Raw genomic sequence first — 57,671 nt, 5'->3', positions numbered from 1 at the left:
GATCACCATTACCTGCTTTTACTCTGAACAACCATTGCTGTCTATCAAGTTCTTGTTGGCGAAAAGCTGGTATGTCATTCCATTTGTTATTCTACCTGCTTTGTGGCTCAATTCCATCAGTAATATTGAGAAGATGACCCGATACTTATTAGTACCAATGGGTGTTGTAGTACTGATTACTTTACTACGCCATGCCATGAATGGTTTTAGTTTTGAAAGTATCAATCGCCATCTCTTTCCTTTTTTTAGAAACCATGTGAATTATGGCGCAATGCTGGTTTGTTTATTAGCGCTTGCTTTTGGTGCTTATCAGCATGTCGGGCACAATAAAAAGTATGCATTGTTCCTGCGGTCTTTTTTAGTACTGGGAATTATCGCATTGATTTTTTCTTACTCAAGAGGTGCGTGGCTGGCATTGATCGGTGGACTCATCATGGTGGGGGTGATCAGAAAAAAAATGACTGGCTTATTGATCATTACTGCTTTGCTAACTGTATTAATTTCAACTGTATGGCTGTCTACCGATAAACGTTATTTCCGTTTTGCGCCGGATCATGACAGAACTATTTTTCATACTGATTTCTCCCAACATATGTCAGCCACTATTGCATTGAAGGATGTTTCCAATGCAGAGCGATTTTATCGATGGGTGGCCGGTGCACGTATGTTTGCGGAGCGTCCGCTTACCGGTTTTGGGCCTTCTACTTTTTATACCAATTACAGACCTTTTACAGTTAAGCGATTTGAAACATGGGTGAGTAATAATCCCGAACATTCAACCGTTCATAATTATTTTCTTTTGACAGCACTTGAGCAAGGAGTGATCGGATTACTGATCTTTTGCTCCTTGTATTTTTTGATGCTGTGGCGTATCCAAAAAATCTATCACCAGCTTCAAAGTTATTTCTTTCGTAACGTGGCATTAACAACCGGTGCCATACTCGCCATGATCGGGATCATCAATTTTATGAGTGACATGATTGAGACTGATAAGATCGGAACCTTGTTTTGGCTCTGTCTCGGAATGGTGATGATATTAGAAGGAAAACTCAAGGAAGAAAAAATGAGTTTGGCTTGATCTTTACTTCACAGATCTTCCTTTCCACTGATAACTCCCAAATTTACCCAGCCAACCTGCGATCACGGTGTATAGTAGATGTAAAGGCTGCATCAATGGAAAATACAATAGGGCATCACTGTGTCGGTAAAATTTACTTACAGGCCACAAGAAATATAATTCCACCATTATTTTGATCAGCATCAGTGTAAGCCAGTGTGCTATTTCTCCCGCTACAAACAGATTGATCGGTAGTAAGAATACCAAGCCCAGATTGACAGCATAAACCAATGCCAGTATTCGGAAAACGGATCTATCATCATACCGATCCGCTTTACTAGCCCATCGGATTCGTTGGTTGAGAAACTGATTCCAAGTTTGCATGGGTGCTGTGGTCACAATAGCTGCGGGGTGAAATAAATAACCTAATTGTGTTGGATACTGTTGTTTGATCTTATACATCAGCAACATGTCGTCACCGCTTGCAAGCTGATCAATACCCTTGAATTGCCCCACTTCATAGAAGACCTCTTTTTTATAAGCAAGATTAGCACCGTTACACATCGTATGATAGCCTGCTGATACAGCAGCGGCAGTAATACCTTGTAAACTCAAAAAGTCGAGTAACTGAAAGAGCGATAAGATACTTGGATGATGGGTGAACATGACAGGACCCGCTACTAATACATGATTGCTTGTTTGAATAGATGCATCGTATAATTCCAGCCATCTTTCAGGAATATTACAGTCAGCATCTGTGGTAATGATCCAATCACCCTGGCTTTTACTGATCGCTAATTCAATCGCCTTCTTTTTATAAGCATTGATCGTGGAGCCGTCTACATGATCTGCAAGATTAATCAAATGAAGCTGAGGATATTCTTGTTGTAAGGCTTTTATGACGTCAGCTGTTCCATCAGTAGAATGATCATTCACTACGATCACTTCGAGTAAGTCTTTTGGATATGGTTGTTGAAGTATTCCTCTCAAACAGGTTTCAATATTTGCTTCTTCATTTCTTGCAGGAATGATCACCGAGAAGGAAGTGGCGGCAGAAGTATTCTTGTTCGGCTCAAATACTTGTAATCGACAAAACCATTTTCGATACTGCACGATCAGTATGCAGTATGCCAATAACAGTATGGAGATCAATAGCAGAGCAGCCAAGTACATGGAACAAAGAAACTTAATAATATGCAACTATCAGCATCCTGTGTTTGTAGACATCCAGCATTCAGTTGGAATTTTTAAGTTGCGCAGCGCTCAGTAGATCACCTATATATTTTTCTTGCAGCAAATGATGACCAGCCGATAGGTCAGTAACAGTTACCCATGCATCCAAACCTTTTTGAAACCGATATCCATGTCTGGAAACGATCACCCTGTCGTACTTGCCAAAAATGAGGCGGATGGATAGCTGATGTTTGGTTATGATCTTTTTCAGAGCTGTAAGATTCGGTCGGAAATAACGCATGGTGGTCCATCGTTGGTACAATATTTTTCTTTCATGCGCATGATCCAAGTAATGATGCACGAAACGGATGATGCTTTTATTGAATAAACCCAATGAACCTGCTATACGCATCAATACAAACATCCACCCGGGATGTTGCATCGAAAAGGCAAATAGGCGATTCCCAAGCGCCGTTTGGGTAGATAGTCTTTGCCAGATGTTTTTGTGTAATCCGTCAGGTGCTATTAATACCAGTTTACGAAAACGATGTGGGAATGATGCTAATAGCTGTAAACAAACCCGTCCACCCATGCTGTATCCCATTAAAAGAATACGACTTTCCTCGGGAATGATCCTATTCATGATCTCTAGTAGTTCAAAGGGGTGCAGCACAAGACCTTCATTCCATTTTGTGTTTCCGTGGAAGGGTAAATCAATGGCAATCAATGTATAGCTATTCCCGAGTTCCTGTTCAAAAATCTTAAACTTACCGCCATCCTCTCCGTAGCCATGGAAGCAACAGATATAGGTCGGTCCAGACCCAAAACGATGGTAATGGACAGTGGATTGACGGTACGTTATAAAATGCTGGTTTGACAAGAGAATTTTAAGGTTTTATTCTTGGCAATCTCAAAGAAACGAATTTACTTTGAAAATAGTTGCATAACTAACTATATGCCAAACAACCAATTTAAGAGAGGAGAATTATACAGCGTAATCAATGGAATGGCCTCCACGGCAGTTGCCAGAAGATTACAAAAGAATTTTCGACAAGCGGGTCTTGAGATCACGATCGAACAATGGAGTGTTTTATACCACTTATGGAAGGAAGATTGTTTGAGTCAGCAGGAATTGTGTAACAGAACCTTTCGTGATAAGCCCAGTATTACCAGGCTGATCGATAATCTCGAGAAACAAAAACTGGTAAAAAGAACCGCATCGAAAGAAGATAGAAGGATCAATCTGGTTTGTTTGACTGATGCTGCTAAAGCACTTCAAGACATTACCATTGATCTGGCAAATCAAACGATGAATGAGGCATTGGTTGGTGTGAACAAAGAAGAGATCGAAACAGTGAAGTCGGTGTTTCAAAGGGTTTATGATAATCTAACGTAGTCCATAGTCCATGGACCATAGACCATGGACTCAATCAATAAATTAAACTGTCTTCCCATGGAAACAAAACAAGCAAAAGCCCTGTTGGGTGGTGAGTGGCTCATTAAAGAGAGTAACCCTTTTGAAACCTTCATACCGGAGGATTTCAACGAAGAGCAACGCATGGTAATGGATATGTGTACTCAGTTTCTGGATGCTGAAGTACTTCCAATTGTGGAACGAATTGATAAGCTTGAGACAGGCTTGATGCCTTCATTGTTAGAGAAGGCAGGGGAGCAAGGACTGTTGTCTACTTCTTTTCCGGAACAGTATGGAGGTCTTGGAAAAGATTTTATTACCTCTACCATTGTCAATGAAGGTTTGGGTGGAGGACATTCTTTTTCCGTTGCAGTAGCAGCACACACCGGTATTGGATCTTTGCCGATCCTTTATTTTGGTACAGAAGAACAGAAACAGAAATATATTCCGAAGCTTGCCAGTGGTGAGTGGAAGGGTGCTTATGGTTTAACAGAACCCAATAGCGGCAGTGATGCTCTCGGCGCTAAGACTACAGCTAAGTTGAGTGATGATGGAAAATATTATATCCTGAATGGACAAAAATGCTGGATCACCAATGGTGGTTTTGCTGATGTGTATACTGTCTTCGCCAAGATCGATGGTGATAAGTTCACCGGGTTTATTGTAGAGCGTGGTTTTGAAGGATTTTCTCAGGGTCCGGAAGAACATAAGATGGGTATCAAAGGATCCTCAACGGTTCAGTTGTATTTCCAGGATTGTAAAGTGCCTGTTGAGAATGTATTGGGTGAGATCGGTCGTGGACACGTGATCGCTTTTAATATTCTCAATATTGGTCGATTAAAACTTTGTGCAGCTGCATTGGGTGGATCAAAGCGCGCGGCTACCACCTCTATTCAGTATGCCATTACCCGTGAACAGTTCAAACTACCGATTGCAAAGTTTGGTGCGATCAAACATAAAATGGCTGAAATGGCTATTCGTATGTGGGTTTGTGAAAGTGCTTTATATCGTGCTTCTAAATGGATCGATGATAAAGAACATGAGTTAATGAACAGTGGTAAGAGCTTTGCAGAAGCACTGCTCGGAGCTGCTGAAGAATATGCGATTGAATGTGCTATGTTAAAAGTGTATGGTAGTGAAGTGTTGGATTATGTAGTAGATGAAGGTGTTCAGATCCATGGCGGTAATGGTTTTAGCGATGAGTATATGATCTCAAAAGCATACCGAGATAGTCGTATCAATCGTATTTATGAAGGCACCAATGAGATCAATCGTTTATTGACCGTGGATATGGTATTGAAGCGTGCAATGAAAGGTAAATTGGATCTGATGGGACCAGCCATGGCTGTGCAAAAAGAGTTGATGAGCATTCCTGATTTTGGTGCAGAGGAAGAAGGCGCTTTTGCAAAAGAGTTGAAGTACATCGCTAACTTCAAAAAATCGATCCTGATGGTAGCCGGAGCAGCTGTTCAAAAACTGATGATGCAATTGGAAAAAGAACAGGAAGTGCTGATGAACATAGCAGATATGGCAATAGAAACCTACAATGCTGAAAGTGCTTTGTTGCGTGTCATAAAGCTGACCGAGCAGAAAGGAGAAGCTGCTGTTAAATTGCAGGCAGACATTATGCGTACATATCTCTATGATGCTTCGGATCGTATCAATAAATCAGGAAAAGATGCTTTGAATAGCTTTGCGGAAGGTGATGAATTAAGAATGATGCATATCGGATTAAAGCGTTTCACCAAGGTAGAACCCTTTAATACCAAGGATGCCCGCCGTAGGATATGTGAGAAATTGGTGGCGGACAATGGCTATCATTTCTAAGAAAAAAATCAGGGAAAAATTACCTTTTTTCACAAAGATTTTACATATTTGATTTTTGTTTTACGGTTGCTTGCTCAAACAAAGGTCTCACTGTTCAAAAGCAGTGAGGCCTTTTTATTTGGATTTATCCTAAATTGATCCAATGAAACATCTCATTCTGCTACTACTCATCGTTACTTATTCTCAAGTGCAAGCACAAAATCGTTTGTATGAACCTTGGATCGGAAGGTCTACCGGCAAATTACCTGCACTAGCATATGGTTTGGGAGAAGATCGATTGGGGGGTGCTAAAATGGGGTATATCGATTCTAATGTTGCCCTTCGTATCATGGATACTGTCAAAGGCATGTATTTGGTTCAATTATCAAAATTTCATCAGGCATATATTGAGCAATCGTATGTAAGAACCGATAGTCTGAATAAACTAAAACCTTGGTATGTTACCGGATCGATCAGTGCCAAAGGAGACTCTGCATATGATTATATCAATGTAATCATGGAAGAAAAGCTTCCATATAAAACATGGATGGAGATCAATCCATCCAAAATTGTGGTAGATATTTTCGGTGTACAGAGTAATACCAACTGGATCACACAACTCACTTCTTTAAAAGAAGTGAAGAATGTTTATTATCATCAAACAGAGGATGATGTATTCAGAGTAACCATTGAACTACAACACAAACAACATTGGGGTTATAGTGTGGGATATAGTGGGAGAGCGTTGGTTGTGAAAATCAAACGTCAACCTGCGATATTGGATCTACGCAAACTAAAAATTGCCATTGATGCCGGACATGGAGGAACAAATACCGGAGCCAGTGGTATCAAGGCTAAGGCGTCTGAAAAAGTATATACACTTCGTTTTGCAAAAGCACTTCAAAAATACCTCAAAGCAAAAGGCGTGAAGCAAATTATCATGACACGTACAGAAGATACTACGTTCGATAATAAGGATCGTATTCTTTGGCTACAGGAACAAAATCCGGATGTACTGATCAGTTTGCATTTGAATTCAAGTGCCAATACGAATGTGAGTGGAACGAGTACATACTATAAGCATATTGGATTTCGGCCACTTACAACATCCATTCTTAAACGAATGCTTGAATTAAAACTAAATGAATTCGGGAATGTAGGCAGCTTCAATTTTGCACTCAATTCGCCAACCGATTTTCCGAATGCTTTGGTAGAGATTGCATTTTTAAGCAATGAAGCGGATGAGAAGAAAATCATCAACACCAAATTTCATTCCGATGTTGCAACAAAAATTTATTCGGGATTGTCCGATTGGTTAAAAACTTTAAAGTGATAAGTTGTATACATAAAGAGTCCTTATCTCTTACTGTCGATGCACATTTATAAACAGTATGAGATAAGGACTTTCAATACAGGCAGTTTTAATGTTTTATAAACCGATCAAAGAATTCGATCGTCCTTAACATCTGATCGATCCTTTGTCTGTTATTACCACTTCTCGTTAATTCATGTGTTCCTCCCGGGTGACGCACATACTCAACGGTTCTGCCTAACACTTTCAAACTTTTATAAAGCATTTCACTTTGAATCACACCCGTACGTAAATCATTCTCTCCATGAAAAATGATAAATGGAGTTTTGATCTGATCTACATAATTGATCGGTGATTCTCTTTCCAGGATGGGTTTTACTTTTTCTTCCCAAGGGTAGCCGCCAAAATAATTCGGTACCAATCTCCAGGCATTACCCTCGCCAAAGAAAGTGCCTAATTCATATACTCCTCTTTGCGCACAAGCTGCTTTGAAACGTTGATCATGTGCAATGATCCAGGCAACCAGATAACCCGCATAAGAACCACCGGTTACGGCCAGTCTGCTGGTATCAATAAACCCACTTTTACCTGCTTTGTCAAGATAGGTCAATACATCAGAAGTAGGTCCTGCTCCCCAGTCATTTACATTCCCTCTTAAAAAATCGAGACCATACCCACCGGAGCCTCTTGGATTTCCATATACGACCACATAACCTTTCGCAGCATAATATTGGAATTCATGCCACATGGAATTTTCGCCCGGTCCCCACATAGCAGAAGGTCCGCCATGAATATTTAAAATGGTTGGATATTTTTTCCCGGGTTCATAATTGGTTGGTTTCATGACCCAATATTCAACAGTCATACCCTTTTCATTCACGAAAGAAGCTTTTTCAGGAAAGCTGATCTTTTTTTGTTGCAGCCATTCATGATTAAAACTAGTCAGGCGTTCTTCATTTTTCATATTCAGATCCGCGCGATACAGTTCAGATGGATTACCAACTTTGGTTTTGGTATAAAGGATCTGATTACCCTGTAGATCAAAACTGCTGATCCCCTCGTCAACAGAAGAAAGAGCTGTTACCTGACGGGTTTTAATATCTACACGATACAATGGAATACCGCCATTGCTTTGTGCAGTAAAGTATAAAGATTGCTCATCTTTACTCCAGGTGATACCGCCTTTGTTTCTGTCAAACGGAATCAGGATCATGTCTTTTGCTGTACCATTCATCGGCATGATTGCCAATGCTGGGATGCTTACGAAAGAAGTATTACCGAATTGAAATGCGATCCATTTTCCGGATGGAGAGATAACCGGATTATTATAGTTTTTACCTTCTTCGCCCAATATCTTCTTTACATTACTTCCATCTGCATTGCAGATATAGATATGTCCTTCTAATTCGCGATCAGGGTGTTGATTTAAAACAGCATTTCCGGTGAGGATCAATTGTTTTCCATCAGGCGTAAAATCTGCACTGCCAAAGCGGTTAAATCCATGCGTAATGGCTTTAGGTGTAGCATTAGCACTCGCATCCATGATGAAAAAATGATTGAAGGTCAACTCAGATGAGGTAGTAGCTTCCTGCTGAAAATTCAATTTATGAATGACTTTGGCTTTTTGGGCAATGGCATTTTGATTCAAATATGCCCTGATCTCTTCAGTGGTACCATCAGGGTCTGGTTTAGCATTGCTGTTGAGCAAATATTCATTACCCAGGAAGCCGGGTTTTTCCAGTGACCATACTGGAGGCTTCTTACCCGGATTGAGTTCTTCATCATTGATGAGTTGCTCCAATCGAATATTGGCCGAGAAAAGGATCTTTTTGCCATCCGGACTCCATTTCGGATTGCCCACACCATAGCGGAATTTGGTCAACTGAATGGGTTCACCTCCCTCCATGGATAAAAGGAATAACTGTGGTCTGCCTTCTGCTGCTCTTACAAAAAGTAATTGCTTGCTATCCGGACTCCAAACCGGCTGTCCTGCGGGCTGGCTGGTCAATTGTCTGACAGTGCCGGATCCTTCATTTTGAAGGAGATAGAGTTTGTTGGCATAGCGATATTCCCATTTTGTGTCCCCATCGGGCTCGATACTGGTAACTGTAAAGAGTGTTTTGGTACCATCAGGGCTTACATTGACATTTCCGACCTGATGGATCTTTAACATATCCGTTACTTTAATGGATTCATGACCGTTTTGGGCGATTACAAATTGAACCAGACAAAGGCTGATCCAAACAAATAAATGCTTCATGTTATTGATTTGAAGTATTTAAAGTACAAATAAATGACATGCACAGTCGCATGCTTTTGTACTTTTACGGGCTAAAACAATGAAAAATGGGTAAACTGGTACAAGAATTCAATGAGTACAGGGAGAAGATGAATGAGGTGATCCTGAGTAAGAATAATCTCGTGATGAAGCGTTTATGGAACCTCGATACCAACACGTATGATGATGGGGCATTGGATAAAAAGACCAAAGAGATGTTGGGATTAGTGGCCAGTATGGTCTTGCGCTGTGATGATTGTATCAAATACCATTTGGGAAAATGTCATGAATTGGGTGTGAATACAGAAGAAATGTATGAGATATTTGCAGTAGCGAACATCGTAGGCGGAACCATTGTTATTCCGCATACGAGGAGGGCAGCTGAATATTGGGAAGAATTAATGGGAAATGCATCTTAAAAGTTTCAGAACTTTAAGAGCCATTTATCTGATCACTTAATTATAGATCTGAATGTCAACAACAACAACAAATGTTCCTTCAACCTTAACGGCCAAAGATTTCGCAACAGATCAGGAAGTGCGTTGGTGTCCGGGTTGCGGAGATTATTCCATCTTGGCACAAGTGCAAAAGATCATGCCGGGTATCGGAGTACCAAAAGAAAATATCGTTATCATCAGTGGTATCGGATGTAGCAGTCGTTTCCCGTATTATATGAACACTTATGGTATGCATTCGATCCATGGAAGAGCAACAGCAATTGCCAGCGGGTTAAAAGCTACCAGACCTGAACTCAGTGTTTGGATCGTTACAGGAGACGGGGATGGATTAAGTATCGGCGGAAATCATACGATTCATTTATTGAGAAGAAATTTTGATGTCAATATTTTATTGTTCAATAATCAGATCTATGGATTGACCAAGGGACAATACTCGCCTACTTCTGAGGAACATAAAATCACCAAGAGTACACCTTTTGGCAGTATCGATCATCCATTCAATCCTTTGGCATTGGCAATGGGTGCAGATGCAAGTTTTATCGCTCGTAGTATGGATCGTGACCCCAAGCATTTACAGGCTATGCTCACCCGTGCTCACCAGCATAAGGGCGCTTCTTTATTGGAGATCTATCAAAACTGCAACATTTTCAATGATGGTGCTTTTGAGATCTTTACGGAGAAAGGCAGTAAAATGGATGAAGCTTTGTTTCTCGAGCAGGGTAAACCATTGGTGTATGGTGCCAATCAACAAAAAGGCATCAAGCTGGATGGAATGAAACCTGTGGTGGTGGATCTTACTGATGGTACACATAGCATAGATGATTTATGGATCCACGATGAGCGTGATTTTTATAAAGCACAGGTGTTGATCAGAATGTTTGATAATCCGAATCAGCAGGGAACTCATTTCCCCAGACCTTTTGGTGTTTTCTTTGAAACCGAAAGGGCTTGTTATGAAGATGTGATGGCCATGCAAATAGAAGAGATCATTAGTACAAAAGGGAAAGGTGATTTGGACAAATTACTCCGTGGGAAGGAAGTTTGGGAGATCGTTTAATTTAATTACAACTATTGCGATAAAAAAAGCTCCGATTTTTCGGAGCTTTTTTTATCAATCGTATATCAAAGAAGAAGCGACTATAATCTGGCAATATCATGTTTAATAGCAAATAAAGCCAGTCCAACGCGCGTAGCGGTTTGTAATTTCTGAAAGAGGGTATCTCTTGTTTCATCTACAGTTTTGAGACTGGTGCCCATGAGTTCAGCGATCTCACGATAAGATTTATCGGTGCAGGCCCATCCAAGAAATTCCTTCTCCTGATCTGTGAGCTCTGTGAATTTAGTGATCTCAGCATCCTCTTCCGGAGAAGTCTTCATCGTGTGCATAATGTTATCACACATCAGTTTATTGAGGTATACCCCTTTTGTAACAATGCCATCCAATGCAGCTTTCAGCTCTTGCGGTTTACTGTCTTTTAGTAAATATCCTTTCGCCCCATTTTTGAACATACGAATGATAGAACGTTCATCATTGAGCATGGTAAGTGCGAGGATCTTTACTTGTGGATGATGTGTGGTAAGCCAGAGTGCGGTTTCATAACCATTCATGTCGGGCATGGTAATATCCAGCAATACAACATCCGGCAAATTATTCGCATCGATCAGCTCGATCATATGTTTACCGCTATTGGCTTCAAATAAAACAGTATAGCCGCTAAACGAATTGATCAATGAGGCAAGCCCGTTCCTTAATAAAACATGATCATCTACCAGGGCAATTTTAGTCATATGCAAAACAGTTAACAGCGATGAAAACTACACATAAGTGTTACTTAGGGTAGGTTCGGATCAGAAAATTACGCTTTTTTTGGTTTGCAAATCTCTGTTATATCCTGAATTAACTTCCGAGATTTTCACTGTATTCTTTTCAGTGAAAACACCCTAATATTTTGGGTGTTTTCTACGTTGGATTTTCCTACTGAGTATCCTACATTTACCATGGGTAGAGAAGATAAAAAAGCAGCAATGCTGGTAGATTTTCTCGTATTCAGTTTTCATTAGGGGTTACAAGTGAAAAAGGCGGCACAAGGCCGCCTTTTTCTTTTAGCTTCAAGATCCTTTTCTTAGTTCTTTTTCAGCTTGTTCAAATATTTTCTTTCGCTTCCAGTTATACCAGGGATGAGGAACTGTTTTTTTCATGACCGTATCAATATTCCGCATCCCGAATAAATTCCATACTCCTTTTATTTTTCCTGAGACTGAAGACTGCATCGCTCTTAAGCTCATCGCAAAACCACTATCCAGATATTCCATGTGATGCCAGTATCCTGCTGGCATGAAAAGCGTATCGCCATGCTCCAGTGTGACATCAAATCCTTGTGCAAGTTTTAACGCAGGAAATTGGTCGTAGTCAGGTGATCCGTTTTGGTGGTGGTAATGGCTGAAATCAGCCAGACTCAATACTTCAAAAGGCTTTCTGTAAAGTTTAAATTGCTCCTCAAATGGGAATAGTAATACTTTTTTCCTGCCAACAAATTGCGTGTGCAGGATATGACTCATGTCAATATCAAAATGCATGTGCGTAATACTGGTAGCCCCTCCCACAAAAAGCATCGGATATCTTTTTACAAAGCCATTCATCAATGTATCCGGCCAGGTAAAATCTTTGGTCAGCTGAGGAGCATGCTCAAAAATGTTGAAAAGAAAAATACGCCATGCCGCGGGTCCGGTTCGTATCATGTCAATATAGTCACCGAAAGTCTTGTAATCATCAGCTGTATTGATCGGAGTGTAGGCGTCGCTTTTGATATTGTTGTATAAGCCTACTCTTTTATCACCCACCAGTGTTTTAAAGTAATCCCAATTCCACTTCTCATATGCAGGCCAAGATTTGGCAAGATCACGTATAACGACCGGGCGCTTGGGAAGATAATAATGCTCTTTAAAATCAGCAGGGCTGATCGTATCCACTATATCTACTTCCGATAAACGCATTTTGCTTTTTTTCGCAAAAATAAGTCGATTGGGTTGTTAATAAAAGCCTAATCACCCAATAAGGGCATCTTTACAGATTTTCGATTTTCACGATTTGGGTTTATATTTAGTAATGCTGCTGCAGGTTCACCCCGATAATCCCAACCCAAGACATCTTCGGACCATCGCTGAATGTTTGTTATCTGGAGGCGTCATTATTTACCCCACAGACACCATTTATGGTCTTGGATGTGATATTTTTCAGCATAAAGCAGTGGAACGAATCGCAAGGATCAAACAAGTAGATCCAAATAAAGCACAACTCAGTTTTGTTTGTTATGATTTGAGTGATCTGAGTCAGTACACCAAAAGTATCTCTACTCCGCTGTATCGATTATTAAAACATTACCTACCAGGGCCTTATACTTTTATCTTACCCGCCAGTAAAGAAGTGCCTAAGATCCTGCAAAGTAAAAAGAGTACGATCGGACTGCGTGTACCGGATAACAATATTGCACGCCACATCGTCAAAGAACTTCGTCATCCTATTTTATCAGCATCATTACCGGGTGATATGGTAGAAGAGTATACAGATCCTGAGATCATGTATGAAAAGTTTGGAAAGCTGGTAGATATTGTCATTGATGGCGGAATAGGAGGTATGGTACCTTCCACCGTTATTGACTGTACACAGGATACGTATGAAGTTATACGTGAAGGTGCAGGCGAGTGGAGTGAGTGAACATTTTATAATCTTAACTCCAATTGCTGCGGTAGAATATTAAAGCTCTTTCTGTGATGCTCACAAAGTCCATATTTTTCTATCGCTTTTCGATGTTCAGCCGTACCATATCCCTTATTGTTATGCCAACCATATTGTGGGTATTGTTGGTGGAGTTTTAACATGTATTCATCTCGATAAGTTTTGGCAAGAATACTGGCCGCAGCGATAGAGGCATAGATGCCATCACCTTTTACGATACAATGATGTTGGATATTTTTGAAAGCTGTAAAACGATTACCATCGATCAATAATAACTCCGGTAATGGCGATAACTGTTCAATCGCAAGATGCATGGCCTTCCATGATGCTTTTAAAATATTGATCTTGTCGATTTCTTCACAACCAACAAAAGCTACGGCCCAACTGAGGGATTCTTTTTCAATGATAGGTCTTAATAGTGCTCGCTGTTTTTCATTCAACTGTTTACTGTCGTTCAATAATGGGTGATGAAAATCTTGTGGAAGTATCACTGCTGCAGCAAAAACCGGACCCGCATAACAACCCCTTCCGGCCTCATCGCAGCCGGCTTCCTTTAGTTGGGTTTGAAAGGAGGATTGTAGCATCTGATAAAAATTGAACAAAGTTCCTAATAATCGGAAAATACCATGCACAAAATAAGGCTTCCTTTTATGAAGGGGGTAAATTTGCGTTTCATTCAAGCCGGGTATTATGGAGCAGGGAAATCAGTATTCATCTAAGTTAGTGGCAAGATGGTTGTTATTAGGGGTGATCATGACGATCATTCAGGTGGCATTGGGAGGGATCACTCGTTTAACGGGTAGTGGCTTATCTATCACTGAATGGGATGTGATCACCGGCACTTTACCACCACTGAATGAACAAGCCTGGATGATCGAATTCGATAAGTATCGGCAAACACCTCAGTTTCAATTATTGAATTTCGAATTCACATTGAATGATTTCAAATTTATTTTTTTCTGGGAATGGTTTCACCGTTTATGGGCCAGGTTGATCGGATTGGTTTTTGCAGGTGGATTTATCTGGTTCCTCGTACGCAAACATTTCAAAAAGGAAATGATCCGCCCCTTGGTCATTCTTTTTGTGTTGGGGATTTTGCAAGGAGCGGTTGGCTGGATCATGGTGGCTAGCGGATTGACAGGTGATGCAGTATATGTGAAACCTACGCGATTGGCTTTACATTTTATTTTCGCTTTGGGTTTGTTGTGTTATACGTTTTGGTTTGCATTGAAATTGTTGGTCAAAGAAGATCAGATCATACATCAGCGACCACTACGTAAAATGAACCTGATATTGATCGCAGTTTTAGTGATCCAATTACTGTATGGGGCTTTGATGGCCGGACATAAAGCTGCTAACGTGGCAGCTACCTGGCCAAAGATCAACGGGGAATGGATACCCTCAAGCTTATTTTCACATGAGCCATTTCTGTTGAATTTTATTGATAACAAAATATTGGTCCATTTCATTCATAGAGGACTCGCTTATGTGTTATTGATCATGATGATCATTTGGTCTGCCCAACTTTGGAAAACGAAGGGGTCGGTCTTGTTTCATCAGATCCGAATGATACCGTTAATACTTACCGTTCTTCAGGTTCTGCTAGGGATTTTTAGTATCTTGACGAGCACAGGAATTATACCCGGACAATGGGGGACATTTGAATGGATGGCACAAATACATCAGCTCACAGGGATGTGTTTGTTACTATCACTCGTGTGTACACTTTTTGTAATCCGGGCAAAAGGAAAGATAGTCTGAACAACGATGCGATTGCCATGCTGTGTGATCCATCATAATGGATATCCAATGGAAAAATTGAAGCTATACTTGACAGGTTTTTGGTTCTCTTTTCCTGTTCAGTTATTGTTGCTTCATCTTCGTAAATACCAAGTATTTCTTGTCTTCTGGTATATTTTGTTCTCTACAGTTGGCGGTAGTTTCATGCGTGCATTTGGTGCGAACTCCTTATTTCTGGGTCCTGAATATTTTGGAAAGATCAATGCATTGAGTACTGCTATCGTTGGTTTTGCAGTTGGGATCTTTATCATGAGTTGGAATATTACCACTTTCATTTTGTTCAGTAAATATTTTCGTTTTCTGGCAACTACTGCACAACCCTTTTTAAAATATTGTATCAATAATGCGATACTTCCGATCCTGTTCCTTGTATTTTATTTTAATAATGCCATAGACTATGCCAGATACCAGGAGTTATTTGAAACAAAAGCAATAGTGCTGATGGTATTGGGGTTTGCCGGCGGTTTATTTTTATCGATACTTATTGCGTTCGTCTACTTTTTTGGTGCTGATAAGACCATTTATAGAAGTATGGCAACGATCATAGATACGGCCAACGTTCATTATGCATTGGCTTCTAAAAATAATCCTTTGCCCAAACCCAAACCCGAGCTTCGGGTAGAATGGTTTTTTAGCGCGCGTTTTGGTTTGAGAAAACCCAGAGATGTAAGACATTATAGTCAGGACTTTCTCGATTCAGTATTTAAACGACATCATTTTGCAGCAGTAATCGCCATCACAATTGCTTTTGTTTTTTTGATCGGCACCGGATACATCTCAGATACAAGATTGTTTCAATTGCCTGCAGCAGCCAGTATCACTATCTTTTTTGCGATCCTGATCGCTGGTGCAGGAGCTATTTCTACCTTCTTACATAGCTGGAGCATACCGCTGGTTGTGATTGTATACTTGGGAATCAACTGGCTATACCAGCAAGAGATCATTGATCTTCGGAATAAAGCGTATGGACTGAGTTATAATAGTAAAGAGGGAAGACCTGAATACTCACGAGCGTCCATCATGCATTTGGCGAGTGACAGTAATATAGTAGCCGATAAGCAGGCCTATATCAATATTCTGAATAAATGGAAGGCCCGGCAATCAAGCCCCAAACCTGTGATGATCCTGATCAATACCAGTGGTGGTGGTATCAGAAGTGCTACGTTCACAATGAATGCATTACAGTCACTAGATAGTTTAATGGGTGGTAAATTGATGCAACAAACTTTTCTGATCAGCGGAGCTTCGGGAGGAATGTTAGGCGCAGCTTATTTCAGGGAACTGTATTATAGAAAACAACAAGGAGAAGCTATTAATCTTCAAGATCAACAATACCTGAAAGATATTTCCCGTGATTTATTGAATCCTCTGTTCTCATCATTTGTTACAAGAGACCTGATTGGTCCGGCAAAACCTTTTCAGGCACATGGATATAGTTATACAAAAGACAGGGGATATGCTTTTGAACAAAAGCTAAATGAAAATACAAGAGGGTATCTCAATAAAACATTGAATGACTATCGAAAGCCGGAAGCAAATGCGGAGATCCCAATGATGTTTTTCAATGCGGTGATCACCAGAGACGGACGAAAACTAGTAATGGCTACGCATCCCGCACGTTTTATGATGCGTCCCCTCACTGATACTACCAAGATCAATGTAATGGATGCTGATGCAATAGACTTTCACAGTTTTCTTCCACAAAAAGATGCTACCAATATTGGTATTCTTTCCGCATTACGCATGAATGCAACTTTCCCTTATGTGCTTCCCAATGTTTGGTTACCCACTGATCCTGTTGTTGATGTAATGGATGCAGGTTTGAGAGATAATTTCGGGCAGGAATCTTCCTTACGTTTTATGGATGTTTTTAAAGACTGGTTGCGTGAGAATACCAGCAAAGTGATCTTGTTACAACTGCGCGATAGGAGTTTAAGTGACTGGGACAGACCTTTGGAAAGCGGAAGCCTGATCAGTGCTTTCACCAAACCATTTTTGATCTTGCAGAATAACTGGTTCAAACTACAGGATTACTATCAACATGATCAGCTGGAATTCAGCTCTGAAGCGTATGGTGACCATTTTCATCGTATTTGCTTCCAATATGTACCTTCTCGTACAGAAGCGCCGGCCAGTTTGAGTTTTCACCTGACCGCTTCTGAGAAAAGAGATATCACACTTGCTTTAAAAGCATCAGACAATCAAAAAGAATTCAAACGATTGGCAGCTTTATTGAAATGAGATCATTCAGGCTGTATCAGCTCAAAATACTGAGGCATGATGTGGACGCTAAACTCCTCTTCAGTTTCTCTTGGCTCACCATCAATATGTAATGGTGCATGTTTGAGGTTACGAATCGTGATAGAAGGGGTTTGAAAGTAAAGGATATTTTTCTGCGTCATATCTTCTACCAGCTGCTGCAGTTTATTATTACCACGTATTTGTCTGAGAATAGCGAATGGCAGTTTTGCTTTATTCATTTTTTGTACGATCACGATATCAAGCATACCGTCATGCAGACTTGCTTGTGGTGCGATCTTAAAATTATTGCCAAACTGATTGCTATTGGCAATGCTGATAAAAAAAGCCTCAGAAAAAAAAGAAAAATTATCCAGTTTGATTTCAAACTGATAAGGGTTAGCCCTGAAGTAATTGATGATGCTTTGTTGCGTATAAGTCAACAATCCTCTGGAAGCTTTACTGGCGAAATCATGTGCTACTTGTGCGTCAAAACCAATACCACTGAGCATGCAGGAATAATGGTCATTCACCATGAAAGCATCGATGGATTTAGCTCTTCCTTCAAAGATGAGAGATAGTGCGAGTTCAGGTTTTGTGGGAATACGTGCGGCCAAAGCAAGTCCGTTGCCGGATCCTACGGGTATGATACCAAAACGTACAGGCAATCCATGTAAGGCCTGTGTAACTTGATTCACTGTTCCATCGCCCCCAATGATCACCACATCTGTAAAATGTTCCGCCCTTATTTTTTCACGAAGTAACTGATAATGTCCTCCGGCATTCGTATGCATGATCTCAAAAGGGATCGATCGTTCCGTGGTTTCTTTTTCAATCAGTTTTTTGATCCCGTCTTTTCTGGATGTTCCTGAGATAGGATTTACCAGGTACACAATTTTTCTTTCCATCATCTCCTATTTAATGAGTCTTGACTTGCTTACAGGATCTGTCGTTTGAGCAACTGCAATATTGCAATTTCTTTCTGTAAAATCCTGTTAAAGCGTCAATACTACCATTTTAGTAAGGCGCTAGCCCAGGTGAACCCGCTACCAAAAGCTGCCAGGCAAACAAGATCTCCATTTTTGATGAGTCCTTTTTCCCAAGCCTCACACAAAGCGATAGGAACTGAAGCTGCAGTAGTGTTTCCGTAATGTTGGATATTATTATATACCTGCGAATCCTGTAAGCCTAGTTTTTGTTGTACGAACTGACTGATCCTAAGATTCGCCTGGTGTGGAATCAGCATATTGATATCTGAAGGCTGGTAATTATTTTTTGCCAATGCTTCAACGATCACTTCCGGAAACTTCACAACTGCTTTTTTGAAAACAGAAGGGCCATCCATGAATGGGAAATTCTGAGCGTTGTCGATCATCTTATGACTCATAAACATCTGACCGATCTCTGCATCATCAAAATCTGCATAATTCTTATCGGCCCAATAATTGGCATGTGTACCCGGATTGTACATGGCCAGAATCTCAGCAGATTCTCCGTCACTGTGTAAATGAGTACTCAGGATTCCTTGGTTTTTGTCTTCAGTAGGCTGTAATACCACAGCGCCTGCACCATCACCAAAGATCACAGAAACATTTCTACCACGGGTAGAGAAATCCAAGCCAAATGAATGCTTCTCACTTCCTACCACAAGAATGTTTTTATACATGCCAGTTTGAATGAACTGATCGGCCACACTTAACGCATACACAAATCCGCTGCACTGATTACGAACATCCAATGCGCCGATCTCTTTCATCTTCATAGCTCTTTGTAAGAGAACGCCACATCCGGGGAAGTAATAGTCGGGTGATAAAGTAGCAAAAACAATAAAGTCGATCTCTTCAGCTGTAGTACCCGCTCGCTCAATAGCGATCCGAGCCGCTTCAACAGCCATGGTAGTAGTGGTCTCTTCTGTACGGTGAGCGTATCTTCTTTCTTTGATACCGGTACGTTCTTGGATCCATTCATCACTGGTATCCATATACTTGGTAAGATCTTGATTGGTTACGACGTTTTTAGGTACGTACATACCAATACCAGCTATTTTACTGCGGGGCATAGACAATCGTTTATTTGTAACGGGCTAAGTTAGGGAAAATATTGGGTGGGGAGTAGTCCATAAACCATGGACCATCAACCATGGTCTATGGACTACGAAAAATAAATAGCAGCATTAAAATACCAGAATAAAATACATTTTCATTTAATTACTCACTATGGACTATCGACCATGGTCTATTGACTATTACCCCTAAACACTTCCTTTAAAAACAAAGCCGCTTCTTTTTCTACAGTGACAACATCTTTTGACTGAATAGGAGAACCCAGAACATGATTGCCTGCATTAGGAATAGGAACCATTTTTTTAAGTGATGCGGGTGTGCTGATCTCTTCAAACATTTTTTTCATGGCACTCACTTTTACAACAGGATCTTGCTCTTTTTCATTTTTATAATAATACAGTGTGAGTGTTGGTTGTTTTATTTTTTGGAATGTTTCTTTGTTCATAGTGGTCTCCAACAATTCTTCGAGTTCTGTTACTGCTTCGAGTCGGTATTGATCATTCCAGTATTTTTTATAGGTCTCTGTTTTATTCGGAACAATATTCATCTTTCCGCCCTTCACCAGTCTGGCGATTTGTAATCCCCATGGATTATTGGTGATCCATGCATTGGGGTCATTGATAGCAATATTGGGCGATAATAAAACCATGCCTGCGATCTCAGGATAAGTAGCTGCTAACTGAAGTGCAAGTGTGCCGCCAGTGGATGTACCCATGAGTATAACTTTATCTCCTAGTTGCTTACCGATTGCATAGGCTTCTTTTGCTGTTTCCCATAAACTGGTGGCCGTCATATCTAATAAAGCATCACTGGTATCGATGCCATGTCCGGATAATCGGGATAGATATAAATTGGCTCCTAATTGTTTTGCCAGGTTGCGGTGAACAGGATTCCCTTCTTCCTGACTGGCGCTAAAGCCATGGAGGTACACGATAGCATATGCTGTTTTATTTTTTAGTGAATCATTGTTCCAAACAATTCTTGCTTCATTATCCGGTTTTAATCGATGTTTACTTTCCATCGAACTCACGTATGCTACCAATGATGCTGCGTTATCCGGAATGGACGGAAGAGTAGCTGTATACACCGGCTTTACAGGATGCGGACCTACGAAATAAATAATACCAAGTATAGCGATGACAAACAGAAATCTTTTTACAATGCGCATGGGTGATATGTTTCTGTTAAGATACAGATTGTTGACCGATATTTATTTCCTGCACCACCATGCCCATGCGATCAGTATTGGATGTATCAGTACCAAACGAACCCATCCCAGCCATTGGGGAACACAAAGGCCATCAGGAATACAACTATTGATCTGTATAAAATAAATATGTGCAGGAATAAATGCAATCAACAAAACGATAATTCCTTTTGCTGCTAATATTCTTGTTTGAGGCAGAAGTAATAAAACAGCCAATACGATCTCTGCTATTCCGGATACGATATTGATCAGATCATGCCAAGGCAGATAGGGAGGAATCAAACCACTATAAAATGAGGGGTTGATAAAGTGATTGGCTCCTGCGAACAGGTAAAAGACAACCAATAACCAGAAAGCTGCTTTTTTCATATAAGTACTAGACATACGACCTTGTATTTTGTTTATTTCTGACTGAATTATAGGCAGTTAGCCAGCTTTAAGCTATGATATGTTGTTAAGTTTATATGTATCCTTTGCCCTCCGGTCATAAAGCCGTACCTTTGCAGCCTTAAAATTTTACATGGAAATAAGAAACATTGCCATTATTGCACACGTTGACCATGGCAAAACAACACTGGTAGACAGGATTTTACATGCTACCAAGGTATTCAGAGACAATCAAGAAACCGGCGAACTGATCATGGATAGCAATGATCTGGAACGCGAAAGAGGGATCACCATTTTTAGTAAGAATGCTGCTGTTACTTATAACGGCATTAAGATAAATGTGATTGATACTCCTGGGCACAGTGACTTTGGTGGAGAAGTGGAGCGCGTTTTGAAAATGGCTGATGGGGTTATCTTATTAGTAGATGCTTTTGAAGGTCCAATGCCTCAAACTCGTTTTGTACTGCAAAAAGCCTTACAACTGAACTTACATCCGATCGTGGTGATCAATAAAGTAGATAAGCCGAACTGTCGTCCGGATGAAGTACATGATGCGGTATTCGAATTATTCTTTAATCTGGATGCAACAGAAGAGCAGCTGAATTTCCCTACTTTCTATGGTAGTGGTAAGAACGGCTGGTTCAATGATAGCTTAACTCCTACAGAAGATATCCTTCCATTGATGGATGGTATCATTAAATATGTACCGGCACCGAAAGTGACAGAGGGTACTTTACAATTACAGATCACTTCATTGGATTATTCTTCTTTCTTAGGTCGTATTGCCATCGGAAAAGTAACCCGTGGCTCTATCAAAGAAAATCAGCCGATTGCCCTGGTGCAAGCAGATGGTTCTATCAAGAAGAGTCGTGTGAAAGAATTGTACGTGTTTGAAGGCATGGGTAAGCGTAAAGTAACAGAGGTATTGTCTGGTGACCTTTGTGCAGTAGTAGGATTAGAAGATTTCAATATTGGAGATACCATTGCAGACGCTGAAAATCCGGAAGCTTTACCGATTATTAGTGTGGATGAGCCAACAATGAGTATGACTTTCAGCATCAACAACTCACCATTCTTTGGTCGTGAGGGTAAGTTTGTTACCTCTCGTCACCTGCGTGATCGTTTGATGAAAGAAACAGAGAAGAACTTGGCATTGCGTGTAGAAGATACGGATAGTGCAGATAGCTTCCTGGTATATGGTCGTGGTATCCTGCATTTGGGCGTATTGGTTGAAACCATGCGTCGTGAAGGATATGAACTGACAGTAGGTAATCCGCAAGTATTGGTAAAACATATTGACGGTAAGAAATGTGAGCCATATGAAGTTTTGGTAGTAGATGTTCCGAGTGAATACAGTGGTAAAGTGATCGATCTGGTTACACAACGTAAAGGTGAAATGCTGGTGATGGAAAGCAAAGGAGAGATGCAACACCTTGAATTTGAAATTCCTTCCAGAGGATTGATCGGTCTTCGTTCTCAAATGCTGACCAATACTGCTGGTGAAGCTGTAATGGCACACCGTTTCCTGGAATACAAACCTTGGAAGGGGCCAATCCCGGGAAGAAACAATGGTGTATTGATCGCCAAGTTTCAGGGAGTAACCACTGCTTATTCTATTGATAAGTTACAAGATCGTGGTAGCTTCTTTATTGATCCAGGAGAAGAGGTATATGTTGGACAGATCATTGCCGAGCATATTAAGCCGGGAGACCTGAACGTGAATGCGGTAGAAGCAAAGAAGTTAACCAACCACCGTGCAAGTGGTAGTGATGATAGTGTTCGTATCACTCCGAAATTGCAGTTTACATTGGAAGAGTGCATGGAATACATTCAACAAGATGAGTGTATTGAAGTAACTCCGAAAAGTATTCGTATGCGTAAGACAGTGTTGAATGAAGAAGAGCGTAAGAAAGTAAGTAAGATGATGCAGTCTGAAGCAGCAGGATAAGTTTATCAAGTGATATCTAAAAGCCATCTCAATAGAGGTGGCTTTTTTTATGGGTGGCCTTTTATGGGATTTGTTTCAGTGCTTTCAACAGGCGTTTTACTCATAGCTGAATCTGCAAGTAATTGATTCGTATTACAATTATCTCCGTCACAACAAGGCAAGGCATTGGTATTACAAACCGGACATTGGTAATGTCCATGTACATGTACCATCTGTACCAAATGACCACAAAACAAACATTGCATTTGCATGCTGTGAAGTTAGTGACCGAGGTGTATAGTCGATAGCTGTTTTTTCAACAGTATTGTGCACAAAAAAGCCGCCTCAAAAGGCGGCTCGCTTTGCTTAATAACCTGAATTACTTACCAGAATTTTTTCTTGATTCAGTTTCACTCAGGAAAACATTGATCTTTTCGCTAAAGGTTTCTTCTCCTTGTTGAATTCTGAAAGTAAGTTTATCTGCATCGTCTTGTGACAATACCAATCTCTTGTCAAAACTCTTTGCGTTGTAATGTTCTTTGAAGAATAGATCACCCTTCGCATCCAATACCAATAAGGTAAATTTCTTACCGGTTGGATTATTGAATTTGATGTTGAAGGATACTTGTTCTTTTGAAGAACCTGCATACTTGATCTCAGCTTTAGAAGCTGCATCAGTTCCGCTTACTGCATTGTTCGCAGTAGCGTTGAATAATGTTCCTACTGCAAATACAGTGCTCAGTGCTAATCCTTTTACAATAGATTGAATAGTTTGCTTTTCCATGATGTTGTTTTTTTTACTTTGAATAATAGTTGACCTGTCTCTGAATTGCATCAAAGACTTTCGTAGTGCAAGTAAAAATTTCGTAAAAGCAAAAACGTAGAAGCGAAGCAGGTTGGACTTTTCATGTCCAAGGATGTACATCAGATTGCCTGTCGTATATCCTTAATACCTGCAAGGTAGAAAAGGTAACCCCTGCTAAAAAGCGATTTGTGGTAAACGGTGTTAAGATATCTATAAATGCGATATATTAACGATTGTTAGTTTGAGCTGCAGGTTTGTTTAAAGTTTCCCATAACACATCTTTCAAAGCAGTTAATCCTGTTTGTGTTACAGATGAAATGAATAAGTGTGGAATGTTTTTTGGAAGCTCTTTACTGATGGCTTCTTTGAGTTCATCATCAAGCATGTCACTTTTACTAATGGCAATGATGAAATCTTTCTGAAGCATTTCAGGATTGTATTGCTCCAACTCATTTCTAAGTATCTCAAATTCTTTTTTGTGATCAGCACTATCTGCAGGAATTAAAAATAGCAGTACTGCATTTCGTTCAATATGTCTTAAAAAACGATGCCCCAATCCTTTTCCTTCTGCAGCACCTTCAATGATACCCGGAAGATCTGCAATACAAAATGATTTTGAATCGCGGTATTCAACCATCCCTAGTTGAGGTGTCAATGTAGTAAAAGCGTAATTGGCAATTTTTGGTTTGGCAGCAGTGATCACCGAAAGCAAAGTAGATTTACCTGCATTGGGGAAACCTACCAATCCAACATCAGCCAATACTTTTAATTCGAGATTCTTCCAACCTTCAACACCCGGTTCTCCCGGTTGTGCATGTTCCGGTACTTGATTGGTAGGAGTGGCGAAATTGCTATTGCCTAATCCACCTCTTCCACCTTTCATCCACACAATTTGCTGTCCGTCTTCTAGTATTTCCGCTTCGATCTTGCCGGTTTCTTCATCTCTGGCAACAGTACCCAATGGCACTTCAATGATGATATCTTTTCCATCATGTCCGGTACAATTGTTTTTGCTGCCGGGCTCTCCATTTTCAGCCAATACATTTTTGAAATAACGTAAATGCAGCAAGGTCCACATTTGAGCATTGCCTTTTAAGATGATATGGCCACCGCGACCGCCATCACCACCATCAGGTCCGCCTTTGGCAGTCAGTTTATTACGCATGAAATGCTTGGCACCGGCACCACCATGGCCACTACGGCAAAAGATGCGGATATAATCGATGAAGTTTGTTTTCTCTGACACTATTGAAGATTACCTCGTTTAATACATGCAAAGGTACAAAAATGTCAGCCGTCTTGGTTTTTCCTTTGTTGATTCCAGGTTTGATACTGCGTATCTGCGTTGTGATCTAGCTTATCAGCTGATATAGATGGTATTTCTCTCAGGGGTTCACATGCTTTCCAATAGTGACGCATTTCATCCGGCAATTGTTGATAGAGTTCTGTTCCTTGGGTTTTCCAACCAATCATTTCATCACTAACTTCTTTGATCTTTTTAGCCGGATTCCCCACAATTAAACTTCTTGCATCAAATGTTTCATCTGCTTTGATAAAACTCAGAGCACCAACAATGCATTCGTCTCCTAGTATAACATTATCCATGATCACGCTATTCATTCCGATCAGACAATTTTTTCCAATCGTAGCCCCATGAATGATGGCGCCATGACCGATATGTGCATTGGCTTTTAAATGAACGGTTACGCCGGGAAACATATGAATGGTACAATTCTCTTGTATATTACAACCGTCTTCGATGATGATCTTTCCCCAATCACCGCGAATAGCTGCACCCGGACCGATGTACACATGTTTACCAATAATGACATTACCGGTTACAGCTGCTTGAGGATGAATAAAAGCTGTAACATGTACTACTGGAATATGTTCTTTGAATTGATAGATCATACTAAAGATTTGCCCGTTCTGAAACATGTGCCTTTAAAAATAGCTACTTGTTCATTTTTTTGATTGGTGATCGTAATGAAGTATAAACCTGTACTTCTTCCATTATGCGTTTCTTTAGCTTCTGCTGTTAGTTCATCGCCTACCTGTATGGCTTTTGTAAAGTTGATAGAAGTATCTAATGCAACCGATAAGTTATTACGGTTATTACACGCAAAAGCAAAAGCACTGTCTGCCAGTGAAAAAGCAATGCCACCATGTACAATACCAAAACCATTGATCATCTCTTCTCGAACAACCATTTTTATTTTACTATATCCTTCTTGTATATCTAATAGCTCTATTCCCAGCCACTGAGAAAATTTATCATGCAGCATCATATGATCAACGACCTGTCTGTATGGATTGCTCATAAAATAATTTTAGTATCCTTTGAATTGAGGCGCTCTTTTTTCTAAAAAAGCCTGTACACCTTCTTTGAAATCATGGGTATCAGCAGCCTTCTGCTGGTAACTGTCTTCAAGTGCTAATTGTTCTTCCAGATTATTGGAAGCTGATTGGTTCAAAGCATGCTTGATAAATGCCAAAGCTTTGGTCGGCATCTGAGCTACAGTAGCTGCAATCTTCCTCGATGCGTCTGTAAATTCTTCATCAGGAAACACTTTATACAACATGCCTAGTTTTTCGGCTTCTTCCGCAGTTACTTTATCTCCCAGCATCATTAAGGCACTGGCTTTTTGCCAACCGATCAATCGTGGTAATGTATAAGTACCACCACTATCTGGTATCAAACCTATTTTTGAAAATGCCTGAATAAAAGAAGCCGATTTTGTAGCTACTACAATATCACATGCCAAAGCAATATTGGCGCCTGCACCGGCTGCTACACCATTGATGGCTGCTATTACGGGCTTTGGCATATGACGCAATCTGGTGATGATCGGATTGTAATGTTCACTCAAGATCCTTTGCATACCTGGTCCATTCGGATCTACGACTTCTGCGAGATCTTGTCCTGCACAAAATCCTTTTCCTGCACCAGTCAGATATACAGCCCTTACTTCATGTAATGAAGCACACTCATCTAATTTTGATTGTAGTAAAAGCGCCATTTCTCTATTGAAAGAATTCAGTTTGTCGGGACGGTTCAAGGTGATATAAGCAATATCATTTTCAATATGAAATTCAATAGATGCCATAATTCTATTTTAAAGCTAAGCTACATCTATTTCACATTTTTTCTTTATTTTACTATATGCGATTTACTTTGATCATGGCGTTTATATTGCTTTGTACAGTGATGAGAATAAATGGCCAAGATTCTGTTGTGAAGATTTTATCTGACAATGACTATATCGTCAGTTATAGAGACAGGTTGAATATTTCTACCGGACTTCAAACCAATAATCTAGAATTCATCGTTGCTTACCCAAAAGACAAACTTCGTTTTGAGTTAAGTCCAAGAGAGACCTTGCAACAATTTCTCTTATTTCAATACAAATGGATCAATTTTCGATACTCCTTTACACCGTCATACTTGAACCCAGATCGATCAGCTATCAAAGGAAATAATATACGTACAACTTTTGACGTAGTAATGGCAGTAAGTGGTGTGGATATTAATCTAACGTATCAAAAAGCAAAAGGGTATTATATCAAAAACATGGATGAGTTAGATCCGGCATGGATACCCGGGTTACCTTATTGGCAATTGAATTCATTAACGACAAAGATAATAGGAGCAGAATTTGCCTATAATATCAATAAAAAGTTTTCAGATGTTGGTATGATATCGGGGAAGTCGAAGCAGTTAAAAAATGCAGTGAGTTTACTACCGGCTCTTTCTCTTTATTATATTCATCTTAATGATCCTACTATTGTTGCGAATCCGGGAACACATTCGGATGATTACAATATAGATATCAATTTAAAATTACCATTAGCTGCGTCTATTGTATGGAATAAGAACTGGTCTATAGCCGGCGCCGCAGGCCCTATAACAGGAATTAATTTTTTCAGTACAGAATCGTATGATATTCGATTCATTAAAATCAAGAACAAAGAAACAAGATGGTCAACTGGATTTTATTTGCAGGGAGGTTTATCCTATACCAGAGATCAATGGTATACAGGGATAGATGCTAATTTACAACAGTATGGGTCTGGAAATGAATCGTCTCGTACTAGGCGATTATTTTATGGTATTGAACTTTATATCGGCAAAAGATTTAATGCGCCTCCCTTATTGAAGAAGATATTTCAATGACATTTAAAATAATCAAAAGGCTCTTTACAGTCATTACATCGATACAGCGCTTTACAAGCTGTACTTCCAAATTGCGATACCAATGTTGTATTCCATGAATTACACTGTGGACACTGTATTGCTTCTTCTTCCTGGAATGCATCGGGAGTACAAACAGCTTGTTTATACTGTGGAGGGGCGATACCGTAAGCTTTTAGTTTATTCTTACCTTCTTCACTCATCCAATCGGTCGTCCAGGCAGGTGATAAACTCTGCTTGATTTCCATTTGCTGATATCCTGCCTGTAACAATTGCATGCGAATATTCATACTGATCACATCCATGGCAGGACAACCACTATAAGTTGGTGTGATGGTAATGATCGGTTTAACTTGTTGATCGGCAAGCCGGCTTGTTTCTACTGAGCGCACAATACCCAGATCAAGTATCGTTAGAACGGGAACCTCCGGATCGGTGACGTTTTCCAGCAGTTTCCAGATCTTTTCTTCTTCAGGTTTGGTATGTTGAATAGCAATTGTCATAATAGGTTACCATTCTGCTCCCGGATATGCGCGTTGTAAAAATTGCATTTCAGCAAGTATATATCCTAAGTGTTCTGTATGGATACCCGTCTTGCCACCTTGCTGAGACCAACTTTTTTCAGGAATATGAATGGTTGCTTCTGCAAATACTTCCTCTACTTTTTGTTTCCACTGTTGTTGAATCGCAGAAAGATCCACACTGATATGTTCTTTCAGTAATGCAGTTTCATAAGGTGCAGGCAAAAATAATTCACCTGTAAAATTCCAGACTTCATCAATCGCCTTGATCGTTCTTTCTTTACTTTCTTCTGTACCATCACCTAAGCGAATGACCCATTCACTACTCCAGCGTAAATGATAAGTAACTTCTTTTAAGGATTTGGCCGCAATGGCTGCTAATCTTTGATCGGATGAAAGCTGTAATTGCTGATAAAAATAATATTGGTATGTGCTGAATAAAAACTGACGCATGGTCGTTTGTGCCCAATCACCATTTGGTAATTCCGTGATCAATAGATTTTTAAACTCAGGCACATCACGCAGAAAGGCAAGCGAATCTTCAGTTGCACCATTACCGGAAAGTTCAGCTGCATATTGATAAAGATTTCTGGCTTGTCCAATAAAATCAAGCGCAATATTTGAAATTGCAATATCCTGTTCCAACACAGGTCCATGTCCACACCATTCACTGTTACGGTGTCCTATGATCAGGGCATTGTCTGCAAGATGTAACGTATAATCGATTAGAGATTGATTCATCAGTAATAAGAAGGCTTTGATTAGATATGGGTCAATTCATCAGGCAAGTCATAGAATGTCGGATGACGATACGCTTTGTCATTTGCAGGATCATACAATGCATCTGCTTCATCCGGATTACTTGCATGGATGTATTTACTCTCCACTACCCAAATGCTAATCCCTTCATTTCTTCTGGTATACACATCACGCGCATTCTCGATGGCCATTTGTGCATCAGCTGCATGAAGACTACCTACATGTTTGTGATCCAATCCTTGTTTACTTCTGATAAATACTTCCCATAAAGGCCATTCCTGTTTTGGAGCACCTGAAGTAGAAATATCGGCAGCACCGTTCTTTCCTTCACCGTAATCTCCGTAGTAATATTTTTGAATGTATTGTTTCATGGTTAGCTATTTAGCTGTGAGCTTCGAGCCACGAGCGTTATTAATTATTAATTATTTACTCACTACTCACTATTCACTTTTTTTGACTTTTCACTTTCACCCTACGCTACTTTCACTTCTTTTCTAGCCGCACGTTTTGCTGCATAGGCTGAAGCTGCGTCTCTTACCCATTTCCCATCTTCCCAGGCTTTCTTGCGAGCATCGAGTCTTTGTTTATTACAAGGACCATTGCCTGCAATCACCTGCCAGAATTCATCCCAATTGATCGCACCAAAATCATAATGACCTCTTTCTTCATTCCATTTCAAATCAGGATCAGGGATCGTGAGGTTTAATATTTTGATTTGTTCCGCACAGATGTCAACGAATTTTTGACGTAACTCATCATTGGTGAATCTTTTGATCTTCCATTTCATGCTTTGAATGGTATTTGGACTTTCATCATCCTTTGGACCAAACATCATGATACTGGGCCACCACCAGCGATTGATGGCATCTTGTGCCATGCGGCGTTGTGCTTCGTTGCCGCGACTTAAGGTCAACAGAATTTCAAAACCCTGACGCTGGTGAAAACTTTCTTCTTTACAAACACGCACCATGGCTCTGGCGTAGGGGCCATAACTGGTTCTGCACAAAGGCACTTGGTTCATGATAGCTGCGCCATCTACCAGCCAACCGATTGCTCCCATATCTGCCCAGCTTAAGGTAGGGTAGTTGAAGATGGAAGAATATTTCGCTTTACCACTATGTAATTGCTCGTACATTTCATCTCTGCTGATTCCGAGTGTTTCTGCTGCGGAATACAGATACAATCCATGACCCGCTTCATCTTGCACTTTTGCGAGTAGAATGGCTTTTCTTCTGAGGTTTGGGGCACGCGTGATCCAATTACCTTCTGGTAGCATTCCCACGATCTCACTATGCGCATGCTGACTGATCTGACGGATCAATGTCTGACGGTATTTCTCCGGCATCCAATCCTTTGGTTCTATCCGGATCTCTTGATCGATCTTTTCCTGGAATAACTGTTCCAAATTCTTTTCCATACGTTGCTGTTTGGTCGACAAAAATACAAAAAGAATTGAATGATGCTAACAAATGTTAGTGTTTTAAAACTAAATAATTTGTGTTTTTGTTAGTTTTTGTTGATGTTTTTATCGATACGAGTAAACTGATGATGAACAGGGGATTATCTTTCCGGTATGAAAAAATGGACCTTATCTATTTGTTTTTTACTGTTGGGTCTGTCTCTATTTGCACAGACTCCCCGTTTTAAAAAAGAGATCGATGCTTTTTTAAGTGCGGATAGTTTGCAGTTTCCTTCCAAAGCATCCTTACTCTTTGTCGGTAGTTCTTCTTTTACTTATTGGAAAGATATTCAGGATTATTTTCCCGGATATCCGATTCTCAATCGTGGCTTCGGCGGTTCTGCATTACCTGATTTGATTCGTTATGCAGATAAGATCATTTTCCCTTATCAGCCCAAACAAATCATTATATATTGTGGTGAGAATGATATGGCGGATTCAGCCAATGTAACACCCAGAATGGTGCGAAAGCGATTCAAAACATTACACACCATGATACGTGCAACATTAGGTAATGTACCGATAGTGTTTATTTCTATAAAACCGAGTCCCAGCAGATGGAAATTAGAAGACAAATTTTTAAAGGCGAATCAACTAATCAGAAGATACCTGCGAAGAGACGCAGCAGCTACATACTTGAACATTCACAATGCAATGTTATTGTCTGATGGTTCTGTGAATCCAGAGTTGTTTATCAAAGACAATCTGCATATGAATGCAAAGGGATATGCGATCTGGCAAAAGATCATTGAGCCAGTGTTACTCAAGTGAATGGATTGAAAAATAGCCACAGATTCACAAAGTAGAAAGACGAATCTGTGCATCTGTGGCTATTATTATTTAATATCAAAGTCAACAACCACATGTTCAGACTTGGGGTGCGACTGACAAGTAAGAATGAATCCTTGTTCTATTTCATCAGGTTCTAAACCATAGTTCACTTCCATATCCACTTGCCCTTCTACGAGTTTTGCTCTGCAGGTACAGCAAACACCGCCCTTACAAGCATAAGGTAGATCTGCTCCTTGTTTCAAGGCGGCATCTAATATGGCTTCCCCTTTTTGACTCAATTCAAAATCAAAACTAATTCCATCAAGCTTAACAGTGATCTTACTTTTTGGTCCTTTATCTGTTTCTGTTTCCAGCTGTTGGATCTTTTTATTTTGTTGTCCGGCAGTAGTGAATAATTCGAAATGAATTTTTTGTGCGGCCACACCTTTTTCTTCTAAAACGTTTTTAACGGAGAAGATCATTTCCTCCGGACCACAAAGAAAGAATTCATCGGTTCTTTGCAGATCAATGGTTTTATCGCAAAGGGTTAAGCATTTGTCGGCATCAATTCTTCCGGAATTTAATGGGGTATCAGTGGTTTCTCTGGAAAGAATATGGATGAGCCTAAAGCGGTTCATGTATTTATTCTTTAACGCTTCCAATGTTTCCCGAAAGATGATGGAATGTCTGTTGCGATTACCATATACAAGTGTGAACGTGCTCTCCTTCTCAGTTTGTAAAGTGGTTTTGATGATCGAAAGCAATGGAGTGATTCCACTACCGGCTGCAAAACCAACGTAATTCTTTTTTTGGATAGACAGTAATGGTGTAAAGAATTTACCCATCGGAGGCATGACTTCTAATGAATCACCTGCTTTCAATAATTCATTGGCATAAGTAGAAAAAACTCCATTGGGAACTTTTTTCACTGCAACCCTCAACTCATGATCAAGTGGACTGCTACAAATGGAATAGGAGCGACGAACTTCTTCACCTCCGATCTTTGTTTTCAGTGTAATATATTGACCTTGTAAAAACCGGAATGTTTCTTTTAGTTGTTCCGGTACTTCGAAAGCGATGGAAACACAATCATGGGTTTCTCTGCGTACTTCACGAACGGTCAGTTGCTCAAAATGTATAGACATACCGATCTCTCTCTTATTGTGTTAAACCGCCTACAAGAATGGTTACCATATTCTCTTCAAGTTCAGCTGCACTGATCTTTTGAGTTGAACGATGCCAGCTTTCGATACCACTGATCGCATGCAGCATGATCAGAACAGCAGTAGGGGCATCAATTTTTTTAACTTCCTGGTTACGGATACCGGATTCAATGATGGCTGCAAATCTTTTCCGATAAATACGTCGCTGATTCTGGAAGTTGGAAAGGTAGGGGTCAGTAAGATGTTTCCATTCACGGTCACTCACATACACTTCCTCATAGTGATGGATCATTTCATTGATATGAAAGCGAAGCAGCTTTTCTATTTTTTCGATCGCGGTGATTTTTTCTGCTTCCACTTCATCGATCTTTTGAAGGAAACGATTGGCCACACTAAAACAGAGTTCATGCAATAACTCTGTTTTTGATTTGATATGGTTATACAAACTGGCAGCTTCAACGCCCACGGCTTCTGCCAGATCTCGCATACTGGCTGCTTTAAAACCCTTCTCTCTAAAAAGAGTAGCAGCTTTGGTTACGATCACGTCTTTGCGTGAAATGTTTTTATCGGTTTTGATTCTAGCCATAACACGAAGATAATCAGCTAACGCGTGTTAGCAATAAATATGGGATTAAAATATTATTTCGTTAGTTTTTTGGCTCGTTGTCTTGCTATAGACCTCTCTAAGCACAAATTAAGCGGCAGTTCTAGCATTTACCCGCTAAATGCGCTAGTTTCGCACCCCGATAACAAAAATTAATCTATGTCTTTAGTCGTTGTCGGATCGATGGCCTTTGATGCTATTGAAACTCCGTTTGGAAAAAGTGATAAGATCATTGGTGGTGCAGGTACTTATATTGCCTGGTGTGCTTCCAATTTTACACCCGTTAAGCAAATCTCAGTAGTAGGTGGTGATTTCCCACAGGAAGAATTAGACCTGTTGACAGCCCGTGGAGTTGATCTATCCGGTGTACAGATCAAGAAAGACGAAAAGACATTTTTCTGGAGTGGTCGTTATCACATGGACATGAATTCACGTGATACTTTAGAAACTCAACTGAACGTTTTAGAGAATTTTGAACCGGTGGTGCCGGATAGTTTTCAAGACTGTGAGTTTTTAATGTTGGGTAATCTGGTGCCTGCTGTACAGCGTAGCGTGATTGAACAATTGAAAACGCGTCCGAAGTTGATCGTGATGGATACCATGAATTTCTGGATGGAGATCATGATGGATGAACTGAAGAAAACCTTGGCATTGGTAGACCTCTTGATGGTAAATGATAGTGAAGCGCGCCAGTTGAGTGGTGAATATTCATTGGTAAAAGCCGCTGCTGCCATCATGAAAATGGGACCTAAATACCTGATCATCAAAAAAGGAGAACATGGTGCGTTATTATTCCATGGCTCTAAAGTATTCTTCGCACCTGCATTACCGCTTGAAGAAGTATTCGATCCAACTGGAGCAGGTGATACTTTTGCGGGTGGTTTCATTGGACATATTGCCCGTACAAAAGACATCTCTTTTGAGAATATGAAAACGGCGATCATTGTTGGGAGTGCTATGGCATCTTATTGCGTAGAAAAGTTTGGAACCCAACGATTAAGAGAGATCAACAAAGAAGACATCGCCAATAGAATTGATGAGTTCGTTCAGCTGGTGAATTTTGATATTGATTTGGTAGGGTAGTGAATGGCTAATAGCTAATGGTTCATACTATATTGTTTTCCTATTTGCTATGAACCATTAGCTATAGGCGATGGACCATGGACTAAAAAATCTTTTGGCTCAACAAACAAACACAATTATTTTCGCAACGTAATGATCAAAATGAAACATACTAAACGTACCAAGAAACCTCTCTGACCGGGAAGGTGCCTGAACGTTTGTGTATGATGATGAATATACTCAGAGGCCTTCCCCAACAGGAAGGCCTTTTTGCTGTCAGTCATTTAACAACAACCATAAAACAAAACAAACACAAACCATGAAAGTAGCAGTCGTAGGTGCCACAGGTCTAGTAGGCACCAAAATGCTGGAAGTGCTCGCCGAGCGAAATTTCCCCGTTACAGAACTCATTCCCGTAGCTTCAGAAAGATCTGTAGGTAAAGAAGTGATCTTTAAAGGGAAATCGTACAAAGTTGTGAGTATGAATGACGGTATTGCCGCTAAACCTGCGATCGCTATTTTCTCTGCAGGAGGTAGTACATCATTAGAGTGGGCTCCCAAATTTGCAGAGGCTGGTATTCATGTGATCGATAATTCTTCAGCATGGAGAATGGATCCTTCTAAAAAATTAGTGGTTCCGGAAGTGAATGCAGATGTACTTACCAAAGATGATCTCATTATCGCAAACCCTAACTGTTCAACTATTCAAATGGTAGTAGCGCTACAGCCTTTGCATCTTCGTTACAAGATCAAGCGTGTTGTGGTAAGTACTTATCAGAGTGTTACAGGAACCGGGAAAAAAGCAGTAGATCAACTTTTCAATGAAAGGAAAGGTGTGGAAGGGGAAATGGCATACAAATACCAGATCGATCTGAATGTGATTCCTCAAATCGATGTTTTCACAGATAACGGTTACACCAAAGAAGAAATGAAAATGGTGAATGAGACCAAAAAGATCATGAAAGATGACAGTATCCGTGTTACAGCCACTACCGTTCGTATTCCTGTGATCGGCGGCCACAGTGAGAGCGTGAATGTTGAATTCGAAAATGATTTTACACTGGAAGAAGCGCGTTCATTATTAGCAAAAGCACCGGGTGTGATCGTGCAGGATGATCTTGCCAATCAACAATATCCGATGCCATTATGGGCTCATGAAAAAGATGAAGTATTCGTTGGTCGTTTAAGAAGAGATGAAACACAACCGAATACCCTGAATATGTGGATCGTGAGCGATAACCTTCGCAAAGGTGCTGCTACCAATGCAGTTCAAATTGCTGAATATCTAATGGAAAAAGGGTTGGTATAATTTTTTAGCCACAGATTCAAGGGGCCTAATCTGCGAATCTGTGGCTAAAATTTAATGGTTGGTGATTTGAATCATATTCTGACGAATATTCTCCTTCATTACTCCTCCATGATAACAGATCAACATATCTATCTCCAATGTTGCCAATTTCTTTATTGATGCCACAGCTGCTGCAAGATCCATGGTAAACTGTGGATTGGCAATTTCTAAACGATCTTGCTCAATGACCAAGGCATCAGCAGCGATCAAAATTTTCAAAAAAGGAATATACAGCGAGATATGCCCGGGCATATGTCCTGGGGTATGAATGCTATTTACATCTTTTAGAAAAGGGAGTGCCCCATTTTCTTCAAAGCCAGCATCTACAGCCACGCATTTCATGTCTGCCAACTGTTGCTGAAAAGCAATGGCCCATGGTTTATGGTCTTCGGGTAGCTGATCAAATAAATCCTCAGCCTGTTGTAGACGCAGTGATTTTTTATGACCGCTTACATACGGCGCTTCGAGCTTGGACGAATACACTTTGACATGCGGATATTTTTGTTTCAGCTCAAACAATCCACCCATATGATCAATATCGTGATGCGTAATAATAACACCTGTAAGATTCGCAAAATCAACATCCACTAAAGCTGCCGCTTCTTCTAATAGATGTAGTTGTCCTTCGTAGCCACAGTCTACCAATGTCAATGATACATCCGTTTGTATCAAAGTCGGATAAATGACCTGTTGCTGATCATTTGATAGGAAATGAATAGGTAAGGGATGAACTTTTATCATAGGATCACTCTTCCAAAGCGTTGTTTAAAAATGTGATCATGGGATGCAGCGTCTCAAATGCCCCGATAATTTCTTTTACCAATTGATCTGATGTCAACAATTGATCTGTTATTGGAGCTGTAGCAACCCAGCTTTTCAACTTGATGTATTCAATGGCCGGATTATCTTTTTCATAACCCTTAGGTTCTCTGCTCAATACCATTCCTTCTTCTCTCTGAAGAACCTGATAAATGGATTTGAACTTTTTGTTGCTGATGATCTTATGGAAGGCTTCCCAGTTATAGTCTATTTCTTGTCGGATTTTTTTAATGACATCAGGCTCAGGCATGTATAAACCTCCTCCCATAAAACTGTTGCCACCCGGCTCAAGATGAAAATAATATCCTGAGAATACAGATTTTTTGCCTCCTCTGCTCAAATACATACCCATATTGGTTTTGTATGGGTCTTTGTTTTTACTGAAACGAACATCCCTGTTCATGCGAAACATACAATCTTTGGGTAACAATGCCGCAACGAATGGATCTTTCTTGCCAAGTTGTTGAATGACTGTCTGTGTCAGCGCAGCAAAATCAGCCTTGGCAGATTCGTATCTTTTTCTGTTTGTATCAAACCACTCTTTGGTATTGTTCTTTTTGAGCTCCTTTAAAAAGCTCAGGGTTGTTTTCTGTAGCATATACTATTTATTGTGCAGCCACTAACTGTAAAAATTCTGCTTCACTGATGATTTTGATGGAGTTGATCTTTTTTGCTTTTTCCAATTTACTGCCTGCATCTTCTCCAACAACTAAATAGTTGAGTTTATTGCTCACCCCACTCAGTATCTGTCCGCCATGGGCTTCTGCCATCGCTTCTGCCTCACTTCTTTTTAATTGGGTAAGCGTACCTGTAAAAAGGAAAGTTTGTCCTTGTAAACTACCGCTTCCGCCGTTTTCTTTTTTGGTGTTCTTCAGTTGTAATCCAAGTGATTCCAGTTGTTTCAACATTTGAATATTCTGATCATTACTGAAAAACTGATATATACTTTTTGCTACTTTGATACCAACATCTTCCAATTGCTGAAGTTCTTCCTCTGTTTTAGTTTGATAATCCAGTAAATGTTCCACCGCATTCGCCAAGGTTTTTGCGGTGGTTTCTCCAACAAAGCGAATACCCAATCCATAGATCAAACGATACAAGGGCTGTTGCTTGGAAGCTTCAATGGCCGTTCTGAGATTGTCCAGACTTTTTTTACCAAATCCTTCCAGTACGCCGATTTTGTCAAAATCAAGCGTGTAAATGCCTGGGATATCTTTCAATAATCCCAGCTCATAAAATTTGCGGACATTGGCTTCGCCAAAACTTTTTATATCCATCGCATCTTTACTCACAAAGTGGATGATACGTTCTACTACTTGTGCTTCACATTCAATATTGATACATCTCCAGACAGCTTCTGTTTCTTCTTTGAATAAAAGAGAACTACAAACCGGACAATTCTTCGGAAAGAGAATATTTTCTTCTGTTCCTGTTCTTAGTTCCGGCATTGATTTAACGATCTGAGGGATAACATCACCTGCTCTTTCAATCAATACTGTATCGCCGATCTTTAAGTCTTTCTCCTTGATGTACTCTTCATTATGAACAGAGATGCTGCTAACAGTTACTCCACCCAAGTACACAGGATCTAATTTAGCAACAGGCGTAACCGCACCCGTTCTTCCTACCTGAAACTCAATGCCCCTTAGTTTAGTGGTAGCTTGTCGGGCTTTGAATTTAAAGGCAATGGCCCATCTGGGGTGATGAGATGTCATCCCCATTTTTTCCTGAAGATGCAAATCATTGACTTTTACAACCATCCCGTCAATTTCATAAGGAAGGTCATCGCGGCCTGCTTCAAAAGCAGTACAATAATCAATTACGCCTTGAATGCCTTTCACTACTTTTTTTTCTTTTTCAGGCGAACGAAATCCAAGTTCCCATAGTAGTGATAAATTACCGCCGTGTGTATCAAGTAACGGAGAAGCAGCAGCAGGGTTGTTGGATTCTTTCGTGTAAAAACTGATATGGTATAAAAAAGCATCCAGTCCTCTTTCAGCTACGTCTTTGGGATCTTTCATGCGTAAGCTTCCGGAAGCGGCATTTCTGGGATTGGCCAGAGGAGGAAGATTTCTGCTGGCTTGTAACTGGTTGTATTGATCAAAAGAAGATTTACTCATGATCACTTCTCCTCTGATCTCTACTTGCTGTATACCGAAAGATGAAAAAGATGCAGAGAGAGGGATTGATCTGATCTGTTTGATATTATTGGTGATTTCTTCACCTTCAACGCCATCACCTCGTGTAGCGGCTCTTACCAGTTGATCTTGCTCATAGATCAATGAGATACTGGCACCATCAAACTTGGGTTCTATACAATATTCGATTTCATCCAACCCCGTCAATTCCCTGGCTTTACGATCAAAATCTGTTAGATCATCAGCATTATAACTGTTATCTAAACTCAGCATGGGTACGAGATGACTTACCGTTGTAAACTGACTATTCAAACTACTACCTACTCTTTGTGTAGGAGAATCGGGAGTGATGAGTAAAGGATTTTTTTCTTCGGATCTTTGCAATAATTTATATAACTGATCATATTCGTAGTCTGATACCAATGGTTCATTTAAAATATAATACCTGTACTCATGGAACTGTAAGATCTTTCTAAGTTGTTGGCATTCTTCGGGTGTATCTATGAATGATTGCTGGATGATTTTTGATAACCAATGACTGGTTGCAGACTGTAATTGCTGAGTAAGTCCGGATGAATACATATATGTGATTTACAAGATAAAGTTAGTTGCTAATTGATTTAAGGAAAACATCCAAGTGGCAAGATACAGGCTAAGACGAATCTTTGTATCTTGCTGCACCCTGAGACTGAAAGATTGCTTAAAAAACGGATACCCCCGATGAAGAAACATTCCGGAAAAATTGCTCATGCCCCTCACCAGATAAAAGATGCTGTAAAACTGGTGCAATCATATCCTTCTGCTGCCATTACAGTTGACTGTGTAATCTTTGGTTTTGAAGAGAACAAATTGAAAGTTTTACTGATCAAGAGTGACCTTGAAGTATATAAAGGTCAATATTCTTTATTGGGTGATATTGTTCAGAAAAATGAGGATCTCGATGCAGCAGCATATCGTGTTTTGAAGCAGAGAACAGGTATGCATGATGTTTTTTTGGAACAGGTAAAGGTTTTTGGTAATCCGGACAGACACCCGGGTGGCCGAGTGATCACCATCGCATATTGTTCATTATTGAATATCAATCATCATGAGTTAATCATTCATGACAATGATCTGGATTGGTATAGTGTAAATAGTATTAAGAACATGGCATTTGATCATAAAGATATTGTTGACGTTTGTCATAAGTGGTTACAAAAAAGAATTCAAGAACATCCTTTGGGATTCAATCTTTTGCCAGAAAAATTTTCTCTACGTGAATTACAGAATTTATATGAAGCTATTTTAGGAGTGAGCTTAGATAGAAGAAATTTCAGAAAGAAATTCGCTTCAATGGATCTTCTGATCGATATCAATGAAATAGAGCAGGATGTTCCGCATCGCCCCGGTAAACTCTATAAATTCAATTTCGAAAAGTATACAAAGAGCAAACGCAAGTGGGTAGGGATTGATTTTTAGATAATTATATTTTTTCGTCAATACAATGACGAAATATTTACATAATTGCCGCTTTATATTTTTTGTGTAGTTTAAACACTACATGTCTGAAGTTGTACAGCTACGATAATAAAACTACATTTGTGAAACGCTTATACTTTCCCTCTAAGTAATTTTGTCGTGAACAATTCCCCCTATTCATTGTTTAAGTTTTGTGACTTAAAATCCAATATGCATATGAACAGCATTTTAAACAGCATGTTCGCAAAATTGGATGGCCATGAGAAAATTACCACACAAATTTTTATTCTTTTCCTGTTTATTCGTAATACCATTTTTTTATTGCAAAAAGCAAATAGATTTTGCTGCTACAGTATCTCATGAGCATTTGCCTCAATTATCATTAAGAGCATCCTCTTCAAAAATTGTTTTGTATCAATCCAACGCTAAAATGACAGCAGTGCGGTTTGATTGGGGATATTTAAGTCAAACACCTGCAGATGCCATTTATTATTTACTTGAGTTCTCATTAAAAGAAGATCAGTTTGCCAATCCGGTTGAGATCGCATTGGGTAGTAGTTTGGCAGCAGGTTTTACGGTAGAGGAATTTAATCAGCTCATGCAAAAGATCATTGAGCCGGGAGATGCAGGAGATGTTATTGCAAGGATCAAATACATGCGTCAGGTAGCATATAACAATATTAAAAGCTTAAATGGTGAAGAAGTGTATTACTCTGATCCGATATTACTTCAGGTTTCAACCTATCGCCACATCATTCAATATGAGTCTCCTGATTTTATGACCATACCGGGTAACTATCAATCCTGGAATCCCTTGCTGGCACCCAGATTGGTATCCAAACCAGCTGAAAAGGAATACGAGGGCTATGTATATTTCCCGATAGAGTATCCGCAGTTCTTATTTATTAGAGGTACGCAATGGAGTGATTTTACTTTTGGGTATATCGGTGGTAATAAATTTGGTTTCAAAGGAACTCCACTATCCATTTTTGGTGGGAAAGGATTTTACCTGCTCAGGGCCAGCACCAATACCAATACATGGTCTTATACAAAGATCAAAAGCTGGGGCTTATCGGGAAGTGCACTTGGCGGGCAATTACCCCAAGATCTAGAAATGTCGCCAGATCCTTCCAATGAATGTATCTGGCGTGTGAATGTGAATCTAATTGAGGGTGAATTTAAGTTCAGGGCTAATAATGGGAATGAGATCGTATTTGGAAATCAATGGCCGGGGATCGATCATGTTCCTGATTATGATAGTGACGGGATCAGGATCAATAAATCCGGTAACTATACAATAGAATTAGACCTTTCTATACCCGGTAATTATTTATTTCATGTTCATTTAAACAGGCAATAGTCGTTGCATTCACTTCTGTAAGTCTTTTCACTGCTCAGGTTTCGATCATTTCAAGTACTTTTACTAGCTAACGGAATAGCTATGTTATATTCAATGACCGGTTATGGAAGGGCGGAACAAACACTGGCAGATAAAACGTATCTGGTAGAAGTTCGATCACTCAATGGTAAACAGTTTGATCTTCGTTTAACCATTCCTTCTTTACTCAAGCCCTTTGAGTTTGAGATCAGAAATATTTTGAATGAAGGCCTACAGCGCGGAAGTGTGGAGTGTAGCATTACCATCAAACAAAATGGAGCCAGTAAACCGGTAAGCATCAATAAAGAATTGGCAAAAGCGTATTACCAACCCGTAGCAGAGTTGGCGGATGAATTACAATTGCAAAAAGGAGATATCCTCAGTACCATCCTTAAACTCCCGGATGTAATTACCCCTTCCACAGAAATGATCACTGATGATGAGTGGAAGTCATTTGAAAAGGTATTAAAAGAGGCGATCTTACAACTGAATGAACACCGAAAAGATGAAGGACGATCATTGGAAGCAGATCTCAATCAACGACTCGCCAATATTGAAGCACATCAGTTAATGATCACTACCCTCGAACCTTTAAGAAGAGGAAAGATCAAAGAAGGGATCATCAAAGTGTTGGAAGAAAACGTAGGGAAAGAAAACTATGATCCGAACAGAATGGAGCAAGAGCTGATCTACTATATTGAAAAGATCGATATCAGTGAAGAACAGGTTCGATTGAAAAATCATTGCGATTATTTCCGTTCGATCCTGGCAGAGAAAGAGACCAGTAAAGGGAAAAAATTATCTTTTATACTTCAAGAGTTCGGCCGGGAGATCAATACCATGGGTTCTAAAGCCTATGATTCCCAGATCCAGCAATGTGTGATATTGATGAAAGATGAGTTGGAGAAAGCCAAAGAGCAGATCCTGAATGTTTTATGATATCCTTTTGTCAGCAGAAGCCGAGTAGTCATTAATTTTGCAACGTGAAGAAAATCATTTCCATACTTAGTATTTGTACCATTCTTTTATGCGCTTGTGGACAGGTAGATTTTTTTGAGCGTACAGAAAGATTCCCACAACAAGAATGGTCAACAGCTGTAGAACCAACCGCATCCTTTGATATCAAGGATACCACTGCTTTGTATAATATTTATGTGGTACTCAGACATACCGATGCCTATCGATACAATAATATTTGGGTGAATGTCATTACCCAATCACCCAATGACACTCCCAAAACCCAATTGTTGAATATTGTATTGGCTGATAATACCAAAGGTTGGTTGGGAACAGGTATGGATGATATTTATGACCGCCGGGCCCGCATTACCCGTGAGCCCATTTCACTCAAGAAAGGATTATATACGTTCAAGTTAAAGCAGGCCATGCGTGAAGATCCGCTGGCATATGTATTGAGCGCAGGTATCAGGGTTGAAAAAGTAAAACCATGATGCTCAGCAAGACCAAAGGATTGACCGTTGTTACCATTGTTTATTGGGTATTGCTCAGTTATATGGTGGCTGCGTTGATCTGGTGGTTTATTGCATTGGAGCGACAAAATACCAGTATCACTCAGATCCGTTTATCGGAACTTATCAAAGATGATCCAGCTTATGTTGATAAGGTGACAGCCATTGAAGAAGCGAAAAAAAGAAAGACCGCTCAATATATTGGTGAAGGAGTTACATTCCTTGCATTGATAATGGTGGGGGCAGTATTTGTTTTTAGGGCTACGCGAAGACAATTAAGACTGTCACAGCAACAGCAGAATTTCATGATGGCGGTAACACATGAGCTTAAAACACCGATCGCTATTACCCGTTTGAATCTTGAAACACTTCAGAAAAGAAAACTGGAAGAAGATAAACAACAGAAACTCATCAGTAATACCATACAAGAAGCCAATCGGCTGAATATACTTTGTAATAATATTTTGTTGGCAGCGCAATTAGATGCAGGAGCGTATACATCCAATAAAGAAGAGATTAATTTTTCGGATCTGGTAGAAGGTTGTATTGATGATTTTAAAACACGGTTCCCACAAAAAGAAGTAAAAGAGTCCATTACTGAAGGCTTATATATTCAAGGAGAAACTTTACTGTTGCAGATGTTGCTCAATAATCTGCTGGAGAATGCATTAAAATATTCCCCTAAAGAATCACCCATCGCCATCACTTTGTATGCTGAAAAAGATCAGTTATTGCTGAGTGTGGCAGATCAAGGGGTGGGGATTCCGGATGATGAAAAAAAGAAAGTATTTGATAAGTTCTATCGCGTTGGGAATGAAAATACCCGTACCACTAAAGGAACCGGATTAGGACTCTATTTGTGCAGCCGAATCGTTAAAAGTCATAATGGCTACATTTCTGTGACAGATAATCAACCGCAGGGAAGTAATTTTGTGGTAACCTTACAACAGGCATAATGGCATCAAAATCAACAATATTACTGGTAGAAGATGAAGAGAACCTTCATGAAACGCTCAAGTTGAACTTAGAGATGGAAGGTTATGAAGTGAGTTCTGCATTCAATGGAACAGAGGCTTTGAAAAAAGTGGCCAATGAATACTTTGACCTGATCATCATGGATATCATGTTACCTGAAGTAGATGGTATTGCAGTTACTGAAAGTATTCGTGTCAACAATAATGAAGTGCCTATCCTGATGCTTAGTGCAAAAAATGCCGGAAGTGATCGAGTATTAGGTTTGAAGAAAGGAGCAGATGATTATCTCACAAAACCATTCAACCTCGAAGAGTTATTGTTGAGAGTGGAAAAGCTCATTAACAAGAATAAAAAATTACAGGAAAAAGAAACCGTAGGTGATACCTATGAGTTTGGTAATAACAAAGTAGATTTCAAGGCACAAGATGCTATTACCTGGAACGGACAGCATATTGAGTTGAGTAAGAAAGAAGCCATGCTGTTGAAATTGCTGATCGAGAATAAGGGTGATGTAGTTACCAGGGAAAAGATCTTGCAAGTGGTTTGGGGTTATAATGTTTATCCTACTACCCGCACGATCGATAATTTCATTCTTAGCTTTCGAAAGTATTTTGAAGAAGATAGTAGACATCCCCGCTATTTTCATTCGGTGAGAGGCGTAGGATACAAATACATGGATTAAATACCGGCTCTTTTGCTTTCGTTTTTCAGGAATATCTTTTCATCTTTCTGCACAATTTTCAATGGAATCTGGCGTTATCTCTCTGAAAAAATAACGCATGTCGCTAGATACGATCATAGATTTTTTAGAGCCCGTTAATATCGCACAAATTTCCAATGACGAAGGGTTCAAAGACACACAACTCGGGAAGCATATAGCAGTATTCGATGAAAGTTTTCCGGATATTGAAATCGCTGATCTGGTGATCGTTGGCTGTGGTGAAATGCGCGGTGCCGGAATCCAATTCACACATACAGATAGTCCGGATGCAATTCGGAGTGAATTCTATCGATTGTATCACTGGCATACAGCAGTGAATGTAGCAGATCTGGGTAATGTAAAATGCGGGGCAACACTGCAAGACAGCTATGCAGCACTTCGTGTAGTATTACAAGAGTTATTGGCTTTAGGAAAGAAAGTACTGATCTTGGGCGGCTCACATGATATCACAACGGCTCAGTATCAGGCTCAAACTGCCAACGGAACCATCATTGATGCTGCCTGTGTAGATGCAAGGATTGATATGGATATGGAGAGTATGACGCCGGCAGATAATTTTCTGGTCGATCTGTTCACAGGTATGCCCAATTACTTAAGACACTATAATCATATCGGGTTTCAGAGTTATTTCATGCATCCGCAGATGCTGGAGACGATAGATAAACTTCGTTTTGATTGTTATCGGGTTGGTAAAGTCAAAGAAGATATTTCCGAGATGGAACCTGCCATCAGAAACAGCGATCTTTTTAGTTTTGATATTGCGGCCATTCAGCATGCACATGCTCCGGCTAATCATATTACACCCAATGGCTTCAATGGTGAGGAAGCCTGTACACTGATGCAATATGCAGGTATGAGTCATACCTGCAGAACCATTGGTATATATGGATACATTCCATCACAAGATGTTCATCAAATGACTGCTAAACAGATCTCTCATTTGATCTGGTATACCATGGATGGTATTCAAAAAGGGAAACAAGAAGCATCTATGGAAGACCGAAACTCCTTCAATGAGTTCACCCTGGCCTTTGCGGAAGTCGAAACAGTTTTCTTACAGAGTAAAAGAACGGGTCGTTGGTGGATGCAATTGCATGATGGCAAATATGTAGCTTGTAGTTATCGAGACTATCTCACAGCTTCCAATAATGATATTCCCGAAAGATGGTTGAGGGCAGCTGAAAGAATATAGTCATTCGCTCTTGCTATGATTGGGGGCCTAGTAATATTCTAATTTAATTGCGACATATACATTGAATAACTATTTTCATATATGTCATTCTCCAATTTGCCCATTGCAGACGAATCACTGCCACAGGTGCAGACGGTTCCATTTAAACCTATCCATGCAGACTATCTAAAAGTGTTACGGATCACTTGGTTGATCACGTTTGGGGTTATTTTAGCGGGCCTTGTAATACTTTTTGTATTTGTCACTAAGCTACAGACAGTACTATTGATCTCATTAGGAGTTGGTCTGTATTTGATCGTTACCGCCATTACAGTGATATCAGGAACCCGATCTTTTTTAAGAAAGAGGTATGCAGTAAGAGAAAGAGACATTTTATATAGTACCGGTTGGCTTTTCCAACATACACATATGGTTCCTTTCAATCGGATGCAACATTGTGTGGTAAACTCTGGGCCGATCGAAAGAAAATTTGGTTTGGCTTCTGTTAGTTTATATACCGCCGCATCCGAAGGGAAAGACATTACTATACATGGCTTACCACAGGAAGAAGCAGAGCGATTGAAGGATCTGATCATGCAACAAATTCAACCACTGCAGTCCCATGAAAACATTTGATCAGCCTCAAAGACAGTCGCCATTTGCAGTGGCCATCATGTTCTTTTATATTTTTCGTGTGGTCATCGGACAAGTATGGCCCTTTGCGATCGGTATATTTTTTGGGAAGAAGGAAAATATCGGGATGAAGTTTTTGATCATTGGTGGAGGCCTTGTGCTGTATATCTTGATCAAAACCTTACTTGACTATTGGTTTATGAAGTTCAGTATTCAACAGGGACAATTATTGGTCCGAAAAGGTGTTTTCACTAAAAAGAAAGTGACCATCCCATTGGAACGTATACAAGCAGTACATCTTGAACAAGGTCTCTTACACTCTTTAACAGGCACTTATAAAGTACTGATTGATACTGCCGGAACAGATGAAGCAGAACTAAAGATATACGCGATAGCTGCAGAAGATGCAACGGCCTTAAGAAACATACTGCTCAATGCCATGCAGCAAGCCGTTGATGACGGAAAAAGCGAAGCAACTGTTGCTGTAAATAATTATCAGTTGGTCAGTAAATTGAGTATCGGTGGTTTATTCAAACTCAGCTTATCGGCCAATCATTTGGAAACGATGGGTATCATCGCGGCTTTTGTGATCGGAAAATATGAAGATATCAAGCCATTGATCAATAGGATACCACTACTTCAACAATTGGATTCTTATAGTGATACCGTTCAATTCACCTGGACAGTTATTACCTCGCTCGTCATCATCAGTCTTATCATTACGATGTTGATCTCTATTGTTCGCACATTTCTTCGGTTCTATGATTATACGGTAAAAAAGGATGGAAAAGGATTTCATATTCGTTGGGGACTGTTGCAGGTCAAACAAAAAATGATCCCTTTCAATAAGATACAAATGGTGAGTTGGCGAAGTAATTTCGTTCGCAGATTGATCGGGTTGGGTTTGTTGCATCTCAAAGTGGCCGGACAAAAAGAGGAAAAGGTAAAACTGCGATTGGAATTACCGATCACTTCTCCGGAGCAGGTTACATCGATCATACATACATATCAAGTATCGCCCCCTCGTCAGGATTCAGGGCAAGGATATCAGATACATCCTTCATATATTCTGCAAAGAGCTTTTTTGATAACACTGCCGGCATTATTGATCCTTACTATTGGATTTTATTTTATCTGGCAATGGAACAGTCTGTGGATCCTATTATGGTGGCCCATTAGTATTGCCAAGAATTGGTGGTATTGGATGAATTTTCGCTTCTGGATTTCTACAGAAGGGCTGCAACGCTATGCCAGTACTTTTGGAAAAACGGAAATGCTTTTAAACTGGAATAATATACAATATGTGCATCTCAGACAATCACTCTTTCAAAAGAAAAGAGGATTGGCTACCTTGTTCTTACATACAGCGGCGGGTAGATTTGAATTACCCTACATTTCTTATGAGCAAGGATTGAGTATTAGCGATTATGCTTTGTATAAAACAGAGTCTACACAACAAACATGGATGTGATCACTTACCAAACATGCGATCTAAATAATCTTCTTTGAATTCAAGATAAGTGGGAGAGCCCGTTGGGGTTACATTCGGACTGGTGCAAGCAAATAATTCTTCAACCAATACCAGCATTTCTTTTTGTGAGAGTGATTGTCCGGCTTTAATGGCTTGTTGACGGGCCATACAGCGAATCAATTTTTCACGTTTGCTGAATTTGATATCTGAACTAAAGTGTTTGAATTGCTCGATGAGTAATTCAATGGCATGTTTTTCATTGCCGGGAAGAATATCTGCCGGAATTCCTTGAATCACAAAACTATTATTACCAAAAGGCTCTACCTGATAACCAATACTGGTAAGGTCTGGTAATAAGTCTTGTAAGAGTGCAGCATCTGCTGCTGCCAATTCTAATGTAGCGGGGAAAAGACTTTTTTGTGTAGCCATTTGTTGACCATGTGCTGCCACACTGTATTTATCATACAATATTCTTTCGTGCGCCAGTTGTTGATGTACGAGAATAAACCCGCTATTGGTAGAAGCAATGATATAGGTCTGATGTAACTGAAGCAAAGGCGTATCTGGTAACACCTGAATGGCCGCTGCTTTTGGAGTAATGCTTTGTAACAAAGAACTGGAGTAGTTACTGGAAGTTTTAGACTCGGATTCTGCAGCGGGGCTTTCAAAAAAACTCTTCCAATGTTTCAGTTCACCTGATTTATTCTCACGTTCAATAAAGTGAGCCTGATTTTTTTGGGTGAAAGTCTGGTATAAATTGGAAGATGCAACCGCTTGCTTTTTATCGTCGGTGAAAGGTTTGTTGACAGCGTCTAATCCTTGTATATCAGCATTGAGTGTAAAATCAAGAGAAGGGGCGATACTGAATTGGGCCAGTGCATGTTTTACCGCAGCCTGTACAAAAGCATAAATGATCTTTTCATCTTCAAACTTGATCTCTTGTTTGGTAGGGTGAACATTGATGTCCACTTGTGAAGGATCCAGATCAATGAAAAGAACATAACCCGGAAAACTATCTTTTGGTATCATTTCATCAAATGCAGTATTGACCGCATGGTTGAGGTATGCACTTTTAATGAAACGACTATTGACAAAGAAATACTGATCACCTCTTGTTTTACGGGCTGTTTCCGGCTTGCCTACAAAACCATAAATATTCATGTAATCGGTTTTCTCACCCACACTTACTAGTTTGGCATTATAAGTATTGCCAAGGATCTGTACGATTCTTTGCTTGAGTGTGCCCGGTTCTAGGTGAAATACTTCTTGTCCATTACTAGTGAGTGAGAAAAAGATCTCCGGAAAAGCCATCGCAACACGAATGAATTCATCCATGATATGCCGTAGTTCTGCAGCATTACTCTTCAGGAAATTTCTTCGGGCAGGTACATTGAAGAATAAATTTTTCATGCTGATGCTGGTACCTACCGGATAAGAGCATACTTCTTGTTTGATGACTTTGCTGTTTTCAATTTCAATGTAAGTCCCCAGCTCATCTTCTGCGCGGCGTGTTTTCATTTCCACCTGAGCTACTGCTGCTACTGAAGCCAAAGCCTCACCACGAAAGCCCATCGTTTTGATACGAAACAAGTCTTCAATTTGACGGATCTTACTGGTAGCATGACGTTCAAAAGCCATCCGGGCATCGGTATCACTCATACCCTTACCATTGTCGATCACCTGCACCAATGCTTTCCCGGCATCTGCAACCAATAATTTGATCTCAGTAGCGCCGGCATCCACTGCATTTTCCAGTAATTCTTTTACGGCACTGGCCGGACGTTGAATGACTTCACCGGCTGCTATCTGGTTGGCAATGTTGTCGGGTAATAATTGAATGATATCGTTCACAAAAAATCTCCTTGAATTCAGCCTGCAAAAATACGGCAAATGCCGGTGGCTTCGAACTTTTGAAAACTTTTAAAACTTTCCAAAGGTTTTGCTGGTACTTTTGCGCTGTAAAAATCAAGATTATGACTTTAAGTGCGGATATCAAAAAACTGGAGCGTCGTTTTGTGCCTAAAGACTTTGTGGTGACCACCTGGGAGTCGCTGGAACCCTTTTTTAAAGACCTGGCGGAACGTTCGATTGATAGCAGAACGGCATTGGAACAGTGGATGCATGACATGAGTGAGGTAGAAGCTGTTGTTAGTGAAGATGCATGCTGGCGTCAGATCAAAATGACTTGTGATACGACCGATCCCAAATTGGAGGAAGCATTCACTTATTTCTGCATGGAAATTCAACCCAAGTTGCAGCCTTATGCAGATCAGCTGAACAGAAAACTGATCGATTCGCCTTTCACCAAAGAATTGGACCAACAGAAATATTTTACCTATTTACGAGGGGTTAAAAAAAGTATCGACCTTTTCAGAGAAGCGAATATTCCGTTACAGGCTGAGTTAAGTGTCATGCAGCAACAATATGGAGCGATTGCAGGTAAAATGACTGTGGAAGTGAATGGTGAAGAATACACTTTGCAGCAAGCAGCAAAATTCCTGGAGAGCCATGATCGAGCATTAAGAGAGCAGGTATATCGTAAGATTCAAGAACGCAGGCTGCAGGATAAAGATGTAATGCATGACCTGTATACACAATTGATCACTAAAAGACATCAGGTTGCACAAAATGCAGGCTATGCCAATTACCGTGATTACAAATTTGTAGAACTCGGTCGTTTTGATTATACCAAAGAAGATTGCTTTCAATTTCATGAAGCAGTGAAATTGCATGTACTGCCATTGATTGAAAAAATTTATCAGAAGAAAAAAGAAAAACTGGGATTGGATGTACTTCGTCCATGGGATACAGAAGCAGAGCCGGAAGGAGTACAGCCTCTAAAACCTTTCACGAATGGACAAGACCTGTATGAAAAGTCAGTGGCTTGTTTTGAACAGTTGAATCCTTTTTTTGCCAACTGTTTACGCAAGATGAATGAACTCGGACACTTTGATCTGGAAAGTCGAAAAGGTAAAGCGCCGGGTGGATACAATTGTCCACTAACCGAAAGTGGAGCTCCTTTCATTTTCATGAATGCAGCCGGACAAATGAGTGATGTTACGACCATGGTACATGAAGGTGGACATGCCATTCATTCTTTTTTAGCGCATGAATTGGAACTAAGTGCTTTCAAAGAATATCCAATGGAGATCGCTGAAGTAGCGAGTATGGCCATGGAATTATTCAGTATGAATCACTGGCAAGCATTCTTTGATAATGAAGAAGACCTGAAGAGAGCAAAAGAACACCAGCTTGAAAGAACCATCACTATTTTTCCGTGGATCGCTATTATAGATAAATTCCAGCATTGGGTATATGAACATCCTACACATACCGTTGCTGAAAGAACGACAAAATGGATGGAGATCTTACAAGAGTTTTCAACAAATAGTATTGATTATACAGGATTGGATATGTATCGTGAGATCGGTTGGCAGCGTCAGTTGCATTTATTTGAAGTGCCATTTTATTATATCGAATATGGTATTGCGCAATTGGGTGCAATCGGTTTATGGATGCAGTATCAGGAAAATCCGAAACAAGCTTTAGATCATTATATCAAAGCCCTTTCATTAGGAGGTACTCGTACACTACCTGAACTCTATGCAGCAGCAGGATTGAAATTCGATCTTTCACCGGCACACATCAAGACCTTGATGGAATTTACAGCGCAAGAGATGGAGAAGTTGAATTAAAAAATCGTTCTAAAAAAGAGGCCGCATCATAGCGGCCTCTTTTTTATAGTTATACTAAGCTTCTGGCTTTGGTTTTTGATCGCCTCCTTGATTTCCCTGAGGTCTAGGGCCTTGCCCTCTTCCTTGATTTCCTTGTGGTCTTGGACCTTGGGGCCTGTTTCCTTGCTGATTTCCCTGAGGTCTAGGACCTTGCCCTCTTCCTTGATTTCCTTGCGGTCTTGGACCTTGTGGCCTGTTGTTTTCTTGTTGATTTCCCTGGGGTCTAGGGCCTTGCCCTCTTGTACCCTGTTGCTGCCCACCGTTTCTTCTATCACCACGCTGTTGATCTTTTCTGCGTTTATCATTGCGTTCCAGACTGCGTAAACTGATTTGTCCAACCACATCCACAAAAGCAGGTTCCACTTCTTTGGGCTTACTGCTGGTAACTTCAACCGGTTGCAACTCTTCTACTTTCTGTCCTTGTTGATTCAAGCGTTTAATTTCCTTCACTCGCTGAATGGTCAGTGGGTAGTGTTTGGTATTGTTCGGTAATACATACCACATCAGGTTCTTAAAGATATCTTTCTTGATCAGGTATGCAGTACCCATCACGGTATCCAGCTGATCGGCATAATCCGGGAAATGTTGCAGTGCATCTAAATAAGTATCCAACTCATAATTCAAACAACATTTCAAACGGCCACATTGTCCGCTGAGCTTGGTTTGATTGATCGATAAATTCTGGTAACGTGCTGCTGTTGTATTTACGCTTTTGAAATCATGTAACCAGGTACTGCAGCATAATTCGCGACCACAGCTACCGATACCGCCCACTTTTGCAGCTTCCTGTCGAATACCGATCTGACGCATTTCAACTTTTACCTTAAAATCATTCGCATATTGCTTGATGAGTTCACGGAAATCGACACGGTCATCTGCTGTATAAAAGAAAGTCGCTTTTTTACCATCAGCCTGTACCTCTACTTCACTCAATTTCATTTCCAGATTCAGTGTGCGGGCCATGGCTCTGCTTCGGGCCAACATTTCTTTTTCCCGGGATTTACTGATCTGAAAACTCTCAATATCTCTTTCAGTACTTCTGCGAAGGATCTTTTTCATTTCAGGGTTGAACTCATCTACCCCTTTTTTCTTCATCTGGATACGAACCAATTCCCCCGTCAAGCTCACTTCGCCAACATCAAATCCGCTGACGCCTTCAACAGTTACATAATCACCTTTTTCGAAAAATTGCAATGTTGTATTTCGGAAAAATTCTTTGCGACTGCCCTGTTTAAAACTTACTTCAACCACTTTACAAGAACTTTCAGGGTCACTGAAAGGTAGGTTCATGAGCCAGTCGTGTACATTCAGACGATTACAGCCACCAGTGCTGCAGCCGCCATTGCTTTTACATCCGTTCGGTTTACCCGTTCCACAAGATCCACATCCCATATTAAAATCATTGATCAGATTAATAACTAAATAGGGGAGTTTTTATTGTGTGTGGACTGTAGTACTGCTATGTGGCTGCGGTTGTGTCACTCACTTCAACGTTCTGAACACTGATGATCAGTGATTTACGATGATAGGATGGTCAAATAACCGTTCATAGTTTCAAATGTATGATGGATCAGCACTTGGCAAATAATACAAAACCACAATTCCTCCCGCTCTGTTTCCCCAAACCGGGGTTTAGGGCTACCCGTTCAAAATTAGGGTTTTGTTCTGAATGATGTGATAGAGTTTCAGGGTAAGGGCCTGAAACAGCATTTTGGCATTGGCATTTCGCTCAATATAGTAGGAGGCTCGGTCCAGCTCTTCAATAATGGCCTGTTGCTGGCTCACAGAGGCGATTTTATTCAATCTACCCGCAAAATCTCTTTCCTGATCACCTGCCGCCACATTCTCGGCACCCATAACCCGGATGCGGATACTCATTTCTAACAGGTGATTAAAATAACGCAAGAACTGCTTCTGTTTCTCCCGGCCCAACTCACTGATCTCTGCCGTAAACTTGATTTGCGCCAATGGCCCACCCTTTAAAGTGGCATTGAGCCAATCGCGCAGCAGACTTTGCCAATCTTCTTCCGCATGTTGCAACAATTGTAAAGCCTCCCGATAATTACCTTCTGCAATGGCCGCGATTTGACGGGCTGTTTCAGGATTTGCTTTGGCACGGTCTATTAGGGCTTGCTCAATTTCTGCATCTTCAAGCATTGGTATTTTCACCAATTGACAGCGGCTTAGAATAGTGGGTAAGATCTGCTCTTCACTTTCAGCTACTAGTATGAATAAAGTATTGGGTGGTGGCTCTTCGATGAGTTTAAGTAGTTTATTTCCTTCTTTCCCCAAATACTCGGGCATCCATAATACCAACGCTTTATAATCACTCTCAAAACTTTTCAGACTCAATTTGTGAATGATATCATTACACTCATTGGCAGTAATATTTCCTTGCTTGTTTTCTGCACCAATGAATTGCAACCAATCGTACACATTCCCATAAGGATATTGCTGAATGAATTCACGCCATTCGGAGATATAATCCGTACTAATGGGCTTATCACCTGGTTTTCTGGAGATCACCGGATATGAAAAATGGAGATCTGGGTGCATCAACTGCGCAGCTCTGGTAAAAGCAGCTTGTGTATGAATATCATCCGGAGAAATATAGGATGGCCCTGCTTCCATCGGGGTAAATCCACCAAACAGATCGGCAACCGGTTCAGAGGCATTGGGTTGACATATCACAAACTGCGCAAAAGCAAGCGCCATCGGTAAAGCACCACTCCCTTCTTTCCCCAAAAACAGCAAAGCATGACTCAACCTGTTCTGTTGAACCATTTCAGCAAGATGCTGCTTTACGAGTGTCTGTCCAATGATGTCTTTGAATAACATGTCCGGAACGAAAGTAAGGGAACTGATGAATTAAATCGAATACTGTGGGGAAGTTTCAGGCGGGCGGGTCTGTGATTGTCCACTTGGGAAAATCAGTTCTTTACAGTAAGTTGTATACGCTTATGAAAAAAGAAAAAGGTATTTGGAAAGTTATTACGGCTTCATCTTTAGGTACTTTGATCGAGTGGTATGACTTTTATATTTTCGGAAGCCTGGCTACAGTTATTGCCGGACAGTTTTTTCCTAAAACAAATCCGACTGCCGCGCTGCTCTCTACGCTGGCCACTTTTGCTGCAGGCTTTATTGTTCGTCCATTCGGAGCACTGGTGTTTGGTCGTCTTGGTGATATCGTTGGACGTAAGTATACTTTTTTACTTACACTGGTGTTGATGGGTGGTTCCACATTCGCCATCGGACTAGTGCCTTCTTATGAAAGTATTGGCTTTGCTGCACCCGTGATTGTTCTCTTATTACGGTTATTGCAAGGACTGGCTTTAGGTGGTGAATATGGCGGTGCTGCTACTTATGTGGCTGAACATGCACCTGCCGGACGAAGAGGTTATTTCACATCCTGGATACAAACCACCGCAACACTCGGGCTTTTTGTTTCATTAGGTGTTATTCTCATTACCAGACACGCATTGGATGATGATCCGCAGGCTTCTATTGCCAAATTCAATGACTGGGGCTGGCGCATTCCTTTTTTATTATCGATTGTGTTGGTGATCGTATCCATTTATATCCGTTTGAAGATGCAAGAGTCTCCTTTGTTTTCACAACTGAAAGCAGAAGGTAAAACAGCGACGAATCCGTTGAAAGAAAGTTTTGGACATAAGGCCAATCTGAAAATGGTACTGCTGGCTTTATTTGGAGCAACTATGGGACAAGGTGTGGTATGGTACACAGGTCAGTTTTATGCACAGTCGTTTTTGGAGAATGTTTGTAAGGTTGATTTTGACCAATCACGTACCATCTTGATATGGGCCATACTTTTTGGCACTCCTTTTTTTGTATTCTTTGGCTATTGGAGTGATAAAGTGGGAAGAAAATGGATCATGCTACTCGGCATGTTATTAGCAGTCTTCACCTATAAACCTTTGTTTCAACAATTATTATTCCTCAGTGATGTCGAAAGAAAAACAGAAATAATTGAAGAGCGGAGGGAACAAACAACATTACAACCTATCGCAGGTGCTACAGATTCATTACGCATGATTGAGATACACCAATTCTATACTGACGGAACCCAATTGCATGTGGTTACCAAAGACACTTTATACGCTGATATCAATAAGTTCACCGTTAAGCCTGCCATACAACAAAGCAAACAAATGGGGAATAGTGTGTACTGGAAAATGATATTGATTGTTTTTCTGATGATCATTTATGTAACCATGGTCTATGGACCGATCGCTGCTTTTCTCGTAGAGTTATTTCCCACCAGAATTCGTTATACCTCTATGTCATTACCGTATCACATTGGAAATGGCGTTTTTGGTGGATTAACACCTTTTGTCGCAACACTTCTAACTACGATCTATACCGGTGATCCATTGGTTGGACTTATGTACCCGATCATCATAGCAGGTATTTGCGTAGTGATTGGAGCTATTTATTTGAGTAACCGAAAAACCCTCCATTAAAACATTCAATATGAAACAACTTAAGCGCATCATGGGTTTTATATGGATGATATTAGGTCCATTAGCTGTTATCTTTTTGATTCGAACCGCATCTTCCGAGATCGCAACAAAACCATCTGCAGATACCTGGATACAATGGGGCGTATTTGTTTTGGTATTCTTGCCCATTGCATTCGGACTCAGTTTATTTGGATATTACGCAGTAAAGGGAGAGTACGATAAAGAAAATTGAATCAGGAGTGTATCTTTTTTATGTAACAAACAAGTCTGTTTACTTCTTTAAATCCAGCTTGTTGATGAAAGAGCTGACTAATTTGATTATTTATTTCTGTGTCAGAAGCTATTTCAGTTAACCCATTAGATATTGCCCATTTTTCTCCACTTGAAAGTAATGCACTCGCAATTTGATTTTTTCTATAATCAGGCTTCACATATATTCCCTCTAAGTAGGCGGTCTTGTTCGATTCCGCACCTTCAACATAATCGTATCGGATACTAATATGAATAAAGCCAATATATGCATGTTCAACTTTCGCTAATGCACAATAATGATCCGGCGAATACATAAATTGTTTCCATTGATTTTTTTCTTCATCATAATCGCATTCCGGCCAAAGCGCTAATGTCAATTCGATGATTGGATCAATGGTTGTATCTGATAATAATTGAATATCCATAGCATAGAAATTTAGCTATAATTCAACTAATATAAGACCTGGCATACATTTTCCGATCATTTTAATTAGCTACTAAGCAAGCAATAGAATTCTTGTAGTTATACAGTGATTTTTTTTATGTGGGATCGGTCTATTTCTGATTGTACTGCATCACTTTTTGTTGATAAGTTGCAGTGCATAGTTTATTAGTTCATCTTCATTGTTTTTTATCCCACGAATAGATGGACGAACACTTATATCCGGAGTAACACCTCGGCCATTATATAAACTTCCATCTTGCTTCAATACACGCATACCGGTCCATGGGGTCATTAATCCTCCAAAAAGATAGCACATATTGATTGTGCCTGTGGTGCCTGCAGTTTTATCTCCTATGATGGTGCCTAGGCGATAGTATTGTACTATTTCCATGACATTCTCCGCGTAACTCAACGCTTTGCCATTGGTTAAGAAAACAATTCTACCCATAAAAAAAGGCTTGCTGGGCTGATATTCAATCGGCTCTTGATAGTCAAAGCTCATCTTCTCTCTATCCGGATAAATGATGCGAGGGATGCCATCAGTTACGCCCAAAATTGTTTTACGGGTTAGGTGTTTCAGTATTTCAATATTTCGCCATTTAGGATATCCTCTTACATCAAAAATTATTCCCTTGGCTTCAGCAAGTTCTTGAATATGCCCTTCTAGTTCATTCCATGAAATCTGCTCCAGGTTTACATAATAAACTCCCGGACTTACTGATTTGAATTTCTGTAAAGTCTGCATCGATGACGATGCTTTATTGTATGCAAACTGATTTAATGTTCTTTTTAAGATGTAAGTCTTAATGGTGTTATTATTTGTTTTTATAGTGATTGTTATTTCAGAATTTTCATTTCCACGTAATGATTCTTCAATTGCCTTATAACTTCTTCTAGATGCGGTAGCCCCGATTGTATTGGATAGAATCTTTTGCCAATATTGTATTGCCGGTATATTATCAACTTTATGGATGATTGTACCCACT

Annotated in this window: 56 protein-coding genes (2 of these 56 running past the window's edge); 26 read left to right on the top strand and 30 right to left on the bottom strand. The window is 40.1% G+C overall.

Features of this window, described 5'->3' with window-relative positions; genetic code table 11:
- On the top strand, positions 1-1,078 hold the 3' portion of the coding sequence (locus ABXG83_RS08120) for an O-antigen ligase family protein (protein ID WP_353548354.1). Its footprint begins 371 nt before the window's first position; only the last 1,078 of its 1,449 coding nucleotides appear in the window; its start codon lies off the left edge, out of view; it ends in the stop codon at positions 1,076-1,078.
- 3 nt (positions 1,079-1,081) lie between these two features.
- Here the strand turns inward: ABXG83_RS08120 and ABXG83_RS08115 are convergent, their stop codons facing one another.
- Both ABXG83_RS08115 and ABXG83_RS08110 read right to left on the bottom strand, forming a co-directional pair.
- The gene (locus tag ABXG83_RS08115; protein WP_353548353.1) at positions 1,082-2,230 is read right to left on the bottom strand and encodes a glycosyltransferase; all 1,149 of its coding nucleotides are present in this window, start codon (positions 2,228-2,230) and stop codon (positions 1,082-1,084) included.
- A gap of 61 nt (positions 2,231-2,291) precedes the next feature.
- The gene (locus tag ABXG83_RS08110; RefSeq protein WP_353548352.1) at positions 2,292-3,110 is read right to left on the bottom strand and encodes an alpha/beta hydrolase; all 819 of its coding nucleotides are present in this window, start codon (positions 3,108-3,110) and stop codon (positions 2,292-2,294) included.
- 75 nt (positions 3,111-3,185) lie between these two features.
- Here ABXG83_RS08110 and ABXG83_RS08105 point away from each other — a divergent pair, with 75 nt between their 5' ends.
- From ABXG83_RS08105 to ABXG83_RS08095, 3 genes are all read left to right on the top strand, one after another.
- Positions 3,186-3,626 carry a MarR family transcriptional regulator gene (locus ABXG83_RS08105; protein ID WP_353548351.1) on the top strand — a complete coding sequence of 147 codons (441 nt, stop codon included), beginning with the start codon at positions 3,186-3,188 and terminating at the stop codon, positions 3,624-3,626.
- 57 nt (positions 3,627-3,683) lie between these two features.
- Positions 3,684-5,471, top strand: a complete 1,788-nt coding sequence (locus ABXG83_RS08100) for an acyl-CoA dehydrogenase family protein (protein ID WP_353548350.1) — start codon at positions 3,684-3,686, stop codon at positions 5,469-5,471.
- A 142-nt stretch (positions 5,472-5,613) separates the two neighbouring features.
- Entirely contained in the window at positions 5,614-6,783 is a 1,170-nt protein-coding gene (locus tag ABXG83_RS08095) for an N-acetylmuramoyl-L-alanine amidase (protein WP_353548349.1), read from the top strand.
- Between the two features lie 88 nt (positions 6,784-6,871).
- Here the strand turns inward: ABXG83_RS08095 and ABXG83_RS08090 are convergent, their stop codons facing one another.
- Entirely contained in the window at positions 6,872-9,022 is a 2,151-nt protein-coding gene (locus tag ABXG83_RS08090; protein WP_353548348.1) for a S9 family peptidase, read from the bottom strand.
- 86 nt (positions 9,023-9,108) lie between these two features.
- Here ABXG83_RS08090 and ABXG83_RS08085 point away from each other — a divergent pair, with 86 nt between their 5' ends.
- Positions 9,109-9,459: a carboxymuconolactone decarboxylase family protein gene (locus ABXG83_RS08085; RefSeq protein WP_353548347.1), complete on the top strand. Its 351-nt coding sequence runs from the start codon at positions 9,109-9,111 to the stop codon at positions 9,457-9,459.
- A 52-nt stretch (positions 9,460-9,511) separates the two neighbouring features.
- Positions 9,512-10,555: a 2-oxoacid:ferredoxin oxidoreductase subunit beta gene (locus ABXG83_RS08080; protein WP_353548346.1), complete on the top strand. Its 1,044-nt coding sequence runs from the start codon at positions 9,512-9,514 to the stop codon at positions 10,553-10,555.
- 80 nt (positions 10,556-10,635) lie between these two features.
- Here the strand turns inward: ABXG83_RS08080 and ABXG83_RS08075 are convergent, their stop codons facing one another.
- Positions 10,636-11,286: a response regulator transcription factor gene (locus ABXG83_RS08075; protein ID WP_178888861.1), complete on the bottom strand. Its 651-nt coding sequence runs from the start codon at positions 11,284-11,286 to the stop codon at positions 10,636-10,638.
- A 321-nt stretch (positions 11,287-11,607) separates the two neighbouring features.
- Positions 11,608-12,492 carry a cupin-like domain-containing protein gene (locus ABXG83_RS08070; RefSeq protein ID WP_353548345.1) on the bottom strand — a complete coding sequence of 295 codons (885 nt, stop codon included), beginning with the start codon at positions 12,490-12,492 and terminating at the stop codon, positions 11,608-11,610.
- 112 nt (positions 12,493-12,604) lie between these two features.
- Here ABXG83_RS08070 and ABXG83_RS08065 point away from each other — a divergent pair, with 112 nt between their 5' ends.
- On the top strand, positions 12,605-13,213 hold the full coding sequence (locus ABXG83_RS08065) for an L-threonylcarbamoyladenylate synthase (protein WP_353548344.1): 609 nt from the start codon (positions 12,605-12,607) through the stop codon (positions 13,211-13,213).
- 5 nt (positions 13,214-13,218) lie between these two features.
- On the opposite strand, the gene ABXG83_RS08060 is transcribed toward ABXG83_RS08065, so the two are convergent.
- The gene (locus tag ABXG83_RS08060) at positions 13,219-13,818 is read right to left on the bottom strand and encodes a ribonuclease HII (protein ID WP_353548343.1); all 600 of its coding nucleotides are present in this window, start codon (positions 13,816-13,818) and stop codon (positions 13,219-13,221) included.
- Between the two features lie 106 nt (positions 13,819-13,924).
- Between ABXG83_RS08060 and ABXG83_RS08055 the strand changes: the two genes are divergently transcribed.
- A complete protein-coding gene (locus tag ABXG83_RS08055) occupies positions 13,925-14,995 on the top strand; it encodes a COX15/CtaA family protein (RefSeq protein ID WP_353548342.1) in 1,071 nt (356 codons plus the stop codon).
- Positions 14,996-15,043: 48 nt separating this feature from the next.
- Complete coding sequence (locus ABXG83_RS08050) at positions 15,044-17,275, top strand: patatin-like phospholipase family protein (protein ID WP_353548341.1); 2,232 nt, start codon at positions 15,044-15,046, stop codon at positions 17,273-17,275.
- 2 nt (positions 17,276-17,277) lie between these two features.
- Here the strand turns inward: ABXG83_RS08050 and ABXG83_RS08045 are convergent, their stop codons facing one another.
- The 4 genes from ABXG83_RS08045 to ABXG83_RS08030 all read right to left on the bottom strand — a co-directional run bounded on the left by ABXG83_RS08045 (position 17,278) and on the right by ABXG83_RS08030 (position 20,926).
- The gene (locus tag ABXG83_RS08045) at positions 17,278-18,180 is read right to left on the bottom strand and encodes a YegS/Rv2252/BmrU family lipid kinase (protein WP_353548340.1); all 903 of its coding nucleotides are present in this window, start codon (positions 18,178-18,180) and stop codon (positions 17,278-17,280) included.
- 101 nt (positions 18,181-18,281) lie between these two features.
- Positions 18,282-19,331, bottom strand: a complete 1,050-nt coding sequence (locus tag ABXG83_RS08040; protein ID WP_353548339.1) for a beta-ketoacyl-ACP synthase III — start codon at positions 19,329-19,331, stop codon at positions 18,282-18,284.
- Positions 19,332-19,507: 176 nt separating this feature from the next.
- Positions 19,508-20,503, bottom strand: coding sequence for an alpha/beta hydrolase (locus ABXG83_RS08035; RefSeq protein WP_353548338.1), 996 nt, complete (start codon positions 20,501-20,503; stop codon positions 19,508-19,510).
- A 42-nt stretch (positions 20,504-20,545) separates the two neighbouring features.
- Positions 20,546-20,926, bottom strand: a complete 381-nt coding sequence (locus tag ABXG83_RS08030) for a MauE/DoxX family redox-associated membrane protein (protein WP_353548337.1) — start codon at positions 20,924-20,926, stop codon at positions 20,546-20,548.
- Between the two features lie 136 nt (positions 20,927-21,062).
- Here ABXG83_RS08030 and typA point away from each other — a divergent pair, with 136 nt between their 5' ends.
- Positions 21,063-22,877: a translational GTPase TypA gene (typA, locus tag ABXG83_RS08025; RefSeq protein WP_353548336.1), complete on the top strand. Its 1,815-nt coding sequence runs from the start codon at positions 21,063-21,065 to the stop codon at positions 22,875-22,877.
- 47 nt (positions 22,878-22,924) lie between these two features.
- Here the strand turns inward: typA and ABXG83_RS08020 are convergent, their stop codons facing one another.
- The 6 genes from ABXG83_RS08020 to ABXG83_RS07995 all read right to left on the bottom strand — a co-directional run bounded on the left by ABXG83_RS08020 (position 22,925) and on the right by ABXG83_RS07995 (position 26,768).
- Entirely contained in the window at positions 22,925-23,128 is a 204-nt protein-coding gene (locus ABXG83_RS08020; RefSeq protein WP_353548335.1) for a hypothetical protein, read from the bottom strand.
- Between the two features lie 107 nt (positions 23,129-23,235).
- On the bottom strand, positions 23,236-23,640 hold the full coding sequence (locus ABXG83_RS08015) for a hypothetical protein (RefSeq protein ID WP_353548334.1): 405 nt from the start codon (positions 23,638-23,640) through the stop codon (positions 23,236-23,238).
- A gap of 247 nt (positions 23,641-23,887) precedes the next feature.
- Entirely contained in the window at positions 23,888-24,907 is a 1,020-nt protein-coding gene (obgE, locus tag ABXG83_RS08010; RefSeq protein WP_353548333.1) for a GTPase ObgE, read from the bottom strand.
- Between the two features lie 44 nt (positions 24,908-24,951).
- Positions 24,952-25,572 carry a transferase hexapeptide repeat family protein gene (locus ABXG83_RS08005; protein ID WP_353548332.1) on the bottom strand — a complete coding sequence of 207 codons (621 nt, stop codon included), beginning with the start codon at positions 25,570-25,572 and terminating at the stop codon, positions 24,952-24,954.
- The gene (paaI, locus tag ABXG83_RS08000; RefSeq protein WP_353548331.1) at positions 25,569-25,982 is read right to left on the bottom strand and encodes a hydroxyphenylacetyl-CoA thioesterase PaaI; all 414 of its coding nucleotides are present in this window, start codon (positions 25,980-25,982) and stop codon (positions 25,569-25,571) included. Before paaI ends, ABXG83_RS08005 begins: the two co-directional genes overlap by 4 nt.
- Positions 25,983-25,991: 9 nt before the next feature.
- The gene (locus ABXG83_RS07995) at positions 25,992-26,768 is read right to left on the bottom strand and encodes an enoyl-CoA hydratase-related protein (RefSeq protein ID WP_353548330.1); all 777 of its coding nucleotides are present in this window, start codon (positions 26,766-26,768) and stop codon (positions 25,992-25,994) included.
- A gap of 128 nt (positions 26,769-26,896) precedes the next feature.
- Between ABXG83_RS07995 and ABXG83_RS07990 the strand changes: the two genes are divergently transcribed.
- Positions 26,897-27,835 carry a DUF4421 family protein gene (locus tag ABXG83_RS07990; RefSeq protein ID WP_353548329.1) on the top strand — a complete coding sequence of 313 codons (939 nt, stop codon included), beginning with the start codon at positions 26,897-26,899 and terminating at the stop codon, positions 27,833-27,835.
- On the opposite strand, the gene paaD is transcribed toward ABXG83_RS07990, so the two are convergent.
- From paaD to paaA, 4 genes are all read right to left on the bottom strand, one after another.
- Positions 27,829-28,356: a 1,2-phenylacetyl-CoA epoxidase subunit PaaD gene (gene paaD, locus ABXG83_RS07985; protein WP_353548328.1), complete on the bottom strand. Its 528-nt coding sequence runs from the start codon at positions 28,354-28,356 to the stop codon at positions 27,829-27,831. The two genes, ABXG83_RS07990 and paaD, sit on opposite strands and share 7 nt — an antisense overlap.
- A 6-nt stretch (positions 28,357-28,362) precedes the next feature.
- A complete protein-coding gene (gene paaC, locus ABXG83_RS07980; RefSeq protein WP_353548327.1) occupies positions 28,363-29,115 on the bottom strand; it encodes a 1,2-phenylacetyl-CoA epoxidase subunit PaaC in 753 nt (250 codons plus the stop codon).
- 20 nt (positions 29,116-29,135) lie between these two features.
- On the bottom strand, positions 29,136-29,504 hold the full coding sequence (paaB, locus tag ABXG83_RS07975; RefSeq protein ID WP_353548326.1) for a 1,2-phenylacetyl-CoA epoxidase subunit PaaB: 369 nt from the start codon (positions 29,502-29,504) through the stop codon (positions 29,136-29,138).
- A gap of 101 nt (positions 29,505-29,605) precedes the next feature.
- Positions 29,606-30,550, bottom strand: coding sequence for a 1,2-phenylacetyl-CoA epoxidase subunit PaaA (paaA, locus tag ABXG83_RS07970; RefSeq protein ID WP_353548325.1), 945 nt, complete (start codon positions 30,548-30,550; stop codon positions 29,606-29,608).
- A 156-nt stretch (positions 30,551-30,706) separates the two neighbouring features.
- Between paaA and ABXG83_RS07965 the strand changes: the two genes are divergently transcribed.
- A complete protein-coding gene (locus ABXG83_RS07965; protein WP_353548324.1) occupies positions 30,707-31,363 on the top strand; it encodes a GDSL-type esterase/lipase family protein in 657 nt (218 codons plus the stop codon).
- Positions 31,364-31,428: 65 nt separating this feature from the next.
- Here ABXG83_RS07965 and paaE read toward each other — a convergent pair whose 3' ends face one another.
- On the bottom strand, positions 31,429-32,508 hold the full coding sequence (paaE, locus tag ABXG83_RS07960; RefSeq protein ID WP_353548323.1) for a 1,2-phenylacetyl-CoA epoxidase subunit PaaE: 1,080 nt from the start codon (positions 32,506-32,508) through the stop codon (positions 31,429-31,431).
- Positions 32,509-32,521: 13 nt separating this feature from the next.
- Complete coding sequence (locus ABXG83_RS07955) at positions 32,522-33,112, bottom strand: TetR/AcrR family transcriptional regulator (RefSeq protein ID WP_353548322.1); 591 nt, start codon at positions 33,110-33,112, stop codon at positions 32,522-32,524.
- Positions 33,113-33,289: 177 nt separating this feature from the next.
- On the opposite strand from ABXG83_RS07955, the gene ABXG83_RS07950 reads away from it, so the two are divergent.
- Together ABXG83_RS07950 and ABXG83_RS07945 are read left to right on the top strand one after the other, a co-directional pair.
- Positions 33,290-34,213: a PfkB family carbohydrate kinase gene (locus ABXG83_RS07950; protein ID WP_353548321.1), complete on the top strand. Its 924-nt coding sequence runs from the start codon at positions 33,290-33,292 to the stop codon at positions 34,211-34,213.
- 298 nt (positions 34,214-34,511) lie between these two features.
- Positions 34,512-35,501 carry an aspartate-semialdehyde dehydrogenase gene (locus ABXG83_RS07945; protein ID WP_353548320.1) on the top strand — a complete coding sequence of 330 codons (990 nt, stop codon included), beginning with the start codon at positions 34,512-34,514 and terminating at the stop codon, positions 35,499-35,501.
- 51 nt (positions 35,502-35,552) lie between these two features.
- Here the strand turns inward: ABXG83_RS07945 and ABXG83_RS07940 are convergent, their stop codons facing one another.
- From ABXG83_RS07940 to ligA, 3 genes are read right to left on the bottom strand one after another with little or no spacing between them, the layout of a single operon-like run.
- Complete coding sequence (locus ABXG83_RS07940) at positions 35,553-36,281, bottom strand: MBL fold metallo-hydrolase (protein WP_353548319.1); 729 nt, start codon at positions 36,279-36,281, stop codon at positions 35,553-35,555.
- A 4-nt stretch (positions 36,282-36,285) separates the two neighbouring features.
- Complete coding sequence (locus tag ABXG83_RS07935) at positions 36,286-36,957, bottom strand: DUF2461 domain-containing protein (protein WP_353548318.1); 672 nt, start codon at positions 36,955-36,957, stop codon at positions 36,286-36,288.
- A gap of 7 nt (positions 36,958-36,964) precedes the next feature.
- Positions 36,965-39,079 carry an NAD-dependent DNA ligase LigA gene (ligA, locus tag ABXG83_RS07930; protein ID WP_353548317.1) on the bottom strand — a complete coding sequence of 705 codons (2,115 nt, stop codon included), beginning with the start codon at positions 39,077-39,079 and terminating at the stop codon, positions 36,965-36,967.
- Between the two features lie 138 nt (positions 39,080-39,217).
- Here ligA and ABXG83_RS07925 point away from each other — a divergent pair, with 138 nt between their 5' ends.
- From ABXG83_RS07925 to ABXG83_RS07885, 9 genes are all read left to right on the top strand, one after another.
- Positions 39,218-39,955, top strand: a complete 738-nt coding sequence (locus ABXG83_RS07925; protein WP_353548316.1) for an NUDIX domain-containing protein — start codon at positions 39,218-39,220, stop codon at positions 39,953-39,955.
- A 259-nt stretch (positions 39,956-40,214) separates the two neighbouring features.
- Positions 40,215-41,315 carry a SusE domain-containing protein gene (locus tag ABXG83_RS07920; RefSeq protein WP_353548315.1) on the top strand — a complete coding sequence of 367 codons (1,101 nt, stop codon included), beginning with the start codon at positions 40,215-40,217 and terminating at the stop codon, positions 41,313-41,315.
- 81 nt (positions 41,316-41,396) lie between these two features.
- Entirely contained in the window at positions 41,397-42,272 is an 876-nt protein-coding gene (locus tag ABXG83_RS07915) for a YicC/YloC family endoribonuclease (RefSeq protein WP_353548314.1), read from the top strand.
- Between the two features lie 44 nt (positions 42,273-42,316).
- Positions 42,317-42,784 carry a gliding motility lipoprotein GldH gene (locus tag ABXG83_RS07910; protein ID WP_353548313.1) on the top strand — a complete coding sequence of 156 codons (468 nt, stop codon included), beginning with the start codon at positions 42,317-42,319 and terminating at the stop codon, positions 42,782-42,784.
- Positions 42,781-43,758 carry an ATP-binding protein gene (locus ABXG83_RS07905; protein ID WP_353548312.1) on the top strand — a complete coding sequence of 326 codons (978 nt, stop codon included), beginning with the start codon at positions 42,781-42,783 and terminating at the stop codon, positions 43,756-43,758. Before ABXG83_RS07910 ends, ABXG83_RS07905 begins: the two co-directional genes overlap by 4 nt.
- On the top strand, positions 43,758-44,459 hold the full coding sequence (locus ABXG83_RS07900) for a response regulator transcription factor (protein ID WP_353548311.1): 702 nt from the start codon (positions 43,758-43,760) through the stop codon (positions 44,457-44,459). Before ABXG83_RS07905 ends, ABXG83_RS07900 begins: the two co-directional genes overlap by 1 nt.
- 97 nt (positions 44,460-44,556) lie before the next feature.
- A complete protein-coding gene (locus ABXG83_RS07895) occupies positions 44,557-45,690 on the top strand; it encodes an arginase family protein (protein ID WP_353548310.1) in 1,134 nt (377 codons plus the stop codon).
- A gap of 81 nt (positions 45,691-45,771) precedes the next feature.
- On the top strand, positions 45,772-46,305 hold the full coding sequence (locus ABXG83_RS07890; protein ID WP_353548309.1) for a PH domain-containing protein: 534 nt from the start codon (positions 45,772-45,774) through the stop codon (positions 46,303-46,305).
- On the top strand, positions 46,292-47,773 hold the full coding sequence (locus tag ABXG83_RS07885) for a PH domain-containing protein (protein ID WP_353548308.1): 1,482 nt from the start codon (positions 46,292-46,294) through the stop codon (positions 47,771-47,773). The genes ABXG83_RS07890 and ABXG83_RS07885 overlap by 14 nt, the downstream gene beginning before the upstream one ends.
- Here the strand turns inward: ABXG83_RS07885 and mutL are convergent, their stop codons facing one another.
- Complete coding sequence (gene mutL, locus ABXG83_RS07880; protein ID WP_353548307.1) at positions 47,774-49,624, bottom strand: DNA mismatch repair endonuclease MutL; 1,851 nt, start codon at positions 49,622-49,624, stop codon at positions 47,774-47,776.
- A gap of 122 nt (positions 49,625-49,746) precedes the next feature.
- On the opposite strand from mutL, the gene ABXG83_RS07875 reads away from it, so the two are divergent.
- Positions 49,747-51,468, top strand: a complete 1,722-nt coding sequence (locus ABXG83_RS07875) for a M3 family oligoendopeptidase (RefSeq protein WP_353548306.1) — start codon at positions 49,747-49,749, stop codon at positions 51,466-51,468.
- 54 nt (positions 51,469-51,522) lie between these two features.
- Here ABXG83_RS07875 and ricT read toward each other — a convergent pair whose 3' ends face one another.
- Together ricT and ABXG83_RS07865 are read right to left on the bottom strand one after the other, a co-directional pair.
- Complete coding sequence (gene ricT, locus ABXG83_RS07870; RefSeq protein ID WP_353548305.1) at positions 51,523-52,899, bottom strand: regulatory iron-sulfur-containing complex subunit RicT; 1,377 nt, start codon at positions 52,897-52,899, stop codon at positions 51,523-51,525.
- A 246-nt stretch (positions 52,900-53,145) separates the two neighbouring features.
- Positions 53,146-54,345, bottom strand: a complete 1,200-nt coding sequence (locus tag ABXG83_RS07865) for a hypothetical protein (RefSeq protein WP_353548304.1) — start codon at positions 54,343-54,345, stop codon at positions 53,146-53,148.
- Between the two features lie 122 nt (positions 54,346-54,467).
- Here ABXG83_RS07865 and ABXG83_RS07860 point away from each other — a divergent pair, with 122 nt between their 5' ends.
- Together ABXG83_RS07860 and ABXG83_RS07855 are read left to right on the top strand one after the other, a co-directional pair.
- Positions 54,468-55,988 carry an MFS transporter gene (locus ABXG83_RS07860; RefSeq protein ID WP_353548303.1) on the top strand — a complete coding sequence of 507 codons (1,521 nt, stop codon included), beginning with the start codon at positions 54,468-54,470 and terminating at the stop codon, positions 55,986-55,988.
- A 10-nt stretch (positions 55,989-55,998) separates the two neighbouring features.
- On the top strand, positions 55,999-56,220 hold the full coding sequence (locus ABXG83_RS07855; protein WP_353548302.1) for a DUF6814 family protein: 222 nt from the start codon (positions 55,999-56,001) through the stop codon (positions 56,218-56,220).
- A 1-nt stretch (position 56,221) separates the two neighbouring features.
- On the opposite strand, the gene aac(6') is transcribed toward ABXG83_RS07855, so the two are convergent.
- Together aac(6') and ABXG83_RS07845 are read right to left on the bottom strand one after the other, a co-directional pair.
- The gene (aac(6'), locus tag ABXG83_RS07850) at positions 56,222-56,665 is read right to left on the bottom strand and encodes an aminoglycoside 6'-N-acetyltransferase (RefSeq protein WP_353548301.1); all 444 of its coding nucleotides are present in this window, start codon (positions 56,663-56,665) and stop codon (positions 56,222-56,224) included.
- A gap of 150 nt (positions 56,666-56,815) precedes the next feature.
- A protein-coding gene (locus ABXG83_RS07845) for a S41 family peptidase (RefSeq protein ID WP_353548300.1) crosses the window boundary here: on the bottom strand, positions 56,816-57,671 show its end. 1,448 nt of this gene lie beyond the right edge of the window; the window shows 856 of its 2,304 coding nt (coding positions 1,449-2,304); its start codon lies off the right edge, out of view; its stop codon occupies positions 56,816-56,818.

The sequence above is a fragment of the Sediminibacterium sp. KACHI17 genome, from assembly GCF_040362915.1.
Classification (GTDB): domain Bacteria; phylum Bacteroidota; class Bacteroidia; order Chitinophagales; family Chitinophagaceae; genus Sediminibacterium.
This window is presented reverse-complemented; position numbering and strand designations above follow the sequence as displayed.

Bases quoted from the DNA above. Each gene is read 5' to 3' on its own strand.
- ABXG83_RS07865 (WP_353548304.1), bottom strand. From the start codon at position 54,345: ATGTTATTCAAAGACATCATTGGACAGACACTCGTAAAGCAGCATCTT.
- ABXG83_RS08060 (WP_353548343.1), bottom strand. From the start codon at position 13,818: ATGCTACAATCCTCCTTTCAAACCCAACTAAAGGAAGCCGGCTGCGAT.
- ABXG83_RS07995 (WP_353548330.1), bottom strand. From the start codon at position 26,768: ATGGCATCTATTGAATTTCATATTGAAAATGATATTGCTTATATCACC.
- ABXG83_RS08090 (WP_353548348.1), bottom strand. From the start codon at position 9,022: ATGAAGCATTTATTTGTTTGGATCAGCCTTTGTCTGGTTCAATTTGTA.
- paaA (WP_353548325.1), bottom strand. From the start codon at position 30,550: ATGGAAAAGAATTTGGAACAGTTATTCCAGGAAAAGATCGATCAAGAG.
- ricT (WP_353548305.1), bottom strand. From the start codon at position 52,899: ATGGGATGTGGATCTTGTGGAACGGGTAAACCGAACGGATGTAAAAGC.
- typA (WP_353548336.1), top strand. From the start codon at position 21,063: ATGGAAATAAGAAACATTGCCATTATTGCACACGTTGACCATGGCAAA.
- ABXG83_RS07945 (WP_353548320.1), top strand. From the start codon at position 34,512: ATGAAAGTAGCAGTCGTAGGTGCCACAGGTCTAGTAGGCACCAAAATG.
- ABXG83_RS08105 (WP_353548351.1), top strand. From the start codon at position 3,186: ATGCCAAACAACCAATTTAAGAGAGGAGAATTATACAGCGTAATCAAT.
- ABXG83_RS07935 (WP_353548318.1), bottom strand. From the start codon at position 36,957: ATGCTACAGAAAACAACCCTGAGCTTTTTAAAGGAGCTCAAAAAGAAC.
- ABXG83_RS08055 (WP_353548342.1), top strand. From the start codon at position 13,925: ATGGAGCAGGGAAATCAGTATTCATCTAAGTTAGTGGCAAGATGGTTG.
- paaB (WP_353548326.1), bottom strand. From the start codon at position 29,504: ATGAAACAATACATTCAAAAATATTACTACGGAGATTACGGTGAAGGA.
- ABXG83_RS08015 (WP_353548334.1), bottom strand. From the start codon at position 23,640: ATGGAAAAGCAAACTATTCAATCTATTGTAAAAGGATTAGCACTGAGC.
- ABXG83_RS07905 (WP_353548312.1), top strand. From the start codon at position 42,781: ATGATGCTCAGCAAGACCAAAGGATTGACCGTTGTTACCATTGTTTAT.
- ABXG83_RS07965 (WP_353548324.1), top strand. From the start codon at position 30,707: ATGAAAAAATGGACCTTATCTATTTGTTTTTTACTGTTGGGTCTGTCT.
- ABXG83_RS08100 (WP_353548350.1), top strand. From the start codon at position 3,684: ATGGAAACAAAACAAGCAAAAGCCCTGTTGGGTGGTGAGTGGCTCATT.
- ABXG83_RS08095 (WP_353548349.1), top strand. From the start codon at position 5,614: ATGAAACATCTCATTCTGCTACTACTCATCGTTACTTATTCTCAAGTG.
- ABXG83_RS07925 (WP_353548316.1), top strand. From the start codon at position 39,218: ATGAAGAAACATTCCGGAAAAATTGCTCATGCCCCTCACCAGATAAAA.
- ABXG83_RS08040 (WP_353548339.1), bottom strand. From the start codon at position 19,331: ATGCCCCGCAGTAAAATAGCTGGTATTGGTATGTACGTACCTAAAAAC.
- ABXG83_RS08050 (WP_353548341.1), top strand. From the start codon at position 15,044: ATGGAAAAATTGAAGCTATACTTGACAGGTTTTTGGTTCTCTTTTCCT.
- ABXG83_RS08065 (WP_353548344.1), top strand. From the start codon at position 12,605: ATGCTGCTGCAGGTTCACCCCGATAATCCCAACCCAAGACATCTTCGG.
- ABXG83_RS07955 (WP_353548322.1), bottom strand. From the start codon at position 33,112: ATGGCTAGAATCAAAACCGATAAAAACATTTCACGCAAAGACGTGATC.
- ABXG83_RS08035 (WP_353548338.1), bottom strand. From the start codon at position 20,503: ATGCGCATTGTAAAAAGATTTCTGTTTGTCATCGCTATACTTGGTATT.
- ABXG83_RS07920 (WP_353548315.1), top strand. From the start codon at position 40,215: ATGAGAAAATTACCACACAAATTTTTATTCTTTTCCTGTTTATTCGTA.
- ABXG83_RS07915 (WP_353548314.1), top strand. From the start codon at position 41,397: ATGTTATATTCAATGACCGGTTATGGAAGGGCGGAACAAACACTGGCA.
- ABXG83_RS08080 (WP_353548346.1), top strand. From the start codon at position 9,512: ATGTCAACAACAACAACAAATGTTCCTTCAACCTTAACGGCCAAAGAT.
- ABXG83_RS08115 (WP_353548353.1), bottom strand. From the start codon at position 2,230: ATGTACTTGGCTGCTCTGCTATTGATCTCCATACTGTTATTGGCATAC.
- ABXG83_RS07855 (WP_353548302.1), top strand. From the start codon at position 55,999: ATGAAACAACTTAAGCGCATCATGGGTTTTATATGGATGATATTAGGT.
- ABXG83_RS08020 (WP_353548335.1), bottom strand. From the start codon at position 23,128: ATGCAAATGCAATGTTTGTTTTGTGGTCATTTGGTACAGATGGTACAT.
- ABXG83_RS08045 (WP_353548340.1), bottom strand. From the start codon at position 18,180: ATGGAAAGAAAAATTGTGTACCTGGTAAATCCTATCTCAGGAACATCC.
- ABXG83_RS07890 (WP_353548309.1), top strand. From the start codon at position 45,772: ATGTCATTCTCCAATTTGCCCATTGCAGACGAATCACTGCCACAGGTG.
- paaE (WP_353548323.1), bottom strand. From the start codon at position 32,508: ATGTCTATACATTTTGAGCAACTGACCGTTCGTGAAGTACGCAGAGAA.
- ABXG83_RS07885 (WP_353548308.1), top strand. From the start codon at position 46,292: ATGAAAACATTTGATCAGCCTCAAAGACAGTCGCCATTTGCAGTGGCC.
- ABXG83_RS07895 (WP_353548310.1), top strand. From the start codon at position 44,557: ATGTCGCTAGATACGATCATAGATTTTTTAGAGCCCGTTAATATCGCA.
- paaD (WP_353548328.1), bottom strand. From the start codon at position 28,356: ATGACAATTGCTATTCAACATACCAAACCTGAAGAAGAAAAGATCTGG.
- ABXG83_RS07860 (WP_353548303.1), top strand. From the start codon at position 54,468: ATGAAAAAAGAAAAAGGTATTTGGAAAGTTATTACGGCTTCATCTTTA.
- ligA (WP_353548317.1), bottom strand. From the start codon at position 39,079: ATGTATTCATCCGGACTTACTCAGCAATTACAGTCTGCAACCAGTCAT.
- ABXG83_RS07900 (WP_353548311.1), top strand. From the start codon at position 43,758: ATGGCATCAAAATCAACAATATTACTGGTAGAAGATGAAGAGAACCTT.
- paaI (WP_353548331.1), bottom strand. From the start codon at position 25,982: ATGAGCAATCCATACAGACAGGTCGTTGATCATATGATGCTGCATGAT.
- ABXG83_RS08085 (WP_353548347.1), top strand. From the start codon at position 9,109: ATGGGTAAACTGGTACAAGAATTCAATGAGTACAGGGAGAAGATGAAT.
- ABXG83_RS08030 (WP_353548337.1), bottom strand. From the start codon at position 20,926: ATGTCTAGTACTTATATGAAAAAAGCAGCTTTCTGGTTATTGGTTGTC.
- ABXG83_RS07950 (WP_353548321.1), top strand. From the start codon at position 33,290: ATGTCTTTAGTCGTTGTCGGATCGATGGCCTTTGATGCTATTGAAACT.
- ABXG83_RS08005 (WP_353548332.1), bottom strand. From the start codon at position 25,572: ATGATCTATCAATTCAAAGAACATATTCCAGTAGTACATGTTACAGCT.
- ABXG83_RS08075 (WP_178888861.1), bottom strand. From the start codon at position 11,286: ATGACTAAAATTGCCCTGGTAGATGATCATGTTTTATTAAGGAACGGG.
- ABXG83_RS08070 (WP_353548345.1), bottom strand. From the start codon at position 12,492: ATGCGTTTATCGGAAGTAGATATAGTGGATACGATCAGCCCTGCTGAT.
- ABXG83_RS07875 (WP_353548306.1), top strand. From the start codon at position 49,747: ATGACTTTAAGTGCGGATATCAAAAAACTGGAGCGTCGTTTTGTGCCT.
- paaC (WP_353548327.1), bottom strand. From the start codon at position 29,115: ATGAATCAATCTCTAATCGATTATACGTTACATCTTGCAGACAATGCC.
- ABXG83_RS07940 (WP_353548319.1), bottom strand. From the start codon at position 36,281: ATGATAAAAGTTCATCCCTTACCTATTCATTTCCTATCAAATGATCAG.